Source organism: Microbulbifer mixtoriginis (SeqCode) (assembly GCF_052466765.1).
Window position 1 is genome coordinate 2958187 of the sequence record NZ_CP174289.1, and the last position, 57671, is coordinate 3015857.

A 57671-nucleotide genomic window follows, 5' to 3' on the forward strand; every position below is an offset into this window, starting at 1 on the left:
CTTTTGGAATATCAGTGGATTGCGCGCTAGTGCGAGCCTGAGCAGTGGCATCAAAATACAGGCGGATTCGTTGATGTCTTTGTTGCGTGGTGGTGTTGCTTTTGGCATCCGGGGTGGGGAGTATGAAAAGGGTGGACCTGCGCAAAATGGCGATCAGTTCCCTCTGTATCGCAGTCGCGAAGCGGCGATGGAAGAGGGCATTGAAATCAGTATTAATTTACCCAGCGCTGAGGGGCTTAAGGAAGGGGCTCCGCTGCGTTACAAAGGTGTGCAAATTGGCGAAATAACCCGCTTGCGCCTCGGCAGGGATCTTGGTGAAGTTCAGGCGCGAGCAAAACTCTACCATCGCGGTGGCAATTTTGCCCGTGCCGGCACCCGTATCTGGGTGGTGTCCCCGCAGATTGGTATCAGTAAAGTCGCGCACCTGGACACACTGATTACCGGTCGTTACCTCGCCCTGGAGCCCGGCGGCGGGCCGCCGGAGACAGAGTTCTATGCCGAGCTTCAGGCTCCGAAGGAGGATCTTGCCGAAACTATGAGTCGACCCGGCCTGACGGTAATACTCGATGCAGCCAGGCGCGGTTCTCTGGTGGCCGGCAGCCCCGTTTATTATCGGCAGGTGCAAGTGGGGGAGGTTACTGGCTTTGAGCTGGGAGAGTGGGCGGACCGGGTATATATCTTTGTGCACATCGAGCCAGAATATCGCCCGTTGGTGCGTGAGCATACGGTTTTTTGGAACGCCAGTGGTGTGGATGTGAATTTTGGGCTGAAAAGTGGTCTTAATGTTAATACCGAGTCTGCTCAGGCTCTAATTAAAGGGGGCATTGCTTTCGCCACGCCCGAGCCGCCATTTATGGGGTTCGAAGTGGAATCCGGTAGCCACTTTCCACTCTACCCACGGGCGGAACCCAAGTGGTATAAGTGGAGCCCCAAAATAGAGCTTTATAATTATTCGGAACCGGTCAAATAAATAACAAGGTAAGGAGCATTTATGCGTTATATAACCATGGGATTAATGACTCTGCTGTTCTTGGCCGGGTGCCAGGAAATGCAAGTGGAGCGAGTGAGTACGGGGGCCCAACCGGTGGCTTTTTCTACCTATAAATGGGGAGTGACGCCACTCAATGATGCGGATGCCTCAGCACAATTGGTAGAGCTAGACGAGGAGATGCGCAACTCAGTGGCGGCGCAATTACAGCAGCGTGGTTACCGAGAGGTGGCCCAGGACCAGAATGCAGACATGGTCGTGGATTATCAGGTGGCTGTGGTTGATGAATTTTTTTCCGGCGATACCCGAGATCCAAGCTGGGACAAGCAGTTTGATAGCAATGCACCCCAGGATGTCGTGGAGCTGCCGCCGCTCACCGATGCTCCGCTGGTGATTATGAGCGTGGGGATTGGTCGCCCCGACGGCGCGATAATTTGGGGGGGCAGGGCCAGTGAACTCCTAACTCGCCCAGACAGTATTGAGCAGCGTCAGCGTCTGATCTCACGGGGCGTGTATGAATTGTTGAGGGATTTGCCTCAGGCCTATCAGTGAGCCGAAGTATCATCGCTCTTTATAAACCCCTCTAGCCTATATCCCACCACCGGCTGTTGGTCGGCGAAATTCCTCAAATATCCGAAAGTTAGCAGTTATTGTTTTTTTCTTTTCACGGCCCATACAGGCTGGGCCGTGAAAAATACTTAACGAGTTTATTAAAATTTAATGAGTTAGGGGCGCCCACGTCGCATCAGGGTTTCGTAGAGTTCAATATAGGAATCCACAATAAACTGCTTCGAATAGCCTTTTGCATACACCTCCGCAGCATTCTCGATCAGGCTCTGGCGCAATTCTGGATTATCCAGTACGGAGCGGATGGCCTTGGCCAGGGCATCGGCATCGTCGATAGGAGTGATTAGGCCGCTATGACCATCGCTGATGACTTCCCCCGGGCCTTGGGAATTGGTGGCTACGATTGGGCATCGGTGTGCCCAGGACTCCATCACAATTGAACCCAGCCCCTCGTGCCGTGATGGGCATACGAACAAATCTGCGGTGCGCATCAGGGTAGTGACGTCGTTGCGCCAACCGAGGAAGCGCACGCGCTGGTCCAGACCGAGTTTATGGCACAGGGCTTTCAGGTTGGCCTCTTCGGGACCTACGCCCGCGAGCCACAGGGTGGCATTGGGTATTTGCGCCAGAGAGTGCAGCAGGACTTCGAAGCCCTTGTTGATGTGCAGACGGCCTGCAGCGAGGATGAGGGGCTTGTCCTCCGGTGTATCGAAACTGTTGCGTGGCAGCGGTTCTACTGGAGTTTCATCGGCAAAATTGGGGATATGAAAAATCCGCTCCCTGGGAATGCCACCATCAATCATATGCTGGCAAATACCCTTGCTGATACCGATCCAATAATCCGCGTGCCGGTAGTACTTCAGGTTGTAGTAGTGGCCGAGTCGACTGACCAGCAGGTAGTTTTTAGAGTTGGGGGTGATAATGGTGGCACGCCCCATCCAGGTCATAACGATGTCTGGCTGCCAGTTATTCAGTGCCTCGCGGTAGATTCTGCGGCCTAGAAAATCCAGTTTGCCGCCAAACTTAAAACCCTCGGTTTCAACCCCATTTTTGCGCAGCGCTTGCACGCGGTGATCGTGGTTGCGGATAAAGGCTTTCTCATTAATCTCATTGCGCGGGTTCAAACCGCTTACCAAACGTACGAAAAAATTTTCTGCACCGCCGTGTTCGGCACCGGCGAGGACCTGTGCCACTCGAATTGGCTTGTTACTCATAAATCCAACGTATTCTGTGTAATTCTTCCGGTGGCCCGTTATTTCAGCGAGCCATCCAGGTTGATATCGCGGGCCCAGGCGTAGTCGTGACTAAAGGGTTGCAGGCTGGTGGCCTCAACAATGTATTGGGCGTAAAGCTTCGAGTTCATTTCGGTGTGGAAAAATTCCCGGGCTTTAGCTGCCCAAGCACGGCGCTTGGCATCGTCGCTATGGAACTCGCGGATTTTTTCCAACAGGTCCTGCTCATCAGAAAAGTAAACCACGCTCTCTGGGGGCAATAGCTCGTCGAAGTGCAGCTTGTCACTGGTGAATTGCAAAATACCATTACCGGCAAGCTGGGCCATTCGCGCAGAAGAGTACCAGTAATGGGTGTCTTGGCGATTAAAATTTAGTCCCATTTTAGTTTGCGCGAGTGCGCGATCGTAGTCTCGTCCCCATACTGGCGCTTCACCAAAGCTGCCGTAGGTTTTGAAGTTCAGTGAATCTCCCAGGGTATCCTTGAGATTTTTCACCATTTGCAAGCGCCTGGTGAAATCATTGCTGTTGCTACAAAACAGCAGATCAATAGACAGATCAGTGCGTTCGGCATTATTGAGGTTTTCGATAGAGGGTTCGACCGGGTTGGGCATATGGTAAACCCGGGCGTTAATGCCCTCAAAAATACTCAGTTCGCGACGGCCGGTGGAGACGAAGATGGCATCGGCCACTTCGGCGCGGTGTTTGATACGCTCAACATTGCTGGGCACGAACAGTGGATCGTTATTACAGTGTGCGATTAGGCAATTGGGCTGTTGCTGCTTGATCGCCTTCAGGGTGTCGTTACTGATCATGTCGCAGTGGCCGGCGATGATCAGGTCGGGCTCAAATGCTTCAACCGTTTCTAACAGGCGGCGATTGGCTTTGCTCACCCCTAGGTCGCGGATTCCGAAGGGCGCTTCGAAGGCTGCCACATCCCGGTCGCTGAACACCTGCGTATAGTGATCGTTTTTGATCAGGCCAAAAGTCAGTTTCTGTGCCCAGCTAACCCGCGTCTTACCGTAACGGCGCAGTTGCTGGTAGGCGATATTGAGCACTCTCATGGTGGTGCGGTCTCTAAAAAAATCCAGGAAGATATTACGTATGGCCGCTTGCTAGAGGGGCTGGTACGGTGGGCGCAGAGTATAACAGCTGCATCCCGGTCATATAGTGTTCGAGTATGCAGACCCCACTCGCGCAGAAGGTCAGCGAACTAATGTCAAAAATGAAGAGTCAAAAGGGGTTGTCCCCAGAGTTTTCCGCAGATTCTGTAGAAGTTGTTTCCAGGGAAACGGTTTATAAGGGATTTTTTTCCATGTTGCGGCTACGGCTGCGCCATCGCCTTTTTCGTGGTGGCTGGAGTGAAATCTTTACCCGGGAGCTGTTTGTGCGCGGTCCGGCAGTAGGGGTATTGCTCTACGACCCTGAGCGAGACCTTGTTGCGCTTACCGAGCAGTTTCGTATTGGCGCCCTAGAGCGGCCGGCAGGCCCCTGGTGTCTGGAAGTGGTGGCCGGCATGGTGGAAGCCGGGGAAGACCTAAAAGATGTAGCTCGGCGTGAAGTATTGGAGGAAGCGGGGCTCAAAGTGCAGGAATTGCACTTTATCCACAGTTATATGCCCAGTGTTGGCGGGAGCTCCGAACGGCTACACCTGTACTGTGCGCTGGTGGACTTGAACTGTGCGGAAGGTTACTTTGGTTTGGAGCAGGAAAACGAAGATATCCGCTTGCGGGTGTTTTCCAGGGATTCGGTACTCGCCGCCATGGCGGGGGACTATGCTCCAGGAGAGAACCCTATCGATAATTCGGCCACCATTATTTGTATGCAGTGGCTGCAGTTGAACCGGGCAAAATTAACAAAACACAGGCCAACTGCCTGACCGTCACTTGCGTTACGCAATGTTACCTGCGTATAGAGCAAACTGAGATCTGAGTCACGGCGGCCAATGAATTGGAGTGTTGATAATGGCTCTACTGGGAGAAGCGAAGGCGCGGCAGCAAAGGAAGTTGAAAATGTCGCCAAATGGCAACGCTAGGGCGGTGTATCGAGTCGATCTACCGTCTTATCATGCCGATTGTGACGCCAACTACCTGCGCTTGAGCAAATTGTTGCCTGAGCTTTCACAAAGAGCGCTTTGGCGCTACCAGTTGCCCGGCGGCACTCTGGTGTTGAGAGTAGTGGAGCGCTCCAGATATACCACGGAGGTGTCTCTGGCGGCGGAGGTAAATCTTAACGAGTGCCAATGGCTGGAGCCTCCCGACTTGACTGTACGCCTCTACCACGATGCGTGTATGGCGGAGGTGATTAAAGCCAATGGTCGCGGGCCGGTGGGTGGTAAAGGAGTGGATACCGCCTATCCCAATCCCCGTATGCAGCATGCAGATGAGAGACCCCAAGCCAATCGCTTTCTTGGTGAATGGTTGGAGTACTGTCTTGCAAATGGTCGTGCAGAATTTGAACTGGTGTTGGATGGCCAGAGATTTTAATTCTGCTGCAGAACACACGGATGTGAACACAAGGTGAGCAAGTGATTCGCGAGCACAACAAGTCGGATTCACCCCTGGGGGTGACTTCGCACCGTCTTATCCAGATCACAGATCCACATATCGGCAGCAGGCCCGATTATCAATTATTGGGTCTGGATACCGGCCACACCCTCGATGAAGTTTTGACCTCTCTCCAAAGCAGGCAGCCCCATGCCCGGGCTCTGGTCGCCACTGGCGATATCAGCGCCAATGGTTCTGAGGCATCCTACTGCCGGTTCTTAGAAAAGACCCGCATACTTTCCATGCCCTGGTACTGGCTGCCCGGCAATCACGATGTGAGTGCCCGCATGAAAAAACTGGCCCCCAATCGCTGTATCGATTTGGTCTCCTTGGGGGATTGGCGCCTGCTGCTGTTGGATACCAGTGTGACAGGGCAGATTTGTGGTGGCTTGGACAGCGCGAAACTGGAGCGCCTTCAGTTGCTCCTTTGGGAGACTCGCGATCACCCGGTGATTATTATGATGCATCACCAGCCGGTCCCTGTGGGGAGTAAGTGGATTGATGGCCATATGCTGCGCGAAGGCTGTGAGACATTTTTGCAAATAGTTGATCAGGCCCCCCAGGTAAAAGCCTTGGTTTGGGGGCATGTACACCAGCAGTTTGATAGCAACCGAGGCCATCTCGGTCTGCATGCCACTCCCTCTACTTCGGTACAGTTTACTCCCGGCAGTGGCCCCTTCGCTGTCGACGAAGAGATGCCCGGCTACCGCTGGTTTGAACTGTATAGCGATGGCTCCTACGAAACCGGTGTGGAGCGGGTGGCTATCTCCAAGTATTGTGTCGATCTCGCCTCATCCGGTTATTGATTTAAGTCAAACCGCTGCGAATTCGCAGCGGTACTTTCACTAAAGCTCTCAAGTCTTCCTCCTTGCTATTGGCTCCCCAGTAAAGAATGCAATGTTTTCGGAATAGGCAGCAAACAGGTCACTGCCTATTGGTAACAACCATTCCTATTTTGCGCGACCTGAGCACAATGTATTTTCCCCTCTCTTTTTTAGCAAAAAAACCAAATAAAACCATTCTTAACCAATCCCCTGTGTTTTTCCCCTATCCTCCCCGTACAATGAGATTACCTGTATTGAGCGGTGCTTTTTGAATATGGGAAAAGCGTGGTGAAAGGTGAGCCAATAAAGTATTCAAGTGTGGTTTCTAGAATTGCCGAGGTTTGAAGCCTAACGGTGATAGATAATGTGATTGGAGCCTCTCGCCGAATAGATATTTTTCGGAAATTCAGGAGCTTGTAAATGCAACAATTATTTTCTATACCTCTCCTCGCAATTTTATTATTGATTACGGCTTGTAGTCAGCAGTCCACTTTACAGGATCGTAGTGATGGTCTGGAAGCACGCCCCAGCCAGCTCGATGAAGTCGCGGCAGCTTTCGCCTTGGATCTCAGTGGTGCTAAGGTTTATATCGCACCGGTTCAAATTGACTACACCAAGCGATTCTCCTCCCTGCCCAGGCGCCAATATCGGGAAAAAGATTACGAGCTGGACCATAGGGATCTACAGCGTTTGAATACACTGTTGGCGCAGAGCTTTAGTAATAAGCTGCTAAAACCGCGCAATGCCCAGCAAGTGTCGGAGCAGGCGGAAGCCGACTACACCCTATCCCTGTCACTGCAAGATTTTTCCCTGGCTGCACCGCTAGACCCATCTCCCTGGACTTGGCGTGTCTATACAGAGCAGAGCGCCTACGCACAGCTGGTAGGTACTTTGTACGATCGTAACGGCAGCGCAGTAATGCATTTTCGCGATCGGCGGGATATTGGTGAGAATTTCGGTTCCTCTGGGCCGGGTGGACGGCTGGAACGTTTCACCAGTGTTACCTTTTGGTCAGATATGCGTGTGGATATTCGCCGGGCTTTTGCTAGCTTGAACAGATCGCTGCTGTAATCGGTCTCTGGAAGAGCAGGAACTGTGAGGAGGCCAGCCCCATTGCTGCCGTGGGGCGCTATAATCCCCGACTATGCAAACACAAAATCTCAACGGAAGGCCACTGCTGATCTATCTGCACGGCTTTCTTTCATCGCCTCAGTCCTTTAAATGCCAGCTGATGCGGGACCGGTTGGCTGCCAATCACCCACAGATAATTTTCTGTGCGCCACAAGTCTCCCCCTATCCAGGAAGTGCTCAGCAATCATTGCTGCGCCTATTGGATGGCTTCTTTGACTCAGACAACTGCGGCCCAATAGGGTTGGTTGGTAGCTCTATGGGGGGATTCTGGTGTACCTACCTAGGCGAGCGTTACCATTTGCCAGCGGTGTTGATCAATCCGGCCGTTCGCCCATCCCGCTTTATGCCGGCCTACGTCGGCCAGGTGTTACAACCCTACAGTGGTGAGTCGCAGGAGTATCGCCTAAGCGGTGCGGACGTTGATACCATGGCGCAATTGGAAGCAGAGATACCCAGTCCACTGCTGAGCCGCTATTGGCTTTTGGCACAGCGAGGCGATGAAACCCTCGATTACCGCGATGCAGAGTCTTTCTATCAAGGGCAGCGTCAAACTGTCGAGGAGGGGGGCGATCACAGCTTTCAGGGCTTCGCGCGTTACTGCGATCCCATTGTCGAATTTCTATTTAACCAGCAGTAATTTATAACCATTATGGCCAATTATTCCGCCGAAGATATTGAGGTACTCACAGGGCTGGACCCGGTGCGAAAGCGCCCGGGCATGTACACAGATACCACCCGCCCCAACCACCTCGCCCAGGAAGTGATTGACAACAGTGTCGACGAAGCGCTTGCCGGGCACGCGAAAAAAATTGAAGTGGTATTGCACAAAGACCAATCGCTCTCGGTTAGCGATAACGGTCGCGGTATGCCGGTGGATATTCACCCGGAACAGGGGCGCCCTGGTGTTGAAGTGATTCTTTCCACCCTGCACGCTGGTGGTAAGTTCTCCAACAAAAATTACCAGTTTTCCGGTGGTCTACACGGTGTGGGTGTTTCTGTAGTAAACGCTCTTTCCAAAGTGTTGGAAGTGACCATCCAGCGGGATGGTAAGGTGCACCGAATCGGTTTCAAAGATGGGGAAAAGGCCTCGGATCTTGAGGTTGTCGGTAATTGTGCAAAGCGCACCACAGGCACCAGTGTACGCTTTCTGCCCGACCCCAAGTATTTTGATTCCGCAAAATTCTCCGTAGTGCGACTGCGTCACCTACTGCGCGCCAAGGCGGTATTGTGCCCCGGCCTGACGGTCACTTTTATTAATGAGCAGGACGGTGAATCAGACGAGTGGTACTACGAGGACGGTCTCAAAGACTACCTCGCCGCTGCCAATCAAGGCTGGGAAATCTTGCCGGTCGAGCCCTTTGTGGGTAGCTTTGCCGCTTCTACCGAAGCGGCAGACTGGGCAGTGCAATGGCTGCCGGAGGGCGGTGAGATTACCGCCGAATCCTACGTTAACCTGATCCCCACCGCCCAGGGCGGTACCCACGTGAATGGGCTGCGCGCGGGCCTTCTGGATGCCATGCGTGAGTACTGCGAGATCCGCAATTTATTACCCCGTGGTATTAAGTTGGGCCCTGAGGATATCTGGGGGCAATGCTCTTACGTACTCTCCGCCAAACTGGCAGACCCGCAGTTCTCCGGGCAGACAAAAGAACGCCTCTCCTCCCGTGAGGCCACCGCGTTTATTTCTGGCGTGGCCAAGGATGCGTTCAGCCTGTGGCTGAACCAACATACGGAAGAGGGTGATAAGCTTGCCGAGTTGTGCATTGGTAATGCACAAAAACGAATGCGCTCAGCAAAAAAAGTCGCGCGTAAGAAAGTCACTCAGGGGCCCGCGCTGCCGGGCAAGTTGGCGGACTGTTCCAGTGCCGATACCTCCCGCTCCGAACTCTTTCTGGTGGAGGGGGACTCCGCTGGTGGTTCCGCCAAGCAGGCGCGGGATCGCGAGTTCCAGGCCATCATGCCGCTGCGCGGTAAAATCCTGAATACTTGGGAAGTGGACTCCGCAGAGATTCTCGCCAGCCAGGAAGTGCACGATATTGCAGTGGCGCTGGGTGTTGATCCAGGCAGTGACAATCTGGAAGGGCTGCGCTACAACAAAATCTGTATCCTCGCCGATGCCGACTCCGATGGCCTACACATCGCCACACTACTCTGCGCTCTGTTCTTACGTCACTTCCGTCCGCTGGTAACTAACGGTCATGTCTATGTCGCCATGCCGCCACTGTTCCGCATAGACATCGGTAAAGATGTTTACTATGCGCTGGATGAATCAGAGAAGCAGGGTATCCTCGATCGTATAAGCGCAGAAAAGAAAAAGGGCAAAATACAGGTGACTCGCTTTAAAGGTCTGGGTGAAATGAACCCCATGCAGTTGCGTGAAACCACCATGGACCCCAATACCCGTCGCCTGGTGCAACTGTATATTGATGCCGGCGATGACAGCAATCAGCTTTTGGATATGCTCTTGGCTAAAAAGCGTGCCGGGGATCGCAAGCAGTGGCTGGAAAGTAAAGGGAATCTGGCTGAAGTGGGTTAAGCCCTAATTAATCGCTGATCTATTTTTCTTAGGTTGCCTTAGTTTACTAGGGCAACAATTTAAAGCGCTATGGAAGGTATTTTGTGAAATTAAGCCATTTATTTATCTTTTTTATTTTTTTCGTTTCTCCTTTAACCGGGTTGGCAAAAGATATTCAGTCTTTACTTAATCTGGAGATAGATAGTTTTATAGCAGAACTAAAAGGCGAAGATAACTTAGCCTTATCCAAAGCTGCTAATCGTATAACAGGATCTGGATTAAGTGATGAACGTTTATTTGATGTGGCTGAACAGGTTCTCCTAGAAAAACACCAGGCGAATATGACAGTTGCTCAACGCGATGAGCAAGTGATTAGTGAAATCGTCAATTTATTACGTACACTTTCATCATCTGGAAATACAAAATATTCACCCACTATCAATAAGATAATGCGTGAAAGTGGTAATCGTGCGATTAGAAATCGAGCGAAGCATGTGCTGACCAAGTTTAGTTTTTATCAAAAGCGCAATGCATTGATGCAAAATATGGAAGGCCATGTAGCTACTAATAGCTTGCATACTACACGCTTACTAAATTTGCTCAATAGTAACGATATGATCATGCAGCGGTTTGCCGCTGAGGAAGTTGTCCGCGATGGAGCTGCTGAAACCGTAATTCAGGAGTGGTTTTATAAGGCAGTAGAAAAGGATGTTAGGCAGCCTGTAGACAAACTACATATCGATACACTTGCCTGGTACTGCAAAGCTCTAGGTACGGTTAATAAAAGTGAGTACAAGGAATTCCTGAGTTCTATCGCTGATGATAGAAATGTACACAGAAAAATTAGAAGACACGTGAAGAAAATTCTCGGCTAGGTAGCTGCAACTGAGCGAGATGCCTTTGTCATTTCGCTCACAACTCATCTTTCATTCTCCTCTCTTGTTTTTTCTGTCGGCATAGAAATATGTTTAACAAATATGCCGCGATTTTTTTAGGATGATATATTTCACCTCTTCCTTCTCACTTTATCCTTGGTGGATACTTTTACTTACTAATTTGAACTCTCTGAAATTTAATGGCAGAGGGACTATTTTTGCTTTTATTTAAAGGTTATGTCGTTGGCTGGTTGTATATAGGGTGCTCAGGCGTATAAGTAATTGTTTCTGATTGGTGAGACCTGTTAGATGACAACAATATTAGAGTTTTGGATGCGTTAACCATCTTCTTGTTTTCTTAAAGGTCGCCAGTCTTCCAGGCGCCTATAAAGAGGAAATAAACGTTCTAAGTTAGGTGATTATATACTTTTGGTCGTAGAGCGTTATCTGTTGGTATACCTGTAAAAGCTAAGAGTTGATTCTAAAGTTATTTAAATTACCGTCTTATTCGATGGGGTAGAGTCGGATTATGGTGTGGGATACATTAAGTGCTGTGGGCGAGCTTGTTGGAGCCTTCGCAGTTGTCGCGTCCTTAGTCTATCTTGCTGCTTTAATAAGAGCTCAGAATAAAGAATCCAAAATTGCTTCTATGCATGAGATATCTATTGCTCATCGAGAAGCTGTGGCGGCAATTTGTGAAGGTCCGATGGCAGATGTTTTTGCGAAGGCGATGAAGGATTTTGATTCGTTATCTAGTGCTGACACTTTGAGAATCATTGGTTTTGTATATCGTTTTTTTAAAATTTGGGAGGAGGCCTATTTTCAATATAAGGCAAACAGGCTGGATTTTACTATCTGGGACTCAATGACTCGTCAATATACTGCATATTTATCGATGATTCCCTTTAAGAGGATATGGGAGTTGCGATCTGAATATGTAGCTCCTGAATTCCGTGATTATGTAAATTCTAGAAAGCCAGTAGATTTAGTTTTACCCAATGCAGTCAGTAAAAAGTGATTCCCTTGTCCGCTGTGGAGATACAGGAGTTTCATTCCGATGGTTGCAGTATCTTTCCTGATGGCACTCTTGAACAGAGTGAATTATGGCTTGATTGCTGCTATGCCCATGATCATGCCTATTGGAAGGGGGGAAGCAATTCGCAGCGGCAAGAGGCTGATCGTGACCTAGAAGTTTGTGTTGCCAAAACTGGGGAGAGGGAAGTTGCGTTGTTGATGCTGGTAGGGGTTAGAGTTGACGGGACGCTATTCTTGCCAACCTCATTCCGTTGGGGCTATGGTTGGCCCTATTTGCGGGGTTATAAAGCCTTAACAGAAGAAGAGCTGGATGCTATTGAACAGCTGCAAGGATCTTTACCTGGGTCGTTTTAGATAGTCTAATAATATTTTTATTCAATATATAAGATTAACTCTATGGTTTTTGCTCTCTCAAGGATACTGGGAGCTAATGGTGATATGATCAATAATCAGAAGGTTTCTTAAAAGGGATTTATAGCGTGGCTTATTTTCGTGGTGTTTTATGGTTCTGCATTACCCTGAATATACTGGTCTTTGCTTATCTGGCCTTCCTCTTGGGCTGGAATGTTGGGCTTCTTGAAGTTTTACTGGGAATCATTCTTGCTAATTTTCCTTTGCCTTTTATGGTTCGCTGGTGTGAGCGTATGGCCAAGGATTTAAAGGGGTACTGGATCAACTTTATTCCCTATATAAGCCCCGTATTGGTAGGGTTTGGTGGCTCAGCGGTCTATATTAATGCAGCGCTAAAAGGTGAAAAGGTATTTTGGCTTTATTTAACTGTGCCTATGGCACAGGCAACGGCTTTTTGGGTACTCCTGGCACTGGTCTTTTGTATTTACCCGTTCATTAATACTGAAAGGCAAGAAGTGGTAGAACCTGAGTATAGTAGCAGCGCTGAAAGCCCCGCAGACATTTTGAAAAAAGAGCAGGAAAGGACGGATGAAATTGCTTAGTGTTTGTAAGCATTACTGTATATAGGTTCATATCTTTTATTGTTTATTAGTCTTCTGCTGGTTCCCTTTTCAGTAGCTGTCCATACTCTTTGGAGAAGTGGTTTTTTAGCCATTGCATCAGGCTACGTACGCGAACTAATTGATGGCGCAGCGGGGGGCAAACCATAGAGAGCTGGGTGGACTCTGACCATCCAGGCAAAATTTCCTGTAATTTACCTTTTTCGATATCTGCCTGGACGTAGATGTCTGCCAGGCGAGTTACACCAAGTCCTGCCAGTGCTGCAAGGTGCATCGCCCGGCCGCTGATCAGTTTGATACCCTGTTCCACCTCAATCTTATGCCTGGTCTTACCACGCGTTAGCACCCACTGGTCAACACTGCCGTAAATTAGGGGTACTTTCGAGAGGTCCATGGGCTTTAGAATTGGGCCACGCATTTTGATAAAATCCGGACTCGCAACATAGCGGGTTTTGATACTGTGCAGTTTGCGTACTACGAGGGTGGAATCTGGCAGCTGCCCCATACGTATTACTAAATCGTAACGATCCTCAATGAGATCGACACGCACACTGGAAAAATCCAGCTGTATTTGTATTTCGGGATAAGTTTTCTGGAACTTAATGACTAGGGGGGCAATGATCTCCTCGCCGATAATCCCACCCACCGCATTGATACGAATTTTCCCCTTTATTTCCTCTTTGGCATGTGTTGCCCACTCTGCGGCACTATCTAGTTGCTGTATTGCCTGCTTGCATCGCTGGTAATAGCCTTCACCGACCTCAGTAAGCCGCAGCTTACGGGTGGTACGGTGTAACAGTTGAACACCCAGGGTGGACTCTAATTCGGAGACTTGTTGGCTGAGTGTAGCTTTGGAGAAACCTGTATGATCCGCAGCAGCAGTAAAACTGCCCCGCTCAGCCACAGCAATAAAGGCGCGTATGGCTCGCCAAGAGATATTGTTCATTAATTCCAAACAATGATTTCACATTAGTTGAGTTAATAGACCTAATTCTAAATTCTATACTGCCGATACAAAAGGGTTATCCCGTAGTCTTTAATCATTGATTGCAGAAGAGAGAGTCAGTATGTCTAAGCCATTGATTGTAATAACAGGTGCCAGCTCTGGAATTGGAGCATCAATAGCTCAGCATATGTCGGATGCCGGGCATCCGTTGTTGCTATTGGCGCGTCGTTTGGAAAAATTAGAAGCGATGAATTTACCGAACACCCTCTGCAGACAGGTCGATGTCACCGATCCTGCTGCGTTATCTGCAGCAATTCAGGAGGCTGAGACTCTTTATGGGCCTGTAGATTGTTTGGTGAACAATGCCGGTAAGATGTTGTTGGGGAACATAGAGACCCAGAGTGCTGAAGAGTGGCGGGAGATGTTTGATGTCAACGTGCTCGCCTTGATGAACTCCATGCAGGCTGTTTTGGCCGATATGAAGTCTCGTGGTCGCGGTACTATCCTCAACATCAGCTCGATTGCCGGCGTGAAGACATTTATCAATCATGCTGCCTATTGCGGAACCAAGTACGCAGTGTCGGCGATTAGCGAAACCGTGCGTGAAGAGGTTGCCGCAAGCGGAGTACGTATTATGGCCCTATGCCCAGGAGCTGTGGAGACAGAGCTACTGAGTCATACCACTTCTGAAGAGATTATCAAAGCTTACGAAGAGTGGAAGGCCTCCATAGGTGGCGCCATTAATTCAGAGGACATCGCTCGTACGGCGTTGTTTATGTACAGCCAGCCCCAGAATGTGAATATCCGCGAAGTGCAAATAGCCGCTACAGGCCAGGATCGATAGATGAGTTAGATCGGGAAAGAGGGTGAACAATCTAGCTATTGGTCGGCCTCCTTCCTGAAAATTGTTTGGATACTGGAGAAATCCAGTTCTTCATTGCCCTTCAGACTGTGTAAGCCAAATAGATTTCTGGCTAGTGAGCCGAGCGGTGTGTAGCTTTTGCTATTGTCGGCGGCTTGCTGAGCAAGCCCCAGATCCTTACACATCAACCCCACTTTAAAGCCTCCACGATACTGATTACTAGCGGGCACACTATCCATAACACCGGGATAAGGATTATAAGTTTGTAGGGACCAGTTGGCGCCCGAGCTTTTCGCCATGATTTCAGTTAGCACTTTGGGATCAAGGCCGTTATCCACCCCCAATTGGAGTGCCTCGGCGGTGCCAATCATATGAATAGCCAGCAACATATTGTTGCAGATCTTTGCCGTTTGCCCAGCTCCGGCAGGGCCTGCAAAAAAAACATTGGCCCCCATATGCTGTAGAACTGTTTTGGCTCGCTCTACATCCTCGTGCTCACCGCCACACATAAAGCTGAGAGTTGCGGCAGCTGCCCCTTTGACTCCGCCAGAAACAGGAGCCTCTATTGCATGAAGGCCTTTATTTCGTGCGGCGTTAAGTAGGCGTTTTGAGCTGCTTGCTGAAATTGTGGAGCAATCAATAATTAAGGATCTCTCTTCGATAGCTTTCAGCAGATGATCTTTTTCAATATAAAGGCTCTCTACCGCAGCACTGCTGGGTAACATACTAATAACAAAATCTGCTCCCTTCACCGCTTCTGTTGCTGATGAACATTTTTCAACTCCCTGTTCTACAGATTTCTGAAGCAACTCCTCTACTGGATCGAAACCTCTTACACGGAATCCAGCTTTGATTAAGTTAAAAGCCATTGGGGCACCCATATGCCCCAGACCAAGGAAGGCTGTGATTTTATTCATGGCAGTATCCAAAAAATTAAATTTTATTGGTATGTGCAGTTACTTTAACTGTATCGTCATATTTGCCTGTTCGGCATGTTCAATATCTGAATCGAACCAGCGGGCTGTGATGGTTTTTGTTTCGGTATAAAAACGCACGGCCTGCTTACCATAAGCGTGGAGATCCCCATAAAATGAACTGCGCCAGCCAGTAAAGCTAAAGAAAGGTAATGGAACCGGGATAGGCACATTGATTCCTACCTGGCCCACAAGAATTTCATGCTGATATTTACGTGCGGCTGCACCGCTGGCAGTGAATATGGAGGTCCCATTGCCGTAAGGGCAGTCATTCACCAGTTTTATTGCATCATCTAAGTGATCTACATTCACCAGACATAACACTGGCCCAAAAATTTCATCAGTGTAAATTGACATCTCGGTAGTAACATTGGCAAATAATGTAGGGCCAACCCAGTTACCATGGGGATATCCATCCACTGTAATTTTTGAACCATCCAGAAGGCAATCCGCCCCTTCTTTTTTGCCCGTCTCGATATAACCCAGCACACGTTCCTTTGCAGCAGGTGAAATTAAGGGGCCGTAGTCGGATTGTGGATTCTTCCAATGCCCGGGTATTATCTTTGCCATCGCATCCTGTATATCAGGAATCCAACTTTGCGCTTCACCCACTAATACCACAACCGAAATAGCCATGCATCGCTGACCGGCAGCCCCTACAGAAGAGCCGATGATATTGTTAATAGTGGCATTTTTATTTGCATCAGGCATCACTACCATGTGGTTTTTTGCCCCGGCAAAGGCCTGTACTCTTTTTAAATATTGAGTGCCTGTTTGATAGATATGGCGCCCAACTGGCACGGAACCGACAAAAGATATAGCTTTAATATCTGGGTCTTTTAGTAAGAAATCTACCTGCTCGCGATCACCATGGATAACTTGTAGAACCCCTTTGGGTGCTCCTGCCTGCTCAAATAATTCAGCCAGTTTGCAAGGTGTAATGGGGTCCTGTTCAGAAGGTTTAAGAATAAAGGTATTGCCACAGGCAATCGCTAGCGGAAACATCCATAACGGTATCATTGCGGGAAAGTTGAATGGCGTAATACCGGCGCAGACGCCAATGGGTTGAATATAGGAATAGCAATCTATAGCACTGGCAACGTTTTCAACGGTTTCCCCCATTAGCAGGGTAGCAATATTTGCGGCATGCTCAACCACCTCAATGCCTCGCCAAACATCCCCCTTGGCGTCTTCAAATGTTTTACCGGTTTCCTCTGCGAGAATCTCGGCCAGGGCCTCTTGGTGCTCTTTCAGGAGAGCTTGGTACTTGAGCATAATACGTGCTCGAGTAGGGACTGGGGTGTTCCGCCAAGAAATGAATGTCTGCTTGGCGGCGGCGATTGCCTGGAGTTGCTCGGCCTCAGTGGTATAGGGGGCTTGGGTTAAAACCTCACCTGTGGCGGGGTTTGTCACATCCAGCCACTCCTTGGTAGTAGACTGCACCCAGTCGCCATCAATGAATAGAGGAAGGCGTGAAGGGATGGATTTATTCATATTATTTGCCTTACCAGTAACCGGTGGGAAATTGCCAAACAGTTTAGGCGTTGCCTGAGTGAAAAAAGAGGTGTTTTACGCCGCTTCTTGAGAGGAAGAATATCGGCCTTGTTTTATGGTGTATTTCGGGGTGAATATCGATAAGGGTTTTATCTGATGAGCTTCTAGCTTTTGTTTGCAATATTGAATTTTTGTGCGCACCTTCTCAACCTGAAAAATAGCCTGTTTGTTTTTAAGCTTTGTCCGTAATCATGCTGTTAGTATGCCCTCTCTGTAGGTTTGTAGTGATTTTGTGAGGTTTTCTATTCATTTATTTTAAGAAAGAGGGTAGACGGTGTCTTATAGAAACATATTTCAGGTATTCGTTTTATTTCTTTTTGGATCTTTCAGTTCCTTACTATCGGCAACCACTTTGGAGGATCTCCGGGCCCATACACCTACGTCAGATAAAACCTGGGCAGAACAATGGTTTTACAATATTGCGGTGCCGGATGTTGGCTATTTCAAAGTAAGCTTGCAGACATATATTGCACCAGACTTTGAGGTTCCAAAACCTAAAGCTTATATACACCTGGCTTTCTCTCCGATAAACGGGTCAACTGTTAAGTATGATATATTCCATGATGAGGTTATTTTGGTGGATCCTAATAATCCGGATAAGTTTTATTACGAAGTTCCTGGGTTAATAGTTGCTGATGAAAATCATATAGATATTAATTATGATTATTTCGACTTCACTATGCGTTGGAATGGAGATCACCATTACTATTGGCATAGTAATAATCCTGGTCGGTCACCATTGGGAATTCTAAAGGAAATTATCAACTTTGGTCCTGAATGGTTTGTTTATACTATGGGTACACCAATCCAATATAGTTTCTCTAATGGAAATGTTGCATTAATGGGCCTGGGATTTGCACAGCTTGATAAAGGTTGGTTTGATAAAGAGTCGAGCTCTGGCATCGTTTACACAATGGGCTTGTCTGAAGAGTTATATTTTATGTTTACAGGAGGAAAGGTTAATGATACTAATATCGAAATGTGGATAGGTCGTTATATTAGTAGTGATTACGATCTAATTTTTTATCCTGCATTTAATGGCCTGTCTGTTAAACGGGAATCTAATGCTTGCGAGGGATATGCCAATGTTGAGTTTAATAAAATTAACTATAAGTTAGTCGTTGAGGCGAAGGCTGACCCTGATAGTTTCTATTCTCAAGACTTCCCCTCTGATGTAATTTTTGGTAGAGGCCAAGTATATATGAAATCTATGCAGGCTAACGTAACCTTCTCTCTCTATAAAAAAGGGAACCTAGTTGAAAAGATTACAATGCCTCAGGGGCTTCTAGAGTTTAGCGGCCCATTAGCTTGTGAAGATTTCTTCAACTGAAATGTGATATTTTTCAAGGAATAGCTAATCGTCTTTTTTAGCAAGGCCGAACTAGTGAGTTTCGCCTTGCTACTTCCTATACTAGGCCAGCAGGTTTAATGGTATTGAATAGTGATATTACTTGCCTTGGGAAGCCAATCCTGTAGAGCGCTATGCTCAATTTCCCCAATAACCGCCATACTCGGGTGATTTCTATCTTTCAGGAGCACTATTTTGATATGGTCCTGATGCAGGTTTTGAAAGTGATCATAGGGTGAAATCGGGTCAGTATTGGAAGCAAATAAAAGCACGGGCACAGGAGTGTTGGTTAGTAAAGGTTCAATTTGTGTTTCCAGTAGGCTTATATTGGCTTCCTCTAGCGCCATTGACGCTCCTATTTTTATTTCTTTTTCAGAGAATGCTCTACTAAGTAGGGGAAAATTCTCTTGGGCATAATTATAAACAGCCTGGTCAAATTCCAACATGGGAGCTTGTAATATTAGGCCGCTGATATCTTGTCGAGATTGAGTGATTCTCGCCGCAGTAAGGCTCCCCATGGAATTTCCAAGAAGATAAATGTTTTTACTTTCTATCAGGTCTTTATGGATAAGCTCGTCAATTAGCCTGTTAATCACTTCGCTATCACCAACGCCATATTCCTTACGGCCTTCAGATTCACCATGGCCAAGTAGGTCTGGAATAACTACCTGAAATCCAAGGAGGCGAAAATATAATGCTGAGTGAAGCATGAATTCTTTTGAAATTCTGAATCCATGTAAAAGAATGATGGTCCCAGAATAATGTTTGTTTAGGGCTTCTTTATTTATAGATAGATTAACTTGGCTGGTTTGATCGCCAGAGTCAGTTTCTATGGAGTATTTAATTTTACCTTTTTCAAGGGGGTCAGCAAAGAAATAGCTAATGCATAAGTTTCTTAGCTTGTCACAGTAATTATTTTTATGGAATCCCCATGATTTTATCTGCTCATTTGAAACTATATGATCGTAAGGGAAGCTTTTTGAACTTGCAATATAATCTCTAATGTTCACTGCGCAAGATGATATAAGTAAACAAATTGATATGGTCAGAAGCAGTTTTATTGATTGCATTTTAATAGGCATAAATTGTCATTAAAATCTAGTGTTAATCAAAAAAATAAAGTGCCATGAATTACGGTTGTATCAGTAGCGGCGCACTACATGTGGTTAGGCTAAATGGATTCAATTTTTGGCAATTGCTCATTTCTCTAAAATTTATGTAAGCAAAGTTTCACTTTTTCTTTGATTGCTTTAGGAGAGTTTAAAGCTTTTACAGCTGGCGTTGTGCCTGATCGGCTATGCCTGTAGTTAAATAGATCTATGAATATGCTGACCGGATGGTCACATTTGGGTGAAGTTGATAAGGTAAGGGGAGATTGTGAACTCGCAAAAGGAAATTGTTCGGCTTTGAGAGGATGGCGGCAGCCAAATAACCTTTGCAAACCGCCATGAATATTAAGAGTGTATTTAATTTAGGTTAATTCCGGCCTCCCTGGAGGCCGTATCAAAGCCGTTGGCTTGTCGGCCAGCCTGCAAATCGAGTGTATAAGTTAATAGGGTGTAGTCTTTCGGATCGGCTTTACAAATAAATCCCATCGAACGGGCAAATGTCTGCACGCGTTTATTGTCGGCGGACTCAATGGAATAAATTCGCTGTAAGCCCTGTTCTTTTGCGCAGTCGATCAGGCGCTTTAACATTAATCGACCTAGCCCCAATCCCTGCCAATCATCGCGGACCACAACTGCGCACTCGCAGGCTAGCCCGTCTGAATCTACGGCGTAATGTGCGGTAGCAACGGCCCTTTGCGCATGGTCGCTGGTGCAGAGTGCAATAAAGGCCTCATGAACTTGATGGTCGTTATCGGTGAGTAGCTCAATCAGCTTTTGGCTGGCTTTACAGCTGCCGCCGATAAAGCGGTCTCGCCGGGTTTCTGGAGATAAGTCTTCTATCAGTTCTTTCTCCAGTTGGCTATCACTGCGGCAGATGGGGCGTATTGATACCCTGCGCCCATTACCGAGAGTAATTAGTTCTATCTGGTGCTCATTACTGACATTGCTATTTTCTGACATGGCTGTGAGTATCCCGGCAGCACCTGGCTGCATCATCTTTGGTTCGCAACGGGGGTTGGATATCACAAAGATAGACGCTCAAGTTGCGAACGTGGAACTATGTTACGCTCGCTTGGGCTGGGTCCCCAACAACCCCTTTGTCTATGCCTATGAAGAGCAGTTTTAGCCGAGAGAACTATACAGTCAGTTTCATTATGGTATAGTGCTGCAGCTGATTTTTCTCAGCTGCGTCATTTGTAGGCCGGTGATCTACCGGTATCCCCCCGTGAACTTTTCTAAATTCTTCCCGGAACCCTCTACTGAATGCCGCGCGCCGGCTGGCCGGTGAATTGACGGCTGTGTGCATCGAGCCTCACTTGCTCTGGATGCCAACTCCGATTTTTCTATTTGCTCCTTCGTGGTGCGAATGTGTTTGATTGCGCCCAGGGCGCAGTTTGAGGTTATTTATGTTGTTTGAAGATCTGGGCCTTGCCCAGGAGATTGCCCGTGCCGTTGCAGAGCAGGGCTATACTGAGCCCACGCCAATCCAGGCCCAGGCCATTCCGGCGGTAATGAAGGGCAGTGATATTATGGCTGCAGCCCAGACGGGCACGGGTAAGACCGCCGGTTTTACATTGCCGCTGTTGCACCGCTTAAGCCAGGGAGAGCGTGCCAGAAAAGGGCAGGTGCGCGCATTGGTACTCACCCCAACCCGCGAGCTGGCCGCACAGGTGTTTGATAATGTGCAGAGCTATAGCCAGTACCTGCCAATGCGTCATGCGGTAGTTTTTGGTGGCGTGAAGATCAATCCCCAGATTTCCCGACTGCGAGGCGGTGCCGATATTCTAGTAGCGACCCCTGGTCGTCTATTGGACCTGCACAATCAAGGGGCAATCCGCTTTGATCGCTTGGAAGCCTTGGTCTTGGATGAAGCAGACCGCATGTTGGATATGGGCTTTATCCATGACATTAAGAGAGTGCTGAAGATCTTACCGGCCAAGCGTCAGAATCTACTCTTCTCGGCAACCTTTTCTCCTGAGATTCGCCAGCTCGCCAAAGGTCTGGTAAAGGACCCGCTGGAGATTGATGTTAGCCCGCGAAACTCCACTACCAAAACAGTACGACAGAAGCTCCACCCTGTGGATAAGGCTCGAAAAACAAAACTGTTAAGTCACCTGATTCGAGAGAATGGCTGGCATCAGGCACTGGTATTTAGCCGTACCAAACATGGGGCCAATCGGCTGGTGAAACAGCTGGAAGGAGATGGCATCCTGGCAGCGGCTATTCACGGTAATAAGAGCCAAAATGCCAGAACCCGGGCTCTGGCAGATTTTAAAGCCGGTAAGGTGCAGATCCTCGTTGCGACAGACATTGCTGCACGGGGTATTGATATCGATCAATTACCCCAGGTGGTAAATTTCGACTTGCCCAATGTTCCTGAAGATTATGTTCACCGTATCGGTCGCACAGGACGTGCGGGCGCCCAGGGGCAAGCCGTGTCCCTTGTTAGTGCCGATGAAATTAAGCAGCTTCGCGATATCGAGCGCTTAATTGGCAAGCCAATTCCCCGCGAGGAAATCGAGGACTTTGAGCCAGATCATCAGTTGCCAGCCTCTGGCAACCCCAAGCGTGGCGGCCAGCAAAAACCTGGCGCCAGTAAACGCCCTGTAGGTTCCCGAAATAATGAGGGCGGACGAGATGCTCGTGGCAATAGCGATGAGCGCCGTGGTAATCGCGGAAGTGGTCGCGGTAAACCAGAAGGACGTGGAACCGGTGGTCGCAATAGCAATGCCACCGGTGGTAAAGGAAGCAATGGAAATCGCTCCGGCGGTACTGGCAGGGCTCGCAGCGCTGAATCGGGTCGCAGTGATGGCCAAAAACCACAGAGAGCTCCGAGACGCCGCCCCAGCAGAGGACGTTCGGAAAGCGCTTAGCATTTTGAGTAGTTGGTAAAAAAAGCGGCCTAGGCCGCTTTTTTTTCGCCTTTATTTTCTTTCACTGTCTGTTTACTTTTATCGTTTTATTCAGCAGCGATGCTTGAGAAAAGTTTATCTTTTTTTGTGAGTGAAGTTGTTATTTTTACTCTTATATTATTATTGTGATTTGTATTATCCATACTAAAAGCTGGAACCAGTGTCTGCTTATTTGGGGCTAATTTGGATATATCAATTCCATAATTGATCACATTTGCTCTCAGAAATTTGTGTTAAGTTAAATTTGCTTATTTAAGAAAATTTACACAAGGATATGTTGTGAAATTGAAGTTGCTCTCAAAGTTTTTCGTTCTTCCTTCTGCTGTGTTACTGCTGACCAGTAATGCAAGTGGTGAGGCTCAATTCCAGCCTGCCGAAATTTACTCAATAGGTTCCAGAGCTGAAGCTGTTACCGTAGCTGACTTGAATAATGATGGACGAGATGATGTGGCTATTATTACTTCCCAGGCTTTTGATCCAGACAATGACTTCCAATTAAAAGTCTTTCTTCAGAATCAGGCTGGACAGTTACAAGACGCAGTAAATTACCCTCTGTCCAGTGAGACAGAGAGCTTGCCGAAGTCTCTCGCAGTGGGTGATATCAATAGTGATGGTCGCAAGGATATTGCTATTGGGTTTGCAGGTGAAAAAATTGAAACCTTTTTACAAACTGAAGATGGAGGTTTGACAGCCGGAGAAACTTACCTCTCCAGCTATGCTACCAATATTGCTATTGGAGATCTAAAGGGAGATGGAGTCAATGAGATTGTTGGGGTCAGTAAAACCAGCGATGGTGTTGAGAGTATTCGCCAGGCACCCCAGCCCTTTGGTCAGGTAAGAAGTCTGAGTTTTGTGATGGGCCATGAATCCGCTTTGCTGACTCTGGGGGATGTCAACAGGGATTATGTCGATGATATTGTGATGCTCAGTGAGCAACCGCTGAGTACAAAGTTGGCGGTAATGGAGTCTAATCCGTTTAGCAGCCAAATTGCCTATTATGATTTTGGTAGTAAAGTCCAGGCTAATGGTATTTCGACGGGAGATATCAATGGCGATGGATTCAATGATGTGGTTGTTTCTCTTGGGGATAGCGCTGCAGGAGCCGGTTTGGCAGTTTTTTTTCAGGATAGTGAACGTAAGTTGCAAATCCCTGTTTTTTTCTCCACACAAAATAATCCTGGACCAATTTTAACTACATTATTGCAAGATAAAGAATCCGCTAGGGTATTAATGCTGCCCAATGAGGGATTTTCTCTGACCGCTTATGGAGATTTTATCCAGAATTTGGAGGCTTCTAAATACGAAATAAATATTCCTGTTGGTAAATATTCCAATCCACAAAGTATAGCTACGGGAGATATAAATAGTGATGGGGCCGTTGATATTGTTATCGCTAATCCTCAACAGGGACTAATAACTCTAAAAGGGAGTTTGGTAGTATTAAATCAGCCGCCTCAAGCCATTGCTGGAGGTGATCAATCTGTTGGTGGAGGCTCCCTGGTTGTGCTCGACGGTAGCCAGTCTTCAGATCCTGATGGAAATATTGTTGCATATCATTGGAAGCAACTTTCTGGCGCGCCTGTAAGCTTGATGGACTCGGGGGATGGGGTGGTGAACTTTATTGCTCCAGCTGAGCAAAAAGGCATAGTGCAAGAGTTGGTTTTTGAGCTTGAGGTTGAGGACGATCATGGTCTTGTCAGTATCGATCAAAGCACAGTACGTGTGGGAACTAACTTGGCACCGGTTGTTGTGGTTGAGAATATCGGAACGATAAAAGCTGGGCAAAGTGTCAGGCTGGACGCCAGTGAATCCTTTGATATGGATGGAGAAATTGTAAGTGCCCGCTGGTCTCAGTTGAGTGGTGATCCTGTTGAGTTAATGCAACTTGAACGTGGGGTTGCTACTTTTACCGTTCCTGTCTTTGGTGGGCCATTAGGGTTACTGAAAGGTTATGTATTTGAGGTTGAAGTAGAAGATAGTGGTGGGCAGAAATCAAAAAGAACAATCGCTTTTATAGCGGAGGGTTTGAAGGCTCCTATAGTTGTGCCTGGGGAGCCTCAAGAGGTCAAGCCTGGGCAGTTAGTTCAATTGGATGGTCGTGAATCCTATGACTCAGACGGTAAAATCGTAAGTTACAATTGGAGCGCGTCAGGCTTGGAGATAAATAATAATCCAGACGGAACCGCCAGCTTTATTGCTCCTGAGATTGCTGCTGATACACAGAGAGTGATAATGGTAACTCTTAGTGTGAAAGATGATGATGGTTATACCGGGGTGGGGTTTTTAGCGATCCGAATAGTTGGTAATTCTAGCCCTAAGGCGCAAATCGTTACTCCGCTAAATGTAAAACAAAATAGTCTTGTCACCCTGGATGGATCTAATTCCATAGATGAAGATGGAGCTATAATTAGTTACCAATGGCAGCAAGTTGGTGGGCCAGAGGTTTCACTAGAAAATGCTAGTGCAGCGATAACAACATTTATTGCTCCTAACAAAAGTGATGAGGAATATACTTCTTTAGCATTTCAGTTGACGGTCACGGATGACCAGGGAGATATTAATAGAAGTATAATTATGCTTCTGGTTGAATAAAATTTAAGAACAATTGTTGTTGTGGGCCTCGAAAGAGGCCCTTTTTATTTTATTGTTTTTTATAGTTTGCCATATAATCCAAAGTTAACAGGGTCAGCGCTTCAGTACCCTTACGCAAAGCATCTTCATCCACATAGAAAAGCGGTGAGTGATTGCTTGGGGCTTGGCTGGCATCCTGATCTCTTGGAGTTACCCCCAGAAAATAGAATAAGCCTGGGATTTCATTAGCGTAGTAGGAGAAATCCTCAGCTCCAGTAATTTTCGGGATTTCGATTACGTTCTTTTCGCCAACAACAGACCTCAGAATAGGCAGGGCCATTTCTGTCAGCTCTGCATTATTTATTGTTACCGGATAGCCCTCCAGAATCTCCACATCCGCGCTTGCCCCGGAGCTTTCAGCAATTAACTCAGCAGTGATTTTTAAGCGTTTGAAAATTTCTGCACGGTTATCCATATCAAAATTACGGATGGTGCCGTTCAGATAGACACTGTCGGGAATGATATTGTTGCGGACACCACCGTCAATACGTCCGAAGGAAACGACTGCGGGCTCTTTGGTGATATCGATCTGGCGGCTGACAATGGCTTGGGTGCCCATTACGACTTGTGCGGCGGCGACAATAGGATCCACTCCACTCCAGGGGCGTGAACCATGGGTTTGGCGGCCGTTGATGGTAATACGGAACTCATCGGCAGCGGCCATAAGCGGGCCCGAGCGATATCCGATGGCGCCGGTGGGTAGTGAGGAAGTGACATGCTGGCCAAAGGCTACGTCCGGCTTGTACTTCTTGAAAATGCCCTCTTTGAGCATTAGCTCTGCGCCACCTTCTTCATTGTCCGGTGCGCCTTCCTCTGCAGGCTGGAATATAAACAATACGTTTCCAGCCAGCTCATCGCGAAGGCCTGTCAGGACCTCGGCAGCGCCCATCAGCATGGCCACATGAGTATCGTGGCCACAAGCATGCATAACGCCAACATCTTTACCCTGGTAAGTGGTTCTGGCTTTGGAAGCGAAGGGCACATCGGTTCTCTCGGTGACTGGCAGAGCATCCATGTCCGCGCGCAAGGCAACAGTTGGCCCCGGTTTGCCGCCTCTCAAAAAGCCCACAAGGCCGGTATGGGCGATATCGGTTTCAACCTCAAGGCCCAGTGCACGTAGGTGTTTTTCAATATATTTGGCTGTTTCAAATTCGCGATTGCCCAGCTCTGGGTTCTGGTGCAGGTGGCGACGCCACTCAATTACTTTGGACTCAGTATTTTCCAGCAATTGCTGAGGCTTAGGGTCGCTTGCAAAGGTATGGGTAGCCAGCAACGATGCACCGATTGCGATGGGCAGGAGCAGTTTTTTCACAGCACAATTCCTTCATTCTCATTATCGTCGCCCGATTCTAACCCAGATTTTGCGCAACCGACTCCCTCGAGCTGGTTTGCCTTTACATATTTTGAAATTCCGTTGTTGACATGGTGAACCGAACGGTTCAAGATGTTCTGCATAGATTGCGGAAAGAGCTATAACCACAGAACAATGAGCACAGTAGCAGGGGGTTCTCATAGTCTTTACAAGACTGGGTGACACAGAAGGTGATACTGATTGGTCATAGGTTGGGCAAACTGTTGTGCTTTGTTTCATTAGGCCCAATGGAATGCTGAGAATATATCTGTGAGGTCCAAGACCATTGGTATTTCTGACCAATCACTTTGGGTGTTAATGCGTGATGAAAATAATGGTTGAAAAAATCAGTAATGCTTAACTTGTAGAGCTTTCTAATTATTTCTTAGAGGATAATTAACAAGTTAATTTATAGTGCTAATAATAGGCAGGTTGCTAATATATCTGTATGTCTTAGGTATATTTAAATAATTATTCTATTTATTTTTAGATTTATATCGTCGTAAATTAGATATTTTCTTAACTCTCCGGTTCTCCGGTTCTCCGGTTCTCCGGTTCTCCGGTTCTCCGGTTCTCCGGTTCTCCGGTTCTCCGGTTCTCCGGTTCTCCGGAAATTGCCTCTGTATTGGGGAGAGTAAGCTCTGCTTAATGATTGATTACTGCTAATTAAAAATAAGTGGTTCTTATAGCGTATAAAGTGATGATTTCTTATTGATGTCTCGGCCATATTTACGGTTTGGCTGATGGCATTAGTGTGCCTTTTTATCAAATTTTGTAGCTGATCATATTGGCTACTACGGGATTCTGTGGCCGTAAGTAAATACCCATTTGCTTAGGTTGTTGATTAATTATTTTCTATCAAGTTGTTTGAAGGAGCTGATTTAATGTCATCCCCCCAATTACCCTCGAATTGGGTCAGCCGTTATGCGGATTGGCTTATTCGATATCGATGGCTGGTAGCCATTGGCGCACTACTGTTAGCCTTCTTTGCGGTAAGCGGAGCAAGATTTCTGGGTTTCAACAATGATTACCGGGCATTCTTTAGTGAAGCTAATCCTCAACTACAAGCTTATGAGCAAATCCAGCGCACTTACACCAAGAATGACAATATTCTGTTTGCGGTAGTGCCTAAAGACGGAAATGCCTTTTCCAATGATGCCCTGGCAGCCGTAGAGGAGATGACGGAGAAATCCTGGTTGTTACCTTATGCGCTGCGGGTGGATTCAATTACCAACTTCCAGCACACCATTGCCGAGGAAGATGATCTCCTGGTACAGGACTTGGTGGAAAATGCCAGCAATTTAGATGCAGAAACCCTGGCCTCTATCAAGGCTGTAGCGCTGGCAGATCCCACCTTGAAGGAGCGCCTAGTAAATAGTGATGGTTCCGTTACAGGGATAAATATCACCTTCCAGCTTCCACAAAAATCCATGCATGAAACCCCTGAAGCGGCTGAAGCTGCACAGGCATTGATGGAAGAGATTGAAGAAAAATACGATGTAGAGGTCTATGCGACCGGTATTATTTTACTGAGTAATGCATTTTTTGAGGCCTCTCAGTCAGATATGAGCACCTTAGTTCCGCTCATGTACCTGGTGATTATTGCAGTTGTATTTTTGTTGGTGCGGAGCTTCAGTGCGACTTTTGCAGCGCTGTTGGTTATCGTCTTCTCCATGGCCGCAGGCATGGGTTTGGCCGGTTTTATCGGTGTTAAATTGACACCGCCATCCGCTTCTGCGCCCACCATTATTATGACTCTCGCAGTGGCGGATTCGATACATATATTGGTGAGTCTGTTTGCTGCAATGCGCCGTGGACTCAGCAAGCACGATGCAATTAAAGAGAGCTTGCAGCTCAACATGGGGCCTGTGTTCTTAACTTCGATCACTACCGCCATTGGCTTTCTGTCGATGAACTTTTCCGATGCGCCTCCCTTCCACGATCTGGGTAATATTACCGCGATGGGTGTGATGGTGGCCTTCTTCTTATCGGTTACCTTACTGCCTGCATTGATGGCGATACTGCCGGCCAAAAGTCGCGCCAGTGAATCCAAAATTGGACGCTCCATGGATACTCTGGGAGATTTTGTGATTCGCCGTCAGCGCCCGATACTACTGGCGGGAGTCATTGTCTCGTTGGGATTATTGGCAATGATTCCAAACAATGAGATTAATGATGACTTTGTTGGTTACTTTGATGAGTCTGTGGAGTTTCGAACTGATTCAGATTATATCAATGACAACCTCTCTGGTATTTACCAGCTGATTTACTCGATCGAATCCGGTGACAACAATGGTGTTAGCAATCCGGAGTTTCTTGCCAATCTGGAGCGTTTCACTGAGTGGATGCAGGCCCAGCCTGGGGTGCGCCATGTCAATACCATTGGCGATACTTTCAAGCGCTTGAACAAAAATCTGCATGCTGACGATCCTGCCTACTACAGGTTGCCTGAAGAGCAGGAATTGGCAGCCCAGTATTTGTTACTGTACGAGCTGTCTCTCCCCTATGGCTTGGATTTAAATAATCAGCTGAATGTGGCTAAGTCGTCGACGCAGATTATTGTAACTCTCGATAATCTCAAGTCGAAAGAACTCAAAGTGGTAGCTGATGCCGGCAGTAATTGGCTGGAGAAAAACATTGGTGTAACTGCCTATGGCGTAGGTCCGGCGATCATGTTTGCCAATATTGCCGAGCGCAATATGGAGGGCATGTTGGTGGGCACTCTGGTTGCGCTGGTGTTAATTTCTGCACTGATTGGTATTGCCCTGCGCAGTGTCAAACTCGGTTTCTTAAGCTTAATTCCCAATTTGTTGCCGGCCGGCCTGGCATTTGGCCTCTGGGGTGCACTGGTAGCTGAAGTCAATGTGGCTGTCACTATGGTGACCGGTATGGCACTGGGTATTGTGGTAGATGATACAGTGCACTTCCTCAGTAAATACCTGCGCCAGCGCCGTGCAGGCTATAACGTGGAGGACGGACTGCGTTACGCCTTCTCTTCAGTGGGTGTAGCGATAGTTGTGACCTCAGTCATTCTGATTGCCGGATTTATGGTGTTGGCCCAGTCCTCCTTCGGTATGAATTCTTCCATGGCACTTCTGACCGCAATTTGCATTTTGATGGCCTTGCTGGCGGATTTCCTACTTCTTCCGATTCTCTTGATGAAGCTCGATGCCAAGGCATACGACCCCGCTATTACCCCTATTGAAAATAAGGAGCAAAACTATGCAACCCAGCCGCTCTAATAAACCGTTTTTGACACGGGCCCTAGCAGGTGCCCTGGCTCTGGCAGCTTTCTCTGTTTCTGCCAGTGAACTGGACCTGGCCGCAGAAAAAGGTCTGGAAATTGCCAAGGAGGCGGACCGCCGCGACTTGGGATTCGGTGATCTTAGCAACAGCCTTACAATGACCCTGCGCAATAAATATGGTGAGGAGAGTGTGCGGGCTATGCGCACTAAAACTCTGGAGCAGAAAAACGACGGTGATAAATCCCTGGTGATTTTTGACAACCCTCGGGATGTAAAGGGTACAGCATTTTTGTCCTTTACCCATAAAGTGGGCTCCGATGATCAGTGGCTCTATTTACCTGCTTTAAAGCGAGTAAAGCGTATTTCCTCCAGCAACAAGTCTGGCCCATTTATGGGTAGTGAATTCTCCTATGAAGATATCGCCTCACAGGAGGTGGAGAAGTACACCTACAAATATTTACGCAACGAGTCTTTCGATGGCCGCGATCACTTTGTTCTGGAGTTGGATCCGGTTGATCCTAAATCTGGTTATTCCATTCAACACCTTTGGGTTGATACAGAGGAGTACCGCGCATGGAGAACGGATTACTATGATCGAAAAGGGGACCTGATGAAGACCCTTACGATTTCCGACTACAACCAGTACGGCGATCAATACTGGCGAGCCAATAAAATGGAAATGGTTAATCACCAGACCGGTAAATCCACGGAGTTGTTGTATGGCGACTGGGTATTTGGCAATGGTTTTACCGATCGCGACTTCACCAAAAATAGTCTCTCCAGGGCGAAATAGGGATTGCGCCCATGGTTAACCAAAAAATACTCATTTTGTTGCCACTATTGGCGGCGCTGAGTCATACGGCTGGAGCGGATGAGTTGAGCGGTTATGCGGGCCTGGAGGCCCGCGCATTCACCGCAGCCCCTTTGGATTCAGCACAAAGTGATGCCGGTCTTTCTGCGTCTTTAAATCTCGAGTACTACCGGGATTTTGACGATGGAAACCAGCGTGTTGTGGCCAGTGTCTTTGGGCGCTGGGACAGTGAGGATAGCGATCGCAATCACGCGGATCTCGGCGAGCTTTACTGGTGGAAAGCTTACGATAGTTTCGAGCTTTACGCCGGGGTGCGCAAAGTGTTTTGGGGAGTTACTGAAACCGTGCACTTGGTGGATGTGATTAACCAGGATGATGCACTGGAAAATATCGACGGTGAAGACAAGCTGGGCCAACCCATGATTAACCTCCTGATGGAGCGTGATTGGGGAACACTGGAAGTGTACGGTTTACTGGGTTTTCGCGAGCGTCAATTTGCTGGCCGGGAAGGACGATTGCGTGCGCCGCTGCTGGTGGATGAGGATGCTGCGGTCTATCAATCTGACCGGGAGGAGAAGCATATAGATTGGGCCTTGCGTTACAGCCATGTACTTGGAGATTGGGACCTGGGCCTCAGCCATTTTTCCGGTACTAATCGGGATCCATTGTTATTGCTTACGGAAGATGGCTTGCTTGCGCCTTACTATGCACAGATCGATCAGACGGGTGTGGACATTCAAACTACCCGTGGAGATTGGTTGTGGAAGTTTGAAGCTATTTCATTTAAACCTCGCGGTGAAGATCGCCAGACAGCGGCTGTCGGTGGTTTCGAATATACATTTTATGGTATTGGCGAAACGGTCTCAGATCTTGGGGTATTAATGGAGTATCAATTTGATGATCGTACCGGACCTTGGTCTACGGCCAGTCAAAATGACATTGCGATAGGTGCGCGATACGCTCTCAATAATACTCAGGATACGGAGCTTTTATTTGCCGTAAGCACCGATTTGGATAACGGTAGTCGTTTTTCCAATCTGGAACTGACCCACCGACTTAATGATCGCTGGTTAATGGAAGCAGAAGCGCGTTTTTTCGGTAATGCCGATGAAGAAGACCCTACCTACAATTTGCGCAACGACGACTATTTTCAGTTGGAATTACGTCGCTATTTTTAAAAGTTAATTCTCACAGGAATACCCCCATTCCCACCCCAAAGAGGCAAGAAGTTTTGGGGTGGGCTTTTTTTAGGGAAGTGTATACTGGTCCAGAATTGTGGATAGCTGTTGGTAACTGTTTTTGCCTGCTGTGGTACTGCCCGTGCCTTTATTCAGGGCCACTACGCCACGGCTTACCGCCATAACCATCGCGGCGAGGGCGGCACAATCGACACCGGCCTGCAATTGGCCATCGTCAATAGCCTTTTGCATACGGGTTTCGATCCGGTTCAGCATATCATTGGTACCCTTGGCTACCAGGTCAGCGAGAAATCCTTCACTGGCACCCACCTCCATTGCTGCCATAGTAGCGATACAGCCTTCAGGAGTTTCAGAGCTCTCCATACCAGACTGAAGCATTTCCAGGAAGCCGCCCATGGCTGTGCGGAAGTTCGGGTGGTTCAAGGTATCCATAGCATCGCAGGCGTATTGGGTGTGGAAATGTTCCAGACAGCGGCCATACAACCCTTCCTTGCTTTGGAAGGTGTTGTAGATACTGGATTTATTCAGTCCCATGGCCGATTCAAGATCCGACAAGGAAGTTGCTTTGTAGCCTTTTTCCCAGAAAACGCGCATGGCCTTGTCTAGTACTTGTGACTCATCGAACTGCTTGCGCCCACTCATTTATCGTTACCAAACCTCAAAAAAATGATAGTGACATATCAATCTGGGGTGGGCAAGACGAGAGGGGGAGAGTCTCGAAATTATAGGGGTAAATAGGTTTTGGCATGAATAATCCAGCGGATTTGCCGCTTCATGAATAGGTGGTCAGCTTATTTTGTACAAAGGCCTGGTGCTGACTAATGGGCCCCTTTTAACTGGTTGCTCTTAAGTGACCAGCTCGTCTTAACCTTTGATTGTTGTTGCCCCGAGGTGGAGTCAGGGCTACCTGCTTGCGGTTCCTAAAAATAGATATTTAACCTATGATTTCGGCCGCGAATGAATAGAGAAGGAATAGGAAATTATGGGTATTTTTGATAAAGCCAAGGAACTCGGTGAAAGGGTCAATGAGTCCGTAACCGCTTTTAGCAGTGATGAAGTAATAGCCAATACCGTTATCAAAGCGGTTGAGAAGCAGGAGAAGGTGAATGCCATTCTCAAAGCCAGGGGATGCAATTATCGTGTTGCGGACATCGATCTGGGGATGGGCATTCCACCAACAGTGACTTTTGGGGTGAGGCGAGTTGATGAGCTGGCAGAAAAAAAGGCTGATGAAAATGGTGTTATGACTTCACCTGCGCCTGAAGAACCCGCCATATAGTTACCACTCTCTAAATGACGGTGCCGGAAATTTTATAAAGCGATATTGGAATAAACATTATGAGAATAGTGCGCAGCAGAGATTTTACCGGTAGTAAGCCCTGGGAATCGCAACTGATCGCAAATATGAACGGGATTACCACTAAACTGCATTGGACTAATAAACCTTATATTTGGCATATCAATGATGGCCAGGAAGTCTTTGCTGTTCTCGATGGTCGTGTAGAAATGTTTTACAAAGTGGCAGGTAGAACCGAATCGGAACTTCTTGGGCCTGGTGATATATTCCACGCTTCCGAGGGCACGGAACATGTAGCTCATCCTGTTGGTGAGGCTCGTATTCTGGTTGTGGAATCTGAAGGTAGTGTTTAGGTAAATCTTTTTATTTCTGGAAAAAACACATTTTACCAGAAATTATTCTTGATTATGTGCGACTGTGATTAGCCCTTGCGAAGCTGATTGCCTAGGTCGGGAGTGAAAGATTTTTTTGCTGTGTATTCCGTTACGGACGTAGATGACGGATTATGACGACTTATTGTCATTTTTATACCATTATTTTTACAAAAACTGCGATAATATTGGTGGTTTTGTTTGAATGTTCTTATTTGTACCGGTTGGAAAAACAGTCTGTGAATTTTCAAAAAAGGGTGGTTTTTTCTTTGCCTGATATAACGGAATATGAATTACCTGCAGCTTTCGGATTGTAAATTTATCCACATAAACAGCAAGTAATGAAAACGATTATTGTCAAAAAATTTCTAGCCAATAAAAGGGAGTCTAGAATGCTGGAATTAAGACCGAATTGTGAGAGTTGCGATAAAGATCTCCCCCCTAATTCTGTAGAGGCGATGATTTGTACTTATGAGTGTACCTTTTGCAAGTCCTGTGTTGAGGAGATTTTGAGCAATGTCTGTCCCAATTGTGGAGGGGGATTTTGCCCTCGTCCGGTACGGCCGCAAGTGGCGAGACGCCAAGGGGTGGGGATTCAATTTCAGCCCGCATCGCAAAAGCGGGTTTTGAGTCGCTACAGTAAAGAGGAGATGCGAGACTTTGCTGCATCGCTGAAGGCGCTAGCCCCAGAGACGCGCTAAAGTTTTGCTTAAACTTAAATAAGCTCTTTCCTGTGACCAATCAAAAGCTTGCAGTCTAATTATTGTGGTTACTCGGTATTTTACTGCAAATATGTCAGAGGCTCTCTGGGTTAACCGGTTTCTTTTTGGGTTGAATGGTCCGGTAGGAATACTTTTGGGACTGGCAATATCTTCTCTGACATCGTAACTTATATTCCTTTTTTTTGGGGATCTGAACAGGGATAACTATGACGAGCATCGTAGCGGATATCGGCGGCACCAACGCCCGTTTTGCGATAGCCAAGCCAATTGCAGAGGGCTATCAGCTAGAGGGGCTGAAAGTAGTGGACTGCAAACGCTTTGAAGGATTTGATGCTGCGTTGCAGCATTGGCTCGATAGCCTCGATCAGCCCAGGCCAGAGAAAGTGTGTATTGCTGCTGCAGGCCCGCTGGAGAAGACTCCCTCTGGAAAGCGCGTTTATATGACCAACCTGGGCTGGAGCATTGATGCAACGGCCCTGGCCGAGGAATTTCAGTTCCCCCATCTGGAGCTGATTAATGATTTTGCCGCGCTGGCTCAGTCACTACCGCGCCTGTCCAGTAGCGATTATACCGTGCTGAGGGATGTGCCTCGTCCACAGGGTGCGCCCATGGTAGTACTGGGTCCGGGAACCGGCCTTGGCGTAGCAGGCCTAGCCGAGGCAGATGGCCGCTATCATGTGCTTGCAGGCGAGGGTGGCCATGCCAACCTGACAGTATCCACTGAACGCGAACTGCAACTGCTACAGATCCTGATGAAGAGTCGGTGTCCGGTTTTTAATGAGTGGGTTCTTTCTGGTAGCGGATTGGTGAACCTTTACCGTGCCGTGTGTGAGTTAAATGGCCGCACTCCTGAGGCACTGACACCGCCGGATGTGAGCGCCCGTGGCCTGGATAATACCGATCCTATGTGTCGTGAAACCCTGCTGGATTTCCTCAATTTCCTTGGCAGTGCCGCGGGAGATGCTGCGCTGTATATGGGGGCTCGCGGTGGTGTTTTCCTGGGAGGGGGCATCCTGCCTCGGATCGCTGAGCTACTGCCAGAAAGTGAGTTCGAACAGCGCTTCCTTAACAAGGGGCGGGTTGCACCGTGGCTGGAAGCCGTGCCGGTATATGCTTTGAATGCCGGTTACCAAGCTCTAATCGGTGCTGCGGTGCAGTTAGAAGGCTGATTTGCCTATTTTGCCCCTGAAAAGAGGAGGTCAACCATTTTGGGGGCGCTACAAAAATAGTTGAGAGGATACTCAGGACCCCCTTACCCCTGGCCTCCAGGAGGTTTCACAGTGTTGAAGCTATAAATCCCTTTTTCCCCTTTCCTGTCAGGTATCTTTTACGTTAACTCTATCGCGTACAATTAAGCGGCATAGCTGCGTGACAGCAGTCACAGTTTCTCCCACCTCCTCCCCCCTCAGGGGAGGATGTTATGGATTAGGGGCCGCCCTAGGATGCAGGGTCTCAACATAACGATAAGTCCAGGGAGAAGATGATGAGTCTATCCAATAAAGGTAAAGGGGCGCTCAGACCCACTTTGCTATCTGCTGCCATCGCGGCCTCCGTGTCCACCTCGGTTGGTGTCTATGCGCAGGAGCAGGAAACACTGGAAGAAGTAACAGTTACCGGTATTCGCACCAGCGTTTTGGACTCCGTTGAAGCCAAGCGCGCCGCTGATGTTGTGGCCGATGTAGTAGATGCGGGCGCTCTGTCATCTCTTCCCGACCAATCAATCGCCGATGCCCTGGGCCGCCTGCCCGGTGTAACCACCGTGCGATCCAACGGTCAGTCCTCACAGCTAAATATCCGCGGTATGAACGGCGACTTCCTGCAGACCACCCTGAATGGTCGTGAGCAGGCCTCTACCAGTGGTTATACCGAAAGTACTCGCTGGATGTCTTTTGACCAGTACCCAGCTGAGCTGATTAATCAGGCGGCGGTTTACAAGACTCCGAAAGCCTCTCATATCGAAGGTGGCGTGGCGGGCTCTGTAGAGCTGAAAACAGCCAATCCTCTCGACGCCGACAAAGAACACAACTTTAATGCCAATGTGCGTATGTCGTTTAACGACGCAGCAGATGACGTCGGTGCCGACGAATTCGGTGAGCGCGTCACGCTGTCGTACATGGGTAAATTTATGGATGACAAGGTGGGCGTAGCCCTGGGTTATTCTCACCTTGAGCAGCCGAACAGCTTTGTAAAGTCCCGCACGGGTGCAGATGACCAGATCGGTTATGAGCCGGGGAATGATTTCGATGGTGATGGTAGTGAAGATGTTTTACCGCGAGCGTTCCAGTGGCAATCCGGTGATGGTACCGATACTCGTAATGGTTACCTGGCCAGCGTCGTTTTTGAGCCTACCGATGGTTTCAAGGCCCAGTTAGATTATTTTAAGTCTGACTTTGAGCGTGTGGATACTCGCCACGGTATTACGGTTGGTGGCCTGGCCAATACAAACTTTTATACCCTTTCCGATACGGAAGTAAACGGCGGTGTGGTTACCGATGGTACGGTAATTATTACCGACCCAAAAACAGTTGATCATTCCAGCCCCTGGTTTGAATCCCGCTCTGAGGATCAATCCACTCAGGCGGACAGCGACAGTATTGGTCTGAACCTGGAGTGGAATTTAGGTGATCGCCACACCCTGGCCGTTGACTACTCCTACAGTAAAGGCACCAAGACGCGCAAGGACCAGATTGTGTCCATGCACGCTTACGACCTGACCTACGATGACGATGGTAACTTAGAGACCTGGGAGGAAGCTGCTGGGCAGAGCTTTGCCTATTCCCTCAATGGCGACGGTATTCCCTCAGGCGTTTTCTCCGGTGTAGATTTCACCGATCTGGATACCATGCGTTTGTCGCGCTACGAAGAATACCCCCACGAGTACACCGATAAGGTTGAAGCCTTCAAGTTCGATTACAAGTTCGATGTGGAGTGGCGAGCCATTGCCTCTATTGAGGCAGGATTCCGTGTCTCTGAGCGCACTTTTGACTCTGAACGTGGAGCTTTCCTTTACGGTAGCCGCGATGGCCAATTCAATGGCTACTGTGCGGATAACCTGTCCGACATTGATTGTGAGCCGCAACTACTGGACGGCTATGTCAGTGTTGAATCCACCAGCGGGATACCACAGTTCGTAGTCAACGATATGGATGCCCTGGCCTCCAGTATTTTTGGTGCCGGTAATTACGAAGGTAAAAAGGCATTTAGCCAGGACTGGACTTTCGTTGAGTCCGGGACGATGAAAGAGGAAGTCTTTGCCTACTACTTGATGGCCAATATCGAAACCCAGCTGGGTAGTATTCCAGTAACTGGTAATTTCGGTGTACGGGTTGTTGAAACCGATGTGAAGTCCAGCGGTATCCAAAATGTGGGTGCCGGCAATGGTATCGAAATTACTGATGACGTGGGTGTAACTTCAGATAGCTTCGACTATGTTGAGTACGGCCCCGAATACACAGACACCCTGCCTTCCCTTAACTTGAACTTTGAGCTGACCGAGCAGGACTATATTCGCTTTGCTGCAGCTAAAGTGATGGGTCGTCCACCGGTTGGGCAGCTGAAGGGCGGCGCTGGTTCCTGGAACAGCGTTAATAACGAAACGAACGATACTGAATACAATGTATGGACCAAAGGTTCTCCCTACCTCGATCCTTTCCGTGCAAACCAGTTTGACCTGGCTTATGAGCACTATTTTGAAGATGGCGGTGCGGTAACTGCAGCTATTTTCTGGAAAGATATCGAAAGCCTGGTAGAAAAGCAGTATATCTACCTGGACAGCCAGGCAGATCGAGCGGCGCTGTTTGATTCCCTGGGCATTGAAATTCCCGTTGGTCTGGAAGCCGGCGCTTTCGAAACTTACGTGAACAACGACAAGGGTGGTTATATTCGAGGCATCGAGCTTGCGGGTACCAAAACCTTTGATCAGCTGCCGGGTATTTGGGCTGGCTTGGGTATGACCGCCAGCTATTCATATACTGAGAGTGAAACCGAAGTGAGTGGCGGTAACCTTTATGGTGAAAACCTGCCGTTGCCGGGCCTCTCTGAAAATGTCTGGAGCACTACAGTATTCTGGGACATCGGTAATTTCAGCTCCCACGTCAATGTTCGCTATCGGGATGAGTTTATCCTGATTATGCCGATACCGGGAGGCTCTACTCCGGCCTTAGCTCAGGCGTACACTACCGTTGATGCTCAGATATCCTATGCATTCGATAATGGTATCGATGTGGTTTTCTCAGCGAACAATCTTACTGATGAGGCTGATGTGAAATCCTACGGAGTAGATGGTGTTCTCGGTGAATACACTGAGTTTGGGCGTCAGTTCTACCTCGGCTTGAACTATAGCTACTAAGTGCCGCTGATTCTTTTGGTGTAAAACTGAAGGTGTGATAAGAAACCGCCCGCTGAGCTACGCTTGCCGGGCGGTTTTTTTTAAATATTAAAAGGCCCGACAATAAGTGCGGTGCTGAATTTTTGAGAGTCGCCATGAGCAATCAACGCAAAAAAATAATTATTCTTGGCGGGGGTACCGCTGGCTGGATAACCGCCAATCTGATGGCGACCCATTGGCAGAATAAAGGGTTTGATATCACCCTGGTGGAATCACCGGATATTGGGATTATCGGTGTGGGGGAGGGATCAACTCCGCCGCTAAAAGGTTTTATGGAGACTATAGGGGTTAGCGAATCGGAGTGGATGCCTGCCTGTAACGCTACTTACAAAGTGGGTATTACCTTTAGGGATTGGTCCGTTAAACCGGGCTTTACCGAGTATGTTCATCCCTTTGTCGGCCAGCCGGACCAATTTACTATTCCGGCATTTTTTCATAATAGTTACCTGCGCAGGAAAGGTGTTGACTTGGAGGGACATCCGGATCACTTCTTTCTGGCAACTGAGATGATCCGGCAAAAATTATCTCCAGTCGCGCCGGAAAACTTCCCTTTTGAAATTGCCTATGGCTACCATTTTGATTCTGGTTTATTGGGCCAGTTCCTGCGTCGTGTTGCCGAAAAAAAAGGGGTTCGCTATAAGGTGGCGACAGTGGCTGGCGCCATGCTCGATGCACAGGGGAATATTGATCACCTGAAAACTACTGATGGTGAGGCTCTCAAAGCGGATCTGTATGTGGACAGTTCCGGCTTTCGTGGAAATCTTATACAACAATCTCTGAAGGTTCCATTTATTAGTAGCGCTGAGAGTCTGTTTAACGACTCTGCGGTTGTATTTGCTACAGACCAGGAAAGGGAGTATGCACCGCACACTATTTCTACTGCGATGAAATATGGCTGGGCCTGGCAAATCCCGCTGACCAATCGCAATGGCAACGGCTATGTTTACAGCTCTCGCTTTGTCGACGATGACAAGGCGGAAACGGAATTTCGCGCTCACTTGGGGTTGTTGGACAGTGATGTCGAAGCGCGTAGATTAAAGTTTAAGGTTGGACGGGTTGCTCAACACTGGGCCAAGAACTGCCTGGCGGTGGGGCTCTCCCAAGGCTTTATTGAGCCTTTGGAGGCAACGGCGTTGGATATGGTTCAGGAAACCGTGGTGCGCTTTATAGAGGCCTATAACAATGGTGATCATACAGATAAGTATAGGGATGACTTTAATAATCGTATCAGCGCTCGTTTTGATGCGGTGCGGGACTATATCGTCTGTCACTACCGTATTAGTTCGAGAGCAGATACGGATTATTGGATTGCCAATGGCACTAATGAAAAGATATCTCCCTCCCTGCGTTCAATCTTGATGTCCTGGATGGCAGGCAAGAATATTACTGATGAATTACTGGATCAAAAACTGGATGTCTATTTTCCGAATGTATCCTGGAATTGCCTGTTGACTGGGAAGGGTGTTTATCCGAGCCAGGAGCAATTACGATCGGGGAATGAACTCGCACATAAGTATAAAATTGAGGAGATCAAGGATTTTAATCGCCGTTGCGCCCTTAATTTTAAATCTCATTTACAGCAGCTTCATTTATTGTCGTTGGGAGATGGTGGATGAATTAATGGGAAGTGTAAAATGCCCTGCAATAAGCAGGGCTAAAAATCGATAAGAAGTAAGTGCTTAGGTTTACAATTCCACTTTCACGATCTAAAAATAATTTGCAAAAGAAACTCAAGCGCTGGTTTGCTGTTAGGGTAAGCCATCCGGATTATTCCTCTCCTGCGGCTTTAAGCTTTTGTGTTTCCCGGATGTGTAGCATACGTCTTTCACCACGCTCACCGCGAATCTTTATTCGGTCTCCAGATTTCATGCCCTTGCGTTTTAATTCATCTACTTCAATAAAATAGTAGTGGCCACTTTGCTCATCTTTCAAGGCGAAGCGTCTTTCTACTTTCCCAGTCTCAAAATCTTCAGAGATGATTTCCTCCAGGGTTCCAGTTACAACCTCTTCTGCTTGAACAAAAAAAGTGAGAGTCAATCCCGCGATCAGTGTAAAAATTCTTAACATAATATTTATCCTTTTAATAATCATTCTAATTAGAATAGGTCAAGTTGCACAGAAACTATTGTCCATAGCTTACATTAACAACAGCTGATTTACTGGAAGAGTTCTTAGATTTATATGTAATTGAGAGCCCAATTTTTGAGTCGGTAAAGCTGTCACCTGGTTGTTCAAGTACAGCAACATGGTTGGATGTTCTACCATTAAGATAATGAACGGTTACTGAACCTTCAAATTGTGATCGTGGGTTAAGTATATCGTGAGCTATGTGATAGTTGACGTAATAATGATTTCCGCCATTTTGGCTGCCAGCACTTTCTATCTTTAGCTGTTGAGGCAGAGAGCCGGAAAGCTCTCCGGCTGTTAATTCAATGGCTTCTAATTCTAAATCCTGAGAGGAGGGGACAACTTGCTCAACAGTTTTGGTGTACTCAGGAAAGAGATCATACCATTTCATATACTCTCGGTGAGCACTGCCAAATAATCTTGATTGGGATCGGTTGCCCATGAGGGAGCCATCAGTACCGTATTCGCTATCACCACTGTCGTTAGTGTCTCCATCATTATTACTGTCGAGGCCTGCATGGCTGAGGCCAATATTGTGACCTAATTCATGTCCCATAACATTTTGATCAGAGAAGGAAGCGACCAGGCTCATACCACCTCCGACACTGGCGATGCCTGCACCGACAAGACCTGCTCTGTAAGATGCATTTGGGTAAATAAAAACTTGATGACGCCAGTTGCGCAGATTTAGGGGTTTGCCATTCTCATCAAAAAGATTGTCTGTTGCCCATTGATAAGCCTTATCACGCCATTCAAAGCCACCATCTGTATACTCCCCTTCTTGGCCGGCCTGTGCTCGGGCAACAGCATTTTCTATACTCAAGATTCCGCCATTTTCACTATCGGGAATGTCAAAGACGATGCAATCCAGTGAAGTTTCTTCCTTGCCTTGCTCACCGTAACAATAGTGCTGTAATGACTTATCCTTGACACGATGGCGAAGGAACTTGAGTTGTCCGAAAGAGTTTTCTCTATAAGCGTTATCGAGTGAATCTACATCATTGAATACAGTGTTAGCTATATGAGTAAGATCGCCTTGGTCTGTTGCAGCCCCATCGGAGAAGTTCATTAGAATAAATACAATGCTGCTCTCTGTCGGATCTATAGTAGCTACAGTAAACGTAACCGACTGCTCTATACCATCCGTTAAGTGGAATTTGATGGTATCTTCTACTGTTTCACCTTCTTTCAGGTTATTAGTGTTGTTGTTAAGAGTGTAATCCCAGCCTCCGTTATTGGAAACTTTAAATTCGCCATAACTGCCAGAGAAGGTGCCTTCGACAAATTTCGGAGTATCGCCATCGATATCCTCTATTATCATAATTCCTTGAGCGTGCTCCCTACTATCTACAACCATTTTTGCGAGAGGTGAACCTGGATCAAATGTATAGGGATCATCAGTTCCAGTTATGGATATGGTTATGATTGTGGTTTCTTCGTTACTGCCAAAACCAACTGTGAACTTATCTGTGGCAATTTCATTAGCACTTATTGGATCAGCAAGTTTACTATTTAGAGAGTAGTTCCAACTGCCATCTGAGGAAACTTTGAGGTTGCCATACTTTCCCTGAAGATTTGATTCCTCAAAATTTTGATTGGCTTTAGAGCTATCACTCAACTGGCCGGAAACTGAGGTTTTTATATCTTCAGTGACAATCCCTTCACCGCCAGTGATCACCCCTGGTGCATCCTTATCACTGTCTGTGTCTGTGTCTGTGTCTGTGTCTGTGTCTGTGTCTGTGTCTGTGTCTGTGTCTGTGTCTGTGTCTGTGTCTGTATCTGTGTCTGTATCAGTGCCTGTACTTGTATCACCACTTACAGGGTTGCCACCATTGTTACTGTCATTATCGGAGCCTCCCCCTCCACAGGCTGTAAGAAAAGCGGATAAACTTATGGCTGTAAGTAACTTTAATGACTCGTTCATGTCTGTCCCGATCGATTCGATTACATTTGGTATAATTCGGACCGAATTATAGGGAGGCCAGCTTATTATTCTGTGAAGTCAGATAAATATTTGAGGTTTCTACGGAAAGCTATGACACGGGTAAATTCTGGATATCCATAGTATGAATAAAACACATATTACTCCGCGAAATAAAATTTTGTTCTGAGTATGTACTCATGCATTTAATTGAATTTATGTGCAAGAAATATGCAATGCTTCACTTGAGTGTCAATAATGTTCTAAGAGGGGAGTAAAGTGACCAAACTCTTTTTGGTCACTTATTCTAGATGTGTTTTGAGTGACTATTCTTCAGTAGATAAGAGACTTATTAACTCTGCGACTTCTATCTGATTGCAATATTGTGATTTCTGACACTTTTGCAAAGTCGTTTTTATGGTTTTATTGCCACTTTGTTCTGTGGCCAATTTTAAATAATGCAGGGCCATTTTAAGGTCGTAATTTGTGATCTCTCCCGCACTATATGCTTTGGCCAGTTTTAGGGAGGCGCCAGTATGCCCAAGCTCGGAAGCACTTCGGTAATGACTTAGGGCTCGTTCACTGTTGACGGCTACGCCTAGTCCTTTCTCATACATGCGTCCTTGATTATAGAAACCATACTTAGAGTTATGTTTAGAGGCGCGCTCAAACCATACTAGTGCTTTAGCATAATTTAGCTGATCCCCATCTTGAGAAAGATATAAAAGTCCGAGGGCATTCATTGCATCGACAGAACCTGCTTCGGCGGCTTGCGTCAGGTAAGTCTTAGCCTGCTGTAGATCTTGGCCCACTCCCTGGCCATTTTGGTAGAGTAAACCTAGATTGTAGCTGGCTCTTGCGGATCCCTGGCTTGCGGCATATTGGTAGATTTTAGCTGCGCGCTGGTAATCCTGTTTAACACCCACACCTAGAGCGGAGGCATAACCTAGATTGGTTACACAATCGAGATTGTTTACTTTTGCACAGAGGGCATACCAGCCATAGGCACGATCGTGATCGGTTCGTACAATTTTTCCTCTGGAGTTGAATAGACCCATACGTAATTGTGCAGGCAAGTGCCAACGAAGGGCTGCTGCTTCGATGTCTTTCAGCGCAGAAAGTGCATCTTGTTGTTGTTGGTAGAGACCATTTTCTTTAATTTTTCCCCTTAGATATAAGGCTGCGGGAAAGCCGGCCTCTGCGGATTGTTGTAGAAAATACATGCCTTGTTGGCTTTGATTTTCGTCTGCCACTTCAAGCAGATACTTGCCATAGTAATACTGAGCTGGAGGATAGTTTTCTTTAGCCGCCTGGCTGATCAGGTTTGTGAAAATTTTCTGTTGCCCAGGCTTATCTTTTAGGTGGGTGCCCGCCTGCTCTAGTAGTGCCGGGGCATAGCCTTGCTTTGCGGAAAGCTGCAGGTAATGTGCTGCCAAGTCAGCTCTTGGCATATCGTATTGATCAGATGCTAATAGCAAGGCCATTGCGTACTCGGCTTCGCCCCGTTGTAGGGTTTCCGCTGCGCTTGCCAATAACTGGCTGGTCAACTCCGTATCTACTTCTATTCCCAGGCCGATGGTAGTGATATAGGCAAGCATAATTTTGCCTTCCTGCAGCCCCAGGTCTGCGGCGGCAACAAAGAGTTGTGCGCATTCATCCACTGCGAACTTTGTACTGTTACCCTCAAGGCACAAATTACCAAGGCTGATATTGGCAGTGAGCGAGCCCATGCCAATGGCTTTCAAGAAGGTTTGTTCGGCCTGCTGGAAACTCCCTTCGGCTTCTTGAACCTGGCCTACAGCGTGTAGAGCAGAGTAGTCAGAATCTGCCAGAGGTAGCAGTATATTTTTATATAGGGCATCGGAGAGACCCGCGAATGGGTATTGGATATCGAGCAAGCGATGCAGAAAACGGTTATTGTCAAAATAAATTTTTCGGACTTTTCCGTTATTGGGGTCTCGTACATTGTAAACCCGGTATAGACCACTGCGACTCGCGGCAAATTCAAAATAGCTATCGAGTATTTCAAAACCGGAAATATTGAGTAGGTCTTCGGCATCGCCCCAGCTGGCCACTTCATAAGCGCTATAGAAAGTATCACCTCTGCGCGTTGACAGTATTCCTCTGGCAATAAAATTAAAAATATTTTGGTGGTAGCTGGCGAGTTCGTCATTACCAATGGACTCATAGCACTCTGTGGCACTCAGGTGCGGCAGCAGAGAAATACTATTGAGCTGGGTAACTTCTTGCCAATTTACCTCTGCACAGCTTTTTTGGCCTGTCTCTAGCGCAGTCATTTCTGCCTGGTAACGCCCCTGCGCTTCTAGTGAATTGAGAGATTGAGGAGACTTTAGGTACCCGCTCCAATAAATGGGGTATTGCACAGATTCGGGTGCGAGTACCACTTGTCGGGTCAAGTCCTGTAAGGGGTCGACCGGTGTATGTATTGTTGATTGTGAGGCACAGGAGGCCAGCAATAATAGAGTGAGAACAAAAAGCAGCTTCTTCATGGCTTACTTCCTGATCAAAGATTTAATCAGGTTTTTCATTTCCTGGCTCTTATTGCGATTGGAAGAAGCTTCTCCTTTGGCCCAGAATTTATATTGCAGCGCTCTGTCGAGCTTATTGAACTCGGCTAAATATTCAGGCACCTCCTGTGGCTCTACATGATCAACTTTGGATTTAAAGTTGTAGACCACCTGGAGGGCACTGTTCTCCAGTTTGGCGCTGCGAGTGAAGTTGAACCAGGAATTATCGATCGTGGTTGTGCCCAATTCTTCCTGCCAGAGTAACTCCCCCTGAATACTCACCCTTGCACTCTGCTGAATATCCACGGGGTGTGTCAGGGCCAGCGGGCTCTGACGAATGGGGTGCTGAGGCTTGGATAAATAGGGTACCAAGGCGGAACCATACAGGGAAAATATCTTACGTGCGGAACTTATCTGGGCAAAGTCACCAATTTGATAGTGCTCGGATACCACCAGCTGGTTTTCCTGTAGGCTGTCGTTGTAGGTGATCTCGGGGCTGGTGTTCACCCCCGGATAATATCCGGCGATAAAATTGGTGTAGCTATTTTTGATTTGCTCTGTGTCTGCAGAGAGGAAGAACTGGCGCACCTGCTCTGCTTTACGATGAGAGAAGCGGGAGTTTACCTGGAGCTCCGCACGATTTTCTGCCGCATTGATATCGTATTGTTCTTCAATACGAGCACTTAGATTGGTAACACTTTCTGAGCTTGGGTTTACGGCTTTTAGCGCGTTGATATGCTTTGCAATAGGGAGTGCCAATTCGTAGTCGAAAAAGCCTTTGTTCTCTATATCAATCCCCTGGCCTGAAGCCGTTGCATCCACCCAGTATTTCCGGTCATTCAGTTCGATCAGGTTTATCACATGGTTAAAAGTCTCCGGGGAGGGAATATCCTTGCCGATATCCCGCCCGCGGGAGGAGGACACGAGGGCGGGATAGGATTGTACCCCCAGGTGGGCGAGCATACTGGTCAGCAGTAGGGCCTTATCTTTACAGTCCCCGTAGCGTTTCTCCAGAGTTTCCTGGGGTGTTCTGGGTTGGTGGGAATTGATACCCAGTTCAATGCCAAAGTAGCGAATGTCTTCTTGTACATACTCGATCGCCTTGCTGACTGCCGCCTCCAACCCCAGCTGCGCTCGCCAGTTATCCAGTTTGTTTTTTAATGACTCCGGTAGTGTGCGATCGATCTGATAAAGGTTCTGGGCCCAGTCATTAACCTGTCCCCAGTTGTCATAGCTGGAGTATTGGAAATAATTGAGCGGATCGTGCCAATATGGATATTCACTTTCCATCGGCACTCCGGCCACATCGCGCAGATCGATGGTATAGGTGTGATTGTCCTGCAGGTGACTTTGATGGACAGAATATTCGCGCTTGTTAAATCGGTAATTGAGCTTCTTGTCGCTGCTAATTTTTACAAAACGACGATCTACTGCCTGGGGCCAGGAGAGGTACAAACGGCCAAAATCACTACGGGCAAAAATCGGGTTGCTGCCCTCAATGGTATAGGCGTAGCTGATAATATCGCCGGGGCGAATATCTTCCAGTATATACAGCGCGTTCCATTGTTCGGAGTAGAGTTTATTGGAGAGTTCCTGCTCAGACTGGAAAAGCTTGAAACCATCCTTTTGCAAGCGATCTAGATGCTCACCGTTACGCTGTACACTGATATCGTGCACCTGCAGCCTTTGGAAGGCCGGATAGAAACTGAAGTTCAGCTCGGCAATTTCACTGACCCCCTGCTGATTCAGGGGTTCGACCACGATCTGAAAGTAATACTGTTGCTCTTTTCCCCTGTGGCGAAGCTGGGAGTTGGATAGGTGCACCCGCACACTGCCTTGCGATGGGCGTTTTGACTCTACTGGTTCTAATATTTCCACCCACTCGGGAGTAGTACTGAATAAGAGTTCTGGGGCTGCCTGTGCGAGTGAGGTGACAAGGATGAGTGCGGCGGCCAGCAGCTGGCCGGGGAAGCGATATTTCAAGGTGAGCCTCAATAGTTTTGCAATGGGCGCTAATAAGCCCTGATTAGGATACCGAGGGAGCTAAAGCTGAAATGCAGGTAATTACCGGTTGGCCCCAGCAAACCGGTAGCTCCTCCTGAGCTTCTCGAGCGCTGTCTGTAAATCTTGGAACAGCGCCGGGTGACGGTACTCCGTTAACCGCCAAGTGTGCCGGTAAATATACCCCATGCCTGAGACAGAATATATTGAGTAAGAGGTTGATCTGTGTGGGGGTATAAACGACGAAGTGGAAGAGTCGGTATCACCGAGCCCTTCTCTGTAAAGGCCCGGTGATCTTTGAGAGGTTATTGGGATTGTTCTGGCTGCTGAACCGGCATGGCCTCCAATTTTTGCTTCAGTTCCTTGAGTTTTTCCTTCACTCGCGCGGCATTATCCGGGCCCATGCGAATCATTAATTTTTGTACACCGGGCAGTTTTTCAAGCTTGGGATCGGCAAACTTGAAGTAGACCGATGGGCGCACCAGCTTGATAGGACCTTCAACTTCAGGGGCTGCCAGTACCTTATCGATGGCTTCAATCACCACCTGGTGAAAGGTTTTATTGCGCATGCCCAACTCACCGTAGGCCTGCGCCAAGCGCGGATACCAGTACTGGTAAAGGCCCACTGCGGTATCGGTATCCATTGAGGCGAACAGTCGCACAGGCTTATCGTAGCGACGGTAATTGTCCGGCGACAATTGGTAGCCCTCTATCGAGGAGCCGGTAACAACAATAGGGCCGCGTATGGTTTTCAGTGGGCGGTGCTTGTGGATCAGGTTTCCTCGCGCACCGGAGTTGACCGCAGCCACCCATTTGCGAATCACCTCATCGTTTACCAACCAGCGCGACAGGGCGTTGTCTGGGGCCAGGCTCATCAGGTCGTCATAAGCGGCCTTGTCGCTCTCATTGAGTGGAGGCGGTGGTTCCCTGCTGGGCTCTTCCACAGGAGCGGGTTCCTGAGGTTCAGGCGTGGTGGCCTGTTCCTGGGGTTGCTCCAGAGTTTCTGGCTCCGGGGTGCTTTGGGGTTCTTCAATAATTTTGGTAGGGGGAACTTCTTTCTTTTTTTCCTCGCCAGTCCACAGCCAATAGGCTGCCGCGGCGACGACGATCACCACAATAATTCCGATGATCCACCCATGCCTAGACTGTTGTTCCGACATTCCCTGCCTCCTTTTGCTGCTATCAGAATGTGACCCTTTGACCACGGCAAAGCCCTTCGGTTTCTCCGTGGTGTCTGGGTTTTACCTTACTCTCCGCCGCAGCCGGTCGCAAAGGGGATTTGCTTCGCTTTTTGCCTATTGCGAAAATCCTGTGCGTCTGCTGTTTGCGAAAGTGACGAAAACAAGTACTGGCTACGCCCCCACTTGGGAGGATGTAGGAATCCCATTGCCGATTAGAGTTGGCTGGTGAAAATGTGCGCGGCGAATAAGTGAGAGAGCAATGGTTAAATTTACCAGCTTATTAATAGGTCTGTTTCTGGGAGCTGTTCAGGCAGCGGTGGCCGAGGGGCCAATTGATCCCTTTTGGCGCAACGCTACCATCTATTTTATGTTGCCGGACCGCTTTTATAACGGCGATAAGGGCAATGACTTTCCCTACGGGCGCAAGGATGACGGGGCCCATCTGCGCGGATTCGCCGGTGGCGATCTGCGCGGGGTGATCGAAAAAATTGAGGCGGGCTATTTCAACGATCTGGGGGTAGATGCTATATGGATGTCTCCGGTCATTGAGAATATCCACGGTCACAATGACTCTGACAAGCGCACCTATGCCTTCCACGGCTACTGGCCCAAAGACTGGACCGCAGTGGATGCAAACTTTGGCACTGAGGCCGAGTTAGCGGAGCTGATAGAGGCCGCGCACAAGCGCGGTATTCGTGTGTTACTTGATGTGATTCTCAACCACACCGGCCCGATAACCGCAAAGGACCCGGAGTGGCCCGCCAGCTGGTTGCGCAAAGGTTCGCAGTGCGACTGGTCTGATTACGCCGGCAATGTGGAGTGCGCGATCCACGCCAACCTCACCGACATCCTCACTGAGAGCGATAAGCCCGTGGCGCTGCCGCCGCAGCTTGTGGATAAGTGGCAGCGCGAGGGCCGCCTGCAGCAGGAGCTGAGCGAGCTGGATGCATTTTTCGAGCGCACCGGCTATCCGCGCGCGCCCAAGTACTATCTGATCAAGTGGCTGACCGATTGGGTGCGGGAATACGGTGTGGATGGCTTTCGTGTGGACACGGTAAAACATGTCGAGCCCGAAGCTTGGGCAATTCTGAAAAAAGAGGCGGATCTGGCTCTGGCTGAGTGGAAAGCAAAACATCCACAGCAAAAACTCGATGATCGCGATTTCTTTATGCTGGGTGAGGTTTATCACTTTGGTGTGAATAACTATGGTCCCACCGTTGGTCGTGTTTACGATTACAGCGATCAACAAGTGGATTTTTACCAGTATGGTTTCGATAGTCTGATCAACTTCGATTTTGCTCAGGTGGCCGGCGAGCCCGCGGAGAAAATTTTCTCCAGTTATTCCAGCGCATTGAATTCTGGTGCGTTAAAGGGCTTGGGGGTGCTCAATTATCTGGGCTCTCACGACGACCACCACTCCTTCGATCGCGAGCGCCAACAGACCCGCATTGCCGCCAGTAAGCTGATGCTGGCACCGGGGGCGGTGCAAATTTATTACGGCGATGAGCTGGCGCGCCCCATGACCGATGCCCGCGCTTTTGGCGATGCGGCCATGCGCAGCCCCATGAATTGGGGTGATCTGAAAAAAGCTGAAACCCGTGCGCTGCTCACCCATTGGCAGAAGCTCGGTCAGTTCCGCCGCGCACACCCCGCCGTGGGCGCTGGTGTGCACAAGAAACTCGCCGATAACCCCTACACTTTTGCTCGTACTTTAGCAGGGGAGCAGCCGGTAGTGGTGGCAATGGAGCTGCCGCGTGGGGAGAAGCGCATTTCTGTAAAAGGTGTGTTTACCGATGGTACGGTGTTAACAGATTACTATTCCGGTGAGCATGCAAAAGTTGAGGGTGGCAGTGTGACTTTTAATACCGGTGGGGATCTGTTGCTGCTTTCAGCTAAATCAAAGTAATCCTGGTTTTTAACCGGCCCGAGAAAGAAAAAGCCCGGCAAATGATTGCCGGGCTTTTCGCAGAAGTTTCGAACGGGATTTACACTTCCGTGTTGGTGAACTGGTTGCACACCATCACATCCACGTCCAACTGGCCGATCACCCGCTCGGCGGTATTGCCGCGCAACAGCGAGCCGGTTTCACCGAACTGGTTGAGGGTGCCCATTACCACCAGATCCGCATCAACTTCCTTCGCCACTGCTTCCACCACATCGCTGGTATAGCCCTGCTTCACATGAATACGGTGCGTGGGTACGCCGGTTTTATCAGCGAGCTTGGCCAGGGCGCCGCGGTCTGGGTAGCGCATGGAGTCCAGGTAAGCATTTACCAGGTGCAGCTCGGCGCCGTAGTGGCCGGCAATATAGGTGGCGCGCTCACTGATCTGGCGGTTTAGCTGGCGCTGTTCCAGGGTCTTCGCCTGGTAGTTGACGGTGGCCAGCACCACTTTGCGCTCGGCCTTGGCGCCGGGGCGAATCAGTACCACCGGGCAGCGTGCGGTTTTCAGCACCCGCCATTTGGATTCAGCGAAGGTAAAGCGGCGGCTGGATTTCTTGTGCACTGGCAGGTAGATCATTTCCGCATCGCAGCGCTTGGCCTCCTGCACAATGGCCGCCTGCCAGTCGCTGGACCAGCACACAGTAATCTCGCAGGAGAGACCGGCCTCGGAGATAGGTTCGCGGATCTGCTCGCGGAACCAGGATTCATCGCGGAATAGGTGGTCGTTCACCGCGCGGGTATCTACTGCCTCGCCATCTACCGCGACAAACACTGCCAAACGCGGTTGGGGGTTGCGCCCGCGGGAAGTGGTCAGGGCGCGTTCCAGGGCCACATGTCTGTCATCGTTGGGGTCCACGACCACGAATACGGTGTTTTGCTGCTCCATCTTTCCTCCAGATCAATGGGTCTTTCTGGTCCCTGCCTTATGCAGTTGACTCCTGGGTCTAAGTTATCACGGAGAGGCGCTGGCGCGGGGAATTTGTCGTCTCAATACGAGGAAAAGCGCGCCAGATAGGCCTTGCTAGCGGCGCATGATGAAGTAAAGGAGAAAGTCCGTATTGAGCCAGATCAAGACCTGCCGCCGGTTTGGCAAGCACTGACTGGGGGAGGGATACATGGCGAGTTTTTCCAGCGTTTCTTAAGTTTGCCTTAATTTTGTCTCCGTAGACTCTCGCCGTGACACTCCCAAAGAGGGTTTTCAATGGCGCTACAAAGACATTATCAATACCTGGACCAGAGGGCGTTGCCCAAGCGCAAGCTGCGGCGGCGCAAACTGGATTTCGATCTGACCCGTATAGGGCAGGCAGGCCACAGCCGGGTGCAGGGATTTATCGCGCAGAAGTTTGCCGATACCTATGGTGCGCAGGTGAACCAATTTGCCCCGCTATTGTTATCCGCTTGGCAGGAGAGCGCGTTTAGTAGTGCCCTCGGGCTACGCCGCGCCGATAGCGGATCTCTATTCCTGGAACAGTATCTCGACCATCCGGTGGAACAGGAGATCGCCGCCTTCAGTGGGGGCTCGGTAAAACGCTCGGAGATTGTCGAAATCGGCAATTTGATCTCCACCAGCCGCGGTGGCAGCCAAATGCTGTTCCTAATGTTGTTTGAATTATTTGCCGCCGCCGGTGTGCATTGGGCCATTTATACCGCGACTGCGGAAGTGCGTGGCCTATTGCAGAAATTAGTGGGTCGGCAGACGGTTTTATGTGAAGCCGACGGCCGGCGTCTGAGGGATAACCTGGACGAGTGGGGTCGTTATTACGAGTCGGCTCCGGCGGTGACCGCCATCGATATGGTCGCCGAGCACCGCGCCCTGCTGGCAAATCCCCGTACCCGCGAGACTCTGCTGGCCTGTCGCCCTTCGGCACAGGCCATGTCGCCTGTGCTCAAAACCTCGGCGGGGGGTGCCAACCTATGCAACTGATAGATCAAATTCGCCAGCAGGCTGTGAATCACCCCGAACAGCTGGCGCTGCGGGGCGAGGAGTGCACATTCAGCTATGGGCAGCTGCTGGTGGCCGCCGAGGAAATCGCCGAGGACCTGCAGGCGCGCGATATCCGCGTGCTGGGGCTCTATGCCGACAATGGTCCCAATTGGTTGTTGGTGGATCTGGCCTGCCAGATAGCTCAGATCACTTTGGTACCGCTGCCGGTTTTCTTTTCCCAGCAGCAGCTGGCACACACCCTGCGTGTGAGTGGCATGCAGGCCCTGTTGAGCGATAGCTGTGAACGCTTTACCGCGATCGAAGTGGTGGGACAGGCGCGGGCTGAACTGGCCGGTATGGCCCTGATTGATATCCATACGGAAACGGCGGCGGCCCTGCCGGAGCACACCGCCAAAATCACTTTTACCTCTGGCTCTACCGGCACGCCGCGCGGTGTCTGCCTGTCAGCCCGAACCCAGTTCACCACCGCCAGTGTACTGGCACGGCAACTGCAGCCTCAGGGCAATCGTGTGCACCTGTGCCTGCTGCCTCTGGCCACCCTGCTGGAAAACGTGGCCGGGGCTTACAGTAGCTGGCTGCGTGGTGGTGAGGTGTTGGTGCCGACTACGGCGCGCCTGGGCCTCAGTGGCAGCTCGGGGCTGGATGTAGCCCAGCTGGCGAGCTGCATTGATGAGTATCGTCCCCACAGTGTGATCCTGCTGCCGCAGATGCTGAAAGCGCTGCTGGAACACAGTGAGCGCAACGGCTGGCAGCCGCCGAGCTCACTGCGCTTTGTCGCCGTGGGCGGGGGTAAGGTCTCGGACCGGCTGTTGTTGCAGGCGCGCAGTCTTGGCCTGCCGGTTTATGAAGGCTACGGCTTGTCCGAATGTGGCTCGGTGGTTGCGCTGAATGTACCCGGCGCCGATCGCCCAGGTAGCGTGGGGAGACCCTTGTCTCACTGTGATATCGCCATTCGCGATGGCGAGGTGATGGTGCGTGGTCCCCGTTATCTGGGTTACCTGGATAGTGCCGAGGGTGGTGAAAGCCAGTGGCTCGCCACCGGTGATTTGGGTGAGTTAGACGCAGAAGGGTTTCTGTACATCACCGGGCGCTGCAAGAACATCCTGATCAGCGCTTTTGGGCGCAATATCTCACCGGAGTGGATTGAGAGCGAGGTACTGCTGGAGCCGATAGTGCAACAGTGCGTGGTGGTCGGCGACGCTCGTCCCCACTGTGCCGCCCTGATTTTTGCACGCCCCGGCAGCAGCCGCGAGCAGCTCGACAGCTGGTTGCAGGCGGTGAATCGCAAATTGCCGGATTACGCCCAGGTGCGCACCTGGACCGCACTGCCGGCGCCATTAACGTTTGCCGATGGCTTGCTCACCGCCAACGGCCGCCCGCGCCGCGATCGTATCGCTGCGCAGTTCCAAAATTCTATCGATAACCTTTATGGAGGTATCTCCTCATGAGTTTTTACAATCTTCTTGAACAACAAACTGCCGACGCCCGCCAGTCTCTGATGGAGGTACCTTTTATCCAGCGCGCCGCACGGGGTGAGATTGCCTTGCAGGAATATGTGGCCTTCCTCACTCAGGCCTATCACCACGTCAAGCACACGGTGCCTCTGCTGATGGCCTGTGGTAGTCGCCTGACTCAGCAACAGGAATGGTTGCGCGAGGCGGTTGCGGAATATATCGAGGAGGAAACCGGTCACCAGGAGTGGGTGCTCAACGATATTGCCGCCTGTGGCGGCGATGCGGAAGCGGTGCGCAACGGCCGCCCCAACCTGAGTACCGAACTGATGGTGTCCTACGCCTATGACAATATCGCCCGCGGCAACCCTCTCAGCTTTTTCGGCATGGTGCATGTGCTTGAAGGCACCAGTACCGCCGTGGCCACTAAAGCCGCGCGCGCCATTCAGAGAACCCACGGACTGCCAAACAAAGCGTTCAGTTATCTGCTTTCTCACGGCGATCTGGATATCGGCCATGTGGATTTCTTCAAGGGGCTGATGAATCGCATCGATAATCCCGATGACCAGGCTGCGATCCTGCACTGCTCGCGGGTTATGTACCGCCTGTATGGGGATATTTTCCGCGAACTGGACAACCCCTTTAAGGTGCAGGAGGCCGCTTGATATGACAGCAAAAGAAACGCTCACGGTGCTGGTCACTGGCGCCAGCGGCGGAATTGGCTCGGCCATCAGTCGTCTGCTAGCCGAGCAGGGCCACCGGCTGCTACTGCAGGGGCGCAATGCCGCGCGCCTGCAGCAGGTAAAAGCGGAGCTACCCCACAGTGACCGGCACCAGGTGTTGGTAGCCGATCTGTGTGACCGGGCCGCTCGCGCCGAGCTGGTGCGCAGCTGCAAGCAATTACCGGCTGGTGTGGATGTGTTGATCAACAATGCCGGTATCGCGTCCTTTTCCCTGCTCAGCGATATCGGCGATGTGGAACTTAGTCAGCTGCTGCATACCAACCTGATCGCGCCCATGGCGCTGACCCGCGACCTGCTGCCAATACTGCAACGCAGCGAAGGCGCCGCGATTATTAATATCGGCTCGGCCTTTGGTCATATCGGTCATCCGGGCTTTGGGGCCTATGGTGCCAGTAAAGCGGGGCTGCACGGCTTTACCGAAACCCTGCGCCGGGAGTTGGCGGGCAGTAAGGTTCGTGTGCACTACCTGGCGCCCAGGGCGGTGGATACCCCTCTCAACAGTGACGCAGTTAACGACTTGAATCGGGCACTCGGTAACAAGTCCGACTCGCCACAATTTGTCGCCGCCCAATGTCTGCGTCTGCTCCAGAGTAAACGTGGCCGCAGGCGCTTTATCGGCTGGCCCGAACGCCTGTTTATCAAGGTCAATGCGCTCCTGCCCTCTCTGGTAGATAGCGCGCTGGCAAAGAAACTGCCCCTGGTTCGCCAATTTGCCCGCGGGGAAACTCCGCCAACAGTACAGGATAAGACGGCTCCCAGCGCGCTCTGAGCGCGCCGGCCTTTTCATTCAACAACCAATTTAACAACCGCTCCCACGCCATCCACTGCCCCGGCAAAGGCACTATGCTCTGGCGGTGGGGGAGGGCGTTGCACCGCGCTCTCCTTACCTGTTTTCATTGCTGAAGAGCCCAGGCCAATGCGCATCCTGCTGATCGAAGATAACCAATCCCTGGCCGAGGGGATGGTCACCGCCCTGCAGAGAGGGGGCTATGCCGTTGATCACGCGGCCCGCGGCAGTGAGGGCATTGCTCTGGCACAGGCGGCGATACCGGATGTGATTATTCTCGATCTGGGCCTGCCCGACCTGGATGGTGTGGAGGTGTTGAAACGGTTGCGGGCAAAATCGATTCGCTCGCCGGTATTGATTCTCACCGCCCGCGATGATCTCCCCTCTAAAGTGCAGGGCCTGGATGCCGGTGCCGATGACTATCTAACCAAGCCCTTTGCGGTAGACGAGCTACTGGCGCGCCTGCGTGCTCTGGAAAGGCGCGGTGGCAGCGGCCTCAGTGCGGAAATCCTGATTGGCGATGTGGCCATTAATTTATCCAGCCATACCGTGGCCAGGGCTGGGCAGGAAATAAAACTGTCGCGACGGGAATTCAGCCTGCTGCGCGCCTTGGCCGAGCGCCCGGGCCATATTCTCAGTCGCGAACAGCTGGAAGATAAGCTGTACAGCTGGGGCGAGGAGGTTTCCAGCAATACTGTGGATGTGCATATCCACAATTTACGCAAAAAAATCTATCCAGAGTTTATTCAGACCATTCGCGGCGTTGGCTACAAACTGGAAGCGGCTGGCGGCGCATGAAATCTATCCGTATTTTTCTGCTGATCGCGTTGCTCAGCATCATCATGCTGGTCAATTTTGTCTCGGCGCTGCACGGCTACCGCGATACCATGGCGGAAGCGCAGCGTCTGTTTGACCGCCAATTAAGCGCCTCCGCCAGGTTATTGGCAGATATGCCGGTGGCAACAGGGGCCGAGCGGGTGGTGGCCCAGCCCGAGGCTATGGTGATGCAGGTGTGGTCGGAGGATAAGAAATTACTGGTGCGCTCCGCCGATGCCCCGAAGCAACCCCTCAGTGAATTTGCCGTTGGCTTTAAGGAAATAAATTTCTCGGGCTATCGTTGGCGCAGTCTCGCAGAATACTTTCCCGATAATGGCCACTGGATTATCGTTGCCGAGAGATCTGACCTGCGTTACCAACTGGCAGAAAAACTAGCGATTGCCGCAGTACTCCCGATACTGTTGGGCCTACCGATTGCCGGGTTGCTGATTTGGTTTGTAGTGGGGCGCGGCCTTTCCAGTTTGCGCAAACTCGCCGAAGATCTGCATAGCAAACGCGCCGAAGACCTGACACCACTGTCAGAGGGTAGTCCCCCACAGGAACTGCTCCCGGTGGTGCAATCCATTAATGCGTTACTCGCGCGCCTGCAGGCCTCTTTTGAGCGCGAGCGGCGTTTTTCTGCCGATGCTGCCCACGAACTGCGCACGCCCATCGCCGCCATACAGGTACACGCGCATAATCTGGAGAGTGATTTTAAGGGGACAGGGCAAACAGTAATGCCTCAGAGCCTGGTTAAGCTGGAAGATAGTGTTCAGCGTATGGCGCACCTGGTAGAGCAAATGCTGGATTTATTTCGCACTACACCCGAACACTACCCGGCGCGCTTTGAAATACTCAATCTTCATGCCCTGGCACGAGAGGTATTGGCAGAGGAATACCCGATCTTTGCTCAGAGAAAGCAACAGGTGGAACTGCTGGGCGGTAGGGTATTTCTGCGTGGCGACCGTTTCGCACTGACTATTCTTTTAAAAAATCTCCTGCGCAATGCGGCGAAATACACTCCTGAGGAGGGCCATGTACAAGTGAGTACCCGGTTAATCAGAGGGGATATTCTTCTACAAGTGGAGGATTCCGGGCCGGGGATTCCAGAGAAAGAGTACCCTAGGGTTTTTGAACGGTTCTATCGAGTGGGTGGCGACGGCCACCAGAGCACAGCCCCCGGTTGCGGATTGGGCCTTTCCATTGTGCAGCATATCGCACGCCTTCACGAAGCTTCAATCGAACTCGGCCAGTCACATTTTGGCCAAGGGCTTTCAATAACCGTGCGTTTTAAAAAAGCAAAGGAGAGCAAGAATGCGTAGCTACTTACAAGTGCGAAAAAAAAACTATAACAAGCAGAAAAGGATTGGTGCTTTGGCTGCTGGCATTTGGATTTTGGCTTCAATTTTATTCAGTGCCTGCGCTCCAGATACCAATAAACCCACTGTGAAATTAGAAATCCACAACCATCTTTTTAACCCTTCAGAACTGATAGTACCCGCTGATACGGAGATTAAACTGGTGATCTACAATCGAGATGCCTCTCCAGAAGAATTTGAGAGTTACCAGCTCAACCGAAAAAAAGTGATCATGGGCAATAGCAAGGCAGTGCTATTTATTGGCCCTTTGCCCGCGGGAGAATATCTGTTTTTTGGTGAATTCCATCCCATAACGGCTCAGGGAAAAATTATCGCACAGTAGCGAAAGGCTTATGTTATTAACCTCTGTAATGGTAGTAATGCGGGAAGTGTTGGAGGTGGCGATACTACTCAGTGTGCTATTGGCAACTACTCGAATGCTGGATCTTCGCGCCCGCTGGTTTTATATCG

49 protein-coding genes (2 of these 49 only partly in view) are annotated in these 57671 nt (G+C 49.2%); 34 read left to right on the forward strand and 15 right to left on the reverse strand.

What is annotated here, in order from left to right; translation table 11 throughout:
- Positions 1-970: the final stretch of a PqiB family protein gene (locus ACJJIV_RS13130; protein ID WP_444882965.1), read on the forward strand. The gene continues 1415 nt to the left of window position 1, outside the view; only the last 970 of its 2385 coding nucleotides appear in the window; its start codon lies off the left edge, out of view; the stop codon is at positions 968-970.
- 21 nt (positions 971-991) lie between these two features.
- Positions 992-1540, forward strand: a complete 549-nt coding sequence (locus ACJJIV_RS13135) for a DUF4136 domain-containing protein (RefSeq protein ID WP_252083548.1) — start codon at positions 992-994, stop codon at positions 1538-1540.
- A gap of 173 nt (positions 1541-1713) precedes the next feature.
- On the opposite strand, the gene ACJJIV_RS13140 is transcribed toward ACJJIV_RS13135, so the two are convergent.
- Together ACJJIV_RS13140 and ACJJIV_RS13145 are read right to left on the reverse strand one after the other, a co-directional pair.
- Positions 1714-2769 (reverse strand): glycosyltransferase, encoded by a 1056-nt coding sequence (locus tag ACJJIV_RS13140; RefSeq protein ID WP_444889225.1) that lies wholly within the window; start codon positions 2767-2769, stop codon positions 1714-1716.
- Between the two features lie 38 nt (positions 2770-2807).
- Positions 2808-3848, reverse strand: a complete 1041-nt coding sequence (locus tag ACJJIV_RS13145) for a glycosyltransferase family protein (protein WP_444889226.1) — start codon at positions 3846-3848, stop codon at positions 2808-2810.
- A 116-nt stretch (positions 3849-3964) separates the two neighbouring features.
- Between ACJJIV_RS13145 and ACJJIV_RS13150 the strand changes: the two genes are divergently transcribed.
- The 10 genes from ACJJIV_RS13150 to ACJJIV_RS13195 all read left to right on the forward strand — a co-directional run bounded on the left by ACJJIV_RS13150 (position 3965) and on the right by ACJJIV_RS13195 (position 12663).
- Positions 3965-4663 carry an NUDIX domain-containing protein gene (locus ACJJIV_RS13150; RefSeq protein WP_444882961.1) on the forward strand — a complete coding sequence of 233 codons (699 nt, stop codon included), beginning with the start codon at positions 3965-3967 and terminating at the stop codon, positions 4661-4663.
- 85 nt (positions 4664-4748) lie between these two features.
- Positions 4749-5270, forward strand: a complete 522-nt coding sequence (locus ACJJIV_RS13155; protein ID WP_444882960.1) for a DUF1249 domain-containing protein — start codon at positions 4749-4751, stop codon at positions 5268-5270.
- A 41-nt stretch (positions 5271-5311) separates the two neighbouring features.
- On the forward strand, positions 5312-6136 hold the full coding sequence (locus ACJJIV_RS13160) for a phosphodiesterase (protein WP_252083544.1): 825 nt from the start codon (positions 5312-5314) through the stop codon (positions 6134-6136).
- Positions 6137-6574: 438 nt separating this feature from the next.
- On the forward strand, positions 6575-7225 hold the full coding sequence (locus tag ACJJIV_RS13165) for a hypothetical protein (RefSeq protein WP_444889227.1): 651 nt from the start codon (positions 6575-6577) through the stop codon (positions 7223-7225).
- 73 nt (positions 7226-7298) lie between these two features.
- Positions 7299-7922 (forward strand): YqiA/YcfP family alpha/beta fold hydrolase, encoded by a 624-nt coding sequence (locus ACJJIV_RS13170; RefSeq protein WP_252083542.1) that lies wholly within the window; start codon positions 7299-7301, stop codon positions 7920-7922.
- A 12-nt stretch (positions 7923-7934) separates the two neighbouring features.
- The gene (gene parE / locus ACJJIV_RS13175; protein WP_286036993.1) at positions 7935-9821 is read left to right on the forward strand and encodes a DNA topoisomerase IV subunit B; all 1887 of its coding nucleotides are present in this window, start codon (positions 7935-7937) and stop codon (positions 9819-9821) included.
- An 83-nt stretch (positions 9822-9904) separates the two neighbouring features.
- Entirely contained in the window at positions 9905-10675 is a 771-nt protein-coding gene (locus ACJJIV_RS13180; protein ID WP_444889228.1) for a hypothetical protein, read from the forward strand.
- A 529-nt stretch (positions 10676-11204) separates the two neighbouring features.
- Positions 11205-11693, forward strand: a complete 489-nt coding sequence (locus ACJJIV_RS13185) for a hypothetical protein (RefSeq protein ID WP_444889229.1) — start codon at positions 11205-11207, stop codon at positions 11691-11693.
- Between the two features lie 14 nt (positions 11694-11707).
- Positions 11708-12064 carry an FAD-binding oxidoreductase gene (locus tag ACJJIV_RS13190; protein ID WP_444891718.1) on the forward strand — a complete coding sequence of 119 codons (357 nt, stop codon included), beginning with the start codon at positions 11708-11710 and terminating at the stop codon, positions 12062-12064.
- A gap of 125 nt (positions 12065-12189) precedes the next feature.
- Positions 12190-12663: a hypothetical protein gene (locus tag ACJJIV_RS13195; protein WP_444889230.1), complete on the forward strand. Its 474-nt coding sequence runs from the start codon at positions 12190-12192 to the stop codon at positions 12661-12663.
- A gap of 46 nt (positions 12664-12709) precedes the next feature.
- On the opposite strand, the gene ACJJIV_RS13200 is transcribed toward ACJJIV_RS13195, so the two are convergent.
- Complete coding sequence (locus ACJJIV_RS13200; RefSeq protein ID WP_444889231.1) at positions 12710-13627, reverse strand: LysR family transcriptional regulator; 918 nt, start codon at positions 13625-13627, stop codon at positions 12710-12712.
- Positions 13628-13748: 121 nt separating this feature from the next.
- On the opposite strand from ACJJIV_RS13200, the gene ACJJIV_RS13205 reads away from it, so the two are divergent.
- Positions 13749-14471: an SDR family oxidoreductase gene (locus tag ACJJIV_RS13205; RefSeq protein ID WP_444889232.1), complete on the forward strand. Its 723-nt coding sequence runs from the start codon at positions 13749-13751 to the stop codon at positions 14469-14471.
- 35 nt (positions 14472-14506) lie between these two features.
- Here the strand turns inward: ACJJIV_RS13205 and mmsB are convergent, their stop codons facing one another.
- Positions 14507-15406 carry a 3-hydroxyisobutyrate dehydrogenase gene (mmsB, locus tag ACJJIV_RS13210; protein ID WP_444889233.1) on the reverse strand — a complete coding sequence of 300 codons (900 nt, stop codon included), beginning with the start codon at positions 15404-15406 and terminating at the stop codon, positions 14507-14509.
- A gap of 39 nt (positions 15407-15445) precedes the next feature.
- Positions 15446-16957, reverse strand: a complete 1512-nt coding sequence (locus ACJJIV_RS13215) for a CoA-acylating methylmalonate-semialdehyde dehydrogenase (protein WP_444889234.1) — start codon at positions 16955-16957, stop codon at positions 15446-15448.
- 334 nt (positions 16958-17291) lie between these two features.
- Between ACJJIV_RS13215 and ACJJIV_RS13220 the strand changes: the two genes are divergently transcribed.
- A complete protein-coding gene (locus ACJJIV_RS13220; protein ID WP_252083520.1) occupies positions 17292-18347 on the forward strand; it encodes a hypothetical protein in 1056 nt (351 codons plus the stop codon).
- 95 nt (positions 18348-18442) lie between these two features.
- On the opposite strand, the gene ACJJIV_RS13225 is transcribed toward ACJJIV_RS13220, so the two are convergent.
- Both ACJJIV_RS13225 and ACJJIV_RS13230 read right to left on the reverse strand, forming a co-directional pair.
- The gene (locus ACJJIV_RS13225) at positions 18443-19447 is read right to left on the reverse strand and encodes an alpha/beta hydrolase (RefSeq protein ID WP_444889235.1); all 1005 of its coding nucleotides are present in this window, start codon (positions 19445-19447) and stop codon (positions 18443-18445) included.
- A 384-nt stretch (positions 19448-19831) separates the two neighbouring features.
- A complete protein-coding gene (locus ACJJIV_RS13230; RefSeq protein WP_444889236.1) occupies positions 19832-20434 on the reverse strand; it encodes a GNAT family N-acetyltransferase in 603 nt (200 codons plus the stop codon).
- Positions 20435-20880: 446 nt separating this feature from the next.
- On the opposite strand from ACJJIV_RS13230, the gene ACJJIV_RS13235 reads away from it, so the two are divergent.
- Both ACJJIV_RS13235 and ACJJIV_RS13240 read left to right on the forward strand, forming a co-directional pair.
- Positions 20881-22347 carry a DEAD/DEAH box helicase gene (locus ACJJIV_RS13235; protein ID WP_444889237.1) on the forward strand — a complete coding sequence of 489 codons (1467 nt, stop codon included), beginning with the start codon at positions 20881-20883 and terminating at the stop codon, positions 22345-22347.
- A 318-nt stretch (positions 22348-22665) separates the two neighbouring features.
- Positions 22666-24978 (forward strand): FG-GAP repeat domain-containing protein, encoded by a 2313-nt coding sequence (locus ACJJIV_RS13240; protein ID WP_444889238.1) that lies wholly within the window; start codon positions 22666-22668, stop codon positions 24976-24978.
- A 49-nt stretch (positions 24979-25027) separates the two neighbouring features.
- Here the strand turns inward: ACJJIV_RS13240 and ACJJIV_RS13245 are convergent, their stop codons facing one another.
- The gene (locus ACJJIV_RS13245) at positions 25028-26329 is read right to left on the reverse strand and encodes an amidohydrolase (protein WP_444889239.1); all 1302 of its coding nucleotides are present in this window, start codon (positions 26327-26329) and stop codon (positions 25028-25030) included.
- Positions 26330-27252: 923 nt separating this feature from the next.
- On the opposite strand from ACJJIV_RS13245, the gene ACJJIV_RS13250 reads away from it, so the two are divergent.
- Genes ACJJIV_RS13250 through ACJJIV_RS13260 form a run of 3 tightly spaced genes read left to right on the forward strand, consistent with a single transcriptional unit; the run spans position 27253 to position 31602 of the window.
- A complete protein-coding gene (locus ACJJIV_RS13250) occupies positions 27253-29610 on the forward strand; it encodes an efflux RND transporter permease subunit (protein WP_444889240.1) in 2358 nt (785 codons plus the stop codon).
- On the forward strand, positions 29591-30406 hold the full coding sequence (locus tag ACJJIV_RS13255; protein WP_444887356.1) for an outer membrane lipoprotein-sorting protein: 816 nt from the start codon (positions 29591-29593) through the stop codon (positions 30404-30406). The genes ACJJIV_RS13250 and ACJJIV_RS13255 overlap by 20 nt, the downstream gene beginning before the upstream one ends.
- Positions 30407-30417: 11 nt before the next feature.
- Positions 30418-31602 carry a hypothetical protein gene (locus ACJJIV_RS13260; protein ID WP_444889241.1) on the forward strand — a complete coding sequence of 395 codons (1185 nt, stop codon included), beginning with the start codon at positions 30418-30420 and terminating at the stop codon, positions 31600-31602.
- A gap of 69 nt (positions 31603-31671) precedes the next feature.
- Here the strand turns inward: ACJJIV_RS13260 and ACJJIV_RS13265 are convergent, their stop codons facing one another.
- Positions 31672-32265 (reverse strand): TetR/AcrR family transcriptional regulator, encoded by a 594-nt coding sequence (locus ACJJIV_RS13265; RefSeq protein WP_444887354.1) that lies wholly within the window; start codon positions 32263-32265, stop codon positions 31672-31674.
- A gap of 340 nt (positions 32266-32605) precedes the next feature.
- Between ACJJIV_RS13265 and ACJJIV_RS13270 the strand changes: the two genes are divergently transcribed.
- From ACJJIV_RS13270 to ACJJIV_RS13295, 6 genes are all read left to right on the forward strand, one after another.
- Positions 32606-32902, forward strand: a complete 297-nt coding sequence (locus ACJJIV_RS13270; RefSeq protein WP_252083510.1) for a hypothetical protein — start codon at positions 32606-32608, stop codon at positions 32900-32902.
- A gap of 59 nt (positions 32903-32961) precedes the next feature.
- A complete protein-coding gene (locus tag ACJJIV_RS13275; RefSeq protein ID WP_252083509.1) occupies positions 32962-33273 on the forward strand; it encodes a cupin domain-containing protein in 312 nt (103 codons plus the stop codon).
- Between the two features lie 410 nt (positions 33274-33683).
- Entirely contained in the window at positions 33684-33992 is a 309-nt protein-coding gene (locus ACJJIV_RS13280; RefSeq protein ID WP_252083508.1) for a DUF1272 domain-containing protein, read from the forward strand.
- A 227-nt stretch (positions 33993-34219) separates the two neighbouring features.
- On the forward strand, positions 34220-35182 hold the full coding sequence (glk, locus tag ACJJIV_RS13285; protein WP_252083507.1) for a glucokinase: 963 nt from the start codon (positions 34220-34222) through the stop codon (positions 35180-35182).
- A 314-nt stretch (positions 35183-35496) separates the two neighbouring features.
- Entirely contained in the window at positions 35497-38361 is a 2865-nt protein-coding gene (locus tag ACJJIV_RS13290; RefSeq protein WP_444889242.1) for a TonB-dependent receptor, read from the forward strand.
- Between the two features lie 134 nt (positions 38362-38495).
- On the forward strand, positions 38496-40016 hold the full coding sequence (locus ACJJIV_RS13295; RefSeq protein WP_252083505.1) for a tryptophan halogenase family protein: 1521 nt from the start codon (positions 38496-38498) through the stop codon (positions 40014-40016).
- Between the two features lie 151 nt (positions 40017-40167).
- On the opposite strand, the gene ACJJIV_RS13300 is transcribed toward ACJJIV_RS13295, so the two are convergent.
- The 5 genes from ACJJIV_RS13300 to ACJJIV_RS13320 all read right to left on the reverse strand — a co-directional run bounded on the left by ACJJIV_RS13300 (position 40168) and on the right by ACJJIV_RS13320 (position 48137).
- Positions 40168-40467, reverse strand: coding sequence for a hypothetical protein (locus ACJJIV_RS13300; protein ID WP_444889243.1), 300 nt, complete (start codon positions 40465-40467; stop codon positions 40168-40170).
- Between the two features lie 55 nt (positions 40468-40522).
- Positions 40523-42451 carry a VCBS domain-containing protein gene (locus ACJJIV_RS13305; RefSeq protein WP_444889244.1) on the reverse strand — a complete coding sequence of 643 codons (1929 nt, stop codon included), beginning with the start codon at positions 42449-42451 and terminating at the stop codon, positions 40523-40525.
- Positions 42452-42774: 323 nt separating this feature from the next.
- The gene (locus ACJJIV_RS13310; protein WP_444889245.1) at positions 42775-44958 is read right to left on the reverse strand and encodes a hypothetical protein; all 2184 of its coding nucleotides are present in this window, start codon (positions 44956-44958) and stop codon (positions 42775-42777) included.
- A 3-nt stretch (positions 44959-44961) separates the two neighbouring features.
- The gene (locus ACJJIV_RS13315) at positions 44962-46959 is read right to left on the reverse strand and encodes a DUF3857 domain-containing transglutaminase family protein (protein ID WP_444889246.1); all 1998 of its coding nucleotides are present in this window, start codon (positions 46957-46959) and stop codon (positions 44962-44964) included.
- 323 nt (positions 46960-47282) lie between these two features.
- Positions 47283-48137 carry a DUF3014 domain-containing protein gene (locus ACJJIV_RS13320; protein ID WP_444882929.1) on the reverse strand — a complete coding sequence of 285 codons (855 nt, stop codon included), beginning with the start codon at positions 48135-48137 and terminating at the stop codon, positions 47283-47285.
- A 280-nt stretch (positions 48138-48417) separates the two neighbouring features.
- On the opposite strand from ACJJIV_RS13320, the gene ACJJIV_RS13325 reads away from it, so the two are divergent.
- Entirely contained in the window at positions 48418-50064 is a 1647-nt protein-coding gene (locus ACJJIV_RS13325) for an alpha-amylase family glycosyl hydrolase (protein ID WP_444889247.1), read from the forward strand.
- A 79-nt stretch (positions 50065-50143) separates the two neighbouring features.
- Here ACJJIV_RS13325 and ACJJIV_RS13330 read toward each other — a convergent pair whose 3' ends face one another.
- On the reverse strand, positions 50144-50986 hold the full coding sequence (locus ACJJIV_RS13330) for a universal stress protein (RefSeq protein WP_444889248.1): 843 nt from the start codon (positions 50984-50986) through the stop codon (positions 50144-50146).
- A 315-nt stretch (positions 50987-51301) separates the two neighbouring features.
- On the opposite strand from ACJJIV_RS13330, the gene ACJJIV_RS13335 reads away from it, so the two are divergent.
- From ACJJIV_RS13335 to ACJJIV_RS13370, 8 genes are all read left to right on the forward strand, one after another.
- Entirely contained in the window at positions 51302-52024 is a 723-nt protein-coding gene (locus tag ACJJIV_RS13335) for a thermostable hemolysin (protein ID WP_444889249.1), read from the forward strand.
- A complete protein-coding gene (locus ACJJIV_RS13340) occupies positions 52015-53493 on the forward strand; it encodes an AMP-binding protein (RefSeq protein ID WP_444889250.1) in 1479 nt (492 codons plus the stop codon). Before ACJJIV_RS13335 ends, ACJJIV_RS13340 begins: the two co-directional genes overlap by 10 nt.
- Positions 53490-54161 carry an iron-containing redox enzyme family protein gene (locus ACJJIV_RS13345; protein WP_444889251.1) on the forward strand — a complete coding sequence of 224 codons (672 nt, stop codon included), beginning with the start codon at positions 53490-53492 and terminating at the stop codon, positions 54159-54161. The genes ACJJIV_RS13340 and ACJJIV_RS13345 overlap by 4 nt, the downstream gene beginning before the upstream one ends.
- A gap of 1 nt (position 54162) precedes the next feature.
- Positions 54163-55008 carry an SDR family oxidoreductase gene (locus tag ACJJIV_RS13350; protein WP_444889252.1) on the forward strand — a complete coding sequence of 282 codons (846 nt, stop codon included), beginning with the start codon at positions 54163-54165 and terminating at the stop codon, positions 55006-55008.
- Positions 55009-55155: 147 nt separating this feature from the next.
- Positions 55156-55824 carry a response regulator gene (locus ACJJIV_RS13355; RefSeq protein WP_252083493.1) on the forward strand — a complete coding sequence of 223 codons (669 nt, stop codon included), beginning with the start codon at positions 55156-55158 and terminating at the stop codon, positions 55822-55824.
- On the forward strand, positions 55821-57164 hold the full coding sequence (locus ACJJIV_RS13360; protein WP_444889253.1) for an ATP-binding protein: 1344 nt from the start codon (positions 55821-55823) through the stop codon (positions 57162-57164). The genes ACJJIV_RS13355 and ACJJIV_RS13360 overlap by 4 nt, the downstream gene beginning before the upstream one ends.
- Positions 57157-57543, forward strand: a complete 387-nt coding sequence (locus tag ACJJIV_RS13365; protein ID WP_444889254.1) for a cupredoxin domain-containing protein — start codon at positions 57157-57159, stop codon at positions 57541-57543. The genes ACJJIV_RS13360 and ACJJIV_RS13365 overlap by 8 nt, the downstream gene beginning before the upstream one ends.
- A gap of 10 nt (positions 57544-57553) precedes the next feature.
- On the forward strand, positions 57554-57671 hold the 5' end (the start) of the coding sequence (locus tag ACJJIV_RS13370; protein ID WP_444889255.1) for an FTR1 family protein. 665 nt of this gene lie beyond the right edge of the window; 118 of the gene's 783 nt are visible here — the first part of the coding sequence; its start codon is at positions 57554-57556; its stop codon lies beyond the right edge, outside the window.

Excerpts from the sequence above, each read along its gene's own strand:
- ACJJIV_RS13345 (WP_444889251.1), top strand. The coding sequence starts at position 53,490 with ATGAGTTTTTACAATCTTCTTGAACAACAAACTGCCGACGCCCGCCAG.
- ACJJIV_RS13280 (WP_252083508.1), top strand. The coding sequence starts at position 33,684 with ATGCTGGAATTAAGACCGAATTGTGAGAGTTGCGATAAAGATCTCCCC.
- ACJJIV_RS13140 (WP_444889225.1), bottom strand. The coding sequence starts at position 2,769 with ATGAGTAACAAGCCAATTCGAGTGGCACAGGTCCTCGCCGGTGCCGAA.
- ACJJIV_RS13135 (WP_252083548.1), top strand. The coding sequence starts at position 992 with ATGCGTTATATAACCATGGGATTAATGACTCTGCTGTTCTTGGCCGGG.
- ACJJIV_RS13355 (WP_252083493.1), top strand. The coding sequence starts at position 55,156 with ATGCGCATCCTGCTGATCGAAGATAACCAATCCCTGGCCGAGGGGATG.
- ACJJIV_RS13230 (WP_444889236.1), bottom strand. The coding sequence starts at position 20,434 with ATGTCAGAAAATAGCAATGTCAGTAATGAGCACCAGATAGAACTAATT.
- ACJJIV_RS13235 (WP_444889237.1), top strand. The coding sequence starts at position 20,881 with ATGTTGTTTGAAGATCTGGGCCTTGCCCAGGAGATTGCCCGTGCCGTT.
- ACJJIV_RS13330 (WP_444889248.1), bottom strand. The coding sequence starts at position 50,986 with ATGGAGCAGCAAAACACCGTATTCGTGGTCGTGGACCCCAACGATGAC.
- ACJJIV_RS13320 (WP_444882929.1), bottom strand. The coding sequence starts at position 48,137 with ATGTCGGAACAACAGTCTAGGCATGGGTGGATCATCGGAATTATTGTG.
- parE (WP_286036993.1), top strand. The coding sequence starts at position 7,935 with ATGGCCAATTATTCCGCCGAAGATATTGAGGTACTCACAGGGCTGGAC.
- ACJJIV_RS13225 (WP_444889235.1), bottom strand. The coding sequence starts at position 19,447 with ATGCCTATTAAAATGCAATCAATAAAACTGCTTCTGACCATATCAATT.
- ACJJIV_RS13185 (WP_444889229.1), top strand. The coding sequence starts at position 11,205 with ATGGTGTGGGATACATTAAGTGCTGTGGGCGAGCTTGTTGGAGCCTTC.
- ACJJIV_RS13200 (WP_444889231.1), bottom strand. The coding sequence starts at position 13,627 with ATGAACAATATCTCTTGGCGAGCCATACGCGCCTTTATTGCTGTGGCT.
- ACJJIV_RS13270 (WP_252083510.1), top strand. The coding sequence starts at position 32,606 with ATGGGTATTTTTGATAAAGCCAAGGAACTCGGTGAAAGGGTCAATGAG.
- ACJJIV_RS13300 (WP_444889243.1), bottom strand. The coding sequence starts at position 40,467 with ATGTTAAGAATTTTTACACTGATCGCGGGATTGACTCTCACTTTTTTT.
- ACJJIV_RS13350 (WP_444889252.1), top strand. The coding sequence starts at position 54,163 with ATGACAGCAAAAGAAACGCTCACGGTGCTGGTCACTGGCGCCAGCGGC.
- ACJJIV_RS13170 (WP_252083542.1), top strand. The coding sequence starts at position 7,299 with ATGCAAACACAAAATCTCAACGGAAGGCCACTGCTGATCTATCTGCAC.
- ACJJIV_RS13325 (WP_444889247.1), top strand. The coding sequence starts at position 48,418 with ATGGTTAAATTTACCAGCTTATTAATAGGTCTGTTTCTGGGAGCTGTT.
- ACJJIV_RS13305 (WP_444889244.1), bottom strand. The coding sequence starts at position 42,451 with ATGAACGAGTCATTAAAGTTACTTACAGCCATAAGTTTATCCGCTTTT.
- ACJJIV_RS13365 (WP_444889254.1), top strand. The coding sequence starts at position 57,157 with ATGCGTAGCTACTTACAAGTGCGAAAAAAAAACTATAACAAGCAGAAA.
- ACJJIV_RS13335 (WP_444889249.1), top strand. The coding sequence starts at position 51,302 with ATGGCGCTACAAAGACATTATCAATACCTGGACCAGAGGGCGTTGCCC.
- ACJJIV_RS13150 (WP_444882961.1), top strand. The coding sequence starts at position 3,965 with ATGCAGACCCCACTCGCGCAGAAGGTCAGCGAACTAATGTCAAAAATG.
- ACJJIV_RS13310 (WP_444889245.1), bottom strand. The coding sequence starts at position 44,958 with ATGAAGAAGCTGCTTTTTGTTCTCACTCTATTATTGCTGGCCTCCTGT.
- mmsB (WP_444889233.1), bottom strand. The coding sequence starts at position 15,406 with ATGAATAAAATCACAGCCTTCCTTGGTCTGGGGCATATGGGTGCCCCA.
- ACJJIV_RS13165 (WP_444889227.1), top strand. The coding sequence starts at position 6,575 with ATGCAACAATTATTTTCTATACCTCTCCTCGCAATTTTATTATTGATT.
- ACJJIV_RS13255 (WP_444887356.1), top strand. The coding sequence starts at position 29,591 with ATGCAACCCAGCCGCTCTAATAAACCGTTTTTGACACGGGCCCTAGCA.
- ACJJIV_RS13205 (WP_444889232.1), top strand. The coding sequence starts at position 13,749 with ATGTCTAAGCCATTGATTGTAATAACAGGTGCCAGCTCTGGAATTGGA.
- ACJJIV_RS13295 (WP_252083505.1), top strand. The coding sequence starts at position 38,496 with ATGAGCAATCAACGCAAAAAAATAATTATTCTTGGCGGGGGTACCGCT.
- ACJJIV_RS13155 (WP_444882960.1), top strand. The coding sequence starts at position 4,749 with ATGGCTCTACTGGGAGAAGCGAAGGCGCGGCAGCAAAGGAAGTTGAAA.
- glk (WP_252083507.1), top strand. The coding sequence starts at position 34,220 with ATGACGAGCATCGTAGCGGATATCGGCGGCACCAACGCCCGTTTTGCG.
- ACJJIV_RS13215 (WP_444889234.1), bottom strand. The coding sequence starts at position 16,957 with ATGAATAAATCCATCCCTTCACGCCTTCCTCTATTCATTGATGGCGAC.
- ACJJIV_RS13340 (WP_444889250.1), top strand. The coding sequence starts at position 52,015 with ATGCAACTGATAGATCAAATTCGCCAGCAGGCTGTGAATCACCCCGAA.
- ACJJIV_RS13265 (WP_444887354.1), bottom strand. The coding sequence starts at position 32,265 with ATGAGTGGGCGCAAGCAGTTCGATGAGTCACAAGTACTAGACAAGGCC.
- ACJJIV_RS13145 (WP_444889226.1), bottom strand. The coding sequence starts at position 3,848 with ATGAGAGTGCTCAATATCGCCTACCAGCAACTGCGCCGTTACGGTAAG.
- ACJJIV_RS13275 (WP_252083509.1), top strand. The coding sequence starts at position 32,962 with ATGAGAATAGTGCGCAGCAGAGATTTTACCGGTAGTAAGCCCTGGGAA.
- ACJJIV_RS13290 (WP_444889242.1), top strand. The coding sequence starts at position 35,497 with ATGAGTCTATCCAATAAAGGTAAAGGGGCGCTCAGACCCACTTTGCTA.
- ACJJIV_RS13250 (WP_444889240.1), top strand. The coding sequence starts at position 27,253 with ATGTCATCCCCCCAATTACCCTCGAATTGGGTCAGCCGTTATGCGGAT.
- ACJJIV_RS13260 (WP_444889241.1), top strand. The coding sequence starts at position 30,418 with ATGGTTAACCAAAAAATACTCATTTTGTTGCCACTATTGGCGGCGCTG.
- ACJJIV_RS13360 (WP_444889253.1), top strand. The coding sequence starts at position 55,821 with ATGAAATCTATCCGTATTTTTCTGCTGATCGCGTTGCTCAGCATCATC.